We start from the raw sequence: 57,671 nt of genomic DNA on the forward strand, positions 1-57,671 counted from the left end.
ATGAATTATAATATCACGGCTAACTACAAATTTATTGTATTGATAATCTTCAGCATAAAAATTACCATAGGACTAAAATCCTATGGTAATTTTCAATAAATAATAGCCAGTCTAAACTAACTTATACAAATCAATAGAAGTTATTTCATTAGTTATTTTTAATTATTAAAATATCACCTTTTTTAAGCTTTAGTTCTTTAGATATATCAATGTTACCTGATAAGCCTTGTGAAGAATAAAGTATAGTACCTCTAGTAGGAGAAAGGCTTATTGTTTGATCATCATCATTGCTATTGATAAATACACTTATATTTTCATCTTTATATTTTCTAGCGAAAGAAAATACCTTAGGGTTATCAGTGTTTAAGGCTTCAAAGCTACCCAATCTTAATGCCGGAGTATCGTTCCTTAGCTTGATTAGATCTTTATAGAAATTCAAAAGTGAATCCTTATTTTTTTCCTCAAGATTCACAGCTATGGATTTATTATCATTGCTTATGGCTGTCCAGCTTGTATTTTTTGATTTATCTTTATCATCCCATATGAAAGGCTCTCTAATCTTTTCATCTGGTTTTACTCCAGTCATTCCTGTCTCTTCACCATAGTAGATATATGGAGTACCAGGAAGTGTAAGTAATATAGCTGCAGCAGTTTTACATTTATCCACTGAGCCTAAGGTGCTCATTACTCTATTCATATCATGATTGCCTAAGAAGGTACTGTCTAGATAATCTTTGTTTTTAGATTGAGCAACCGATTGCATAGAAGTGTATGATGAAGCTAAATCTTTAAAATTATTATCCTTAACTGAATTGACGATATCGGTACTTAAGTCAAAATTAAAACATGAATCTAGTGCTGTTAGGTAGTCAGCAACAACTTCTGTCTTATCCCAAACTTCTCCTACAAGTAAAGCATTTTTATTAACACTTTTAACATAGCTGTTAAATTCTTTCCACCACTTAAGATTTTTATCCAGTTCGCCATCATATATATGCCTTGCTGCATCTAAACGGAAGCCGTCCATCCCCATATCAAGGTAGTATTTGGCGATATCTTTTACTTCTTTTCTAACGTTAGGATTGTCATAGTTTAAGTCAGGCATGTCTTCTGCGAATATTCCATAGTAAATGTTATCCTTGCTTATAGCTCTCCAAGGCATAGTATTTATACTAGAATATTCACTTAGTTTATTAGAGTCTTGGGTCCAAAGATAATAATCTCTGTATTTGCTATCTTTGTTATTTAATGATTCTATAAACCATGGGTTTTTAGTGCTTGTGTGGTTTATTACTAAATCCATATATACGGCAATATCTCTTTTATGAGCTTCGTTTATAAGACTATATAAATCATCCATTGTACCGTATTTCTTTCTAACACTGTAATAGTCAGATACATCATAACCATGGTAGCTTGGACTTTCGTTTATAGGCATAAGCCATATTCCTGAAACGCCTAAATCCTTTAAATAATCTAATTTTTGCTCTACACCCTTTAAGTCTCCTAGCCCGTCTCCATTACTGTCATTAAAGGATGCCACGAATATTTCATAAAAGGTTCTATCTTTATAGCTTTTATTTGTAGAATAGCTTACTGGAGTATAACTTTTGTGAGTTACATTTAATAGCTTTTCATTTGCTTCTTTGTCATATTTAGTTTTAGTACTTCTAGGTAGAAATAAAAATACGATTAAACCGATTACAATTGCAGTAAAAATATATATGCTTATGGTGCGTAAGGTTAGCTTTTTTTTCATAAAATTCCCCCTTTTATTCTTAGAATATATAATAATTATAATTCACAGTAATTGGGTATTCAATTGTGATAAATTATAGAAAAAGATGAAACACTTCAATCCGAAAGCTATTTTCAAAACTCCTCTGTGTTCTGAGAGGAGAATTTGAAAATATAAAATTAAGTATGAAGTGATTCATCTAAAGATGAATCACTTCAATCCGAGATATATTTTCAAAATTCCTCTGGGTTCTGAGAGGAAAATTTGAAAATATGAAATTAAGTATGAAGTGGTTCATCTAAAGCTTAAGTGAGTAGTTATTTATCTCAAAATGTTCTTCTCTAAATCTTCCTGGTGAGATACCAAGATATTTTCGAAATACTTTGCTGAAGTAGTTTTCACCAGAAAAACCTACTTTTTTAGCAATGCAGTCAATTGATATATTATCTTTAAGTAGCAATTCCACTGATTTTTCAAGCCTTATTTTAGTAAGGTAATTCCAAGGGGTAGTACCAACTACAGCATTAAAGGTTCTATTAAAGTGGAATTTAGACATGTTAGCTATTTTGGCTAAATCATCTAAAGTAAGTTCTGTAGAAAAATTATGTTCAATAAAATTTATTACACTTTCAATACTTAAGCTGTATTTGCTACTTATATTATTTTCTAGGACAACCTTACTTCTATGTAATTCCATTATGAAATTGTATGCAAAGGAAGAAGTTTGATATCCATCTTCTATATTGTTATTTACTGCATCCCAATAAACCTTCCATAGGTATGTGATAACTGGAGAATCAGATGATAGTTTAAATACATTTCCATAGGAACTTAATAGATCAGTGCATTGAACAATAGAACCTTGTCCGTATAGATGTATATATATAAATTCCCATTTATCACTGCTTTCAGGTAAGTAATAATGATGATTGTCTGGAATTTTTATTAAGAAGGCATCACCTTTCTTTAAAGCATATACTTTATCACTTATACGGATTTCACCAGAGCCTGATAAAGTGTATTGAAAGATACAATGTTCATTATCATCTTTTCTCTTCATACCATCCCAACTATAACTTCTTGAGGTTCGTATCTCCCAGCCTATTGATTTTAATTGATAAGGAGAATTCTTAGGTGAATTGAGAAAGTGAAAGCCAAAAGAATTTAGGTATTTTGTAGAATTTTCATATAGCAATATTTTACCCTCCAAAAGCATTATATTACAATTGTGCCATATACACGCTGATGATAACATAAACTTGTAATTACATTTTAAGCAATATTGTGCTGTTAATCAACGATTATGCAGTGTTATATAACTTTTAAATAATGGCTATCCCTTTAATTTCAACAGGGTGCTTTGACTAAGCTAAATAATATTATTTATTAATTATATAATTCCTAAATGGTGTCTTTTCAAATAGCATTATAATTTATGAGACTTTGAATAGTGAAATAGAGTTTAGTATTTATGAGCTTAAGAATATATAAAAGGGAGAGAATTTAGATGAGTAAAAAAATAGCGTTAACACCTCCAATGGGATGGAACAGCTGGGATTGTTACGGGGCAAGTGTAAGGGAAGACGAGGTTAGAGGCAATGCAGATTATATGGAAAAATATCTAAAGAAATATGGATGGGAGTATGTAGTTGTAGATATTCAATGGTATGAGCCTACTGCAGATTCAACTGAATATCATCCTTATGCACCTCTTGATATGGATCAGTATGGAAGGCTTATACCTTCAGTAAATAGATTTCCTAGTGCTAAAGATGGCAATGGATTTAAAGCTTTGGGTGAGTATATTCATAATAAGGGGCTTAAGTTTGGTATCCACATTCTTAGAGGAATACCAAAGCAGGCAGTAAAGGCAAATACTCCAATACTAGGTACTGATAAGTTTGCTAAAGACATTGCAGATACTAATTCAATATGCCCATGGAACACTGATATGTATGGTATTGATGCTACAAAGGAAGGCGCACAAGAGTACTATAATTCAATAATAAATATGTATGCTGAGTGGGGAATTGATTTTATAAAGGTAGATGATTTATCTTTTCCTTATGCAAAAGGGGAGATTGAACTTATAAAGAATGCCTTAGATAACTGTGGAAGAGAGGTAGTATTTAGTTTATCCCCAGGACCAGCACCTTTGGAAGAAGCAGAACATTTAAAGGTACATGCAAATATGTGGAGGATTTCCGGAGACTTTTGGGACAATTGGGAGCAGCTTTATAAGCAATTTGAGCTTTTAGGAAATTGGAACGAGCATATGGGAGCCTCACATTGGCCAGATGCAGACATGCTTTCTTTTGGTCATATTTGCCTTAGAGAACATCAATTTGAAGGCAAAGGAAAATGGACTAACTTTACTAGAAGAGAGCAAAAAACACTTATGACTTTATGGTGTATTGCACGTTCACCGCTTATGTTTGGTGGAGAGATGACTGATAATGACCAGTGGACCTTAGAGCTTATAACCAATGAAGAGGTTCTTAATGTATTAAAATGTTCTAATTCAAACAAACAGTTTTATAGAGATGAAGATAAAGCAATATGGACAGCTAAAGGCAAAGACGGAGAAGATTATGTAGCTTTATTCAACATATCTGATATAGATAGGAAAGTAGACTTAGATTTAAGAGAAATAGGAATTGAAAAAGCAGATACAATCAGAGATTTATGGCAACATGAAGACTTTAAAGTTTCAAGTGGAATACTAAATTGTAAAATAAAAGCACATGAAGCTAAGTTTTATAAGATTAAGTAAATATTAATTAAGGCAAATTAAACTTATATTGCTATATTATTCAAGATGAATGTTAAAAAATAAACTTAATAGGTTTTAAAGAAAAGGTAATTAATGTTATGTAAATCATATAGCATAATTACCTTTTTTATTTTTTATAAGTTTTATTAGCTATTGAAAAATCAAGGATTACAGCATATAGGTATAAAACCTTATTAAAATCAGGAAGATAATTACATTGACATAAAAACCATTTTTGGTATAATGATTCTTGATAATAAGTGAAAATGATTATCAATATAATATAGTTTGATATTAATCAAACAAAAATATATTTAAGGTAAAACTCTAGGAGGAATAGTAATGAAGAAAAAGAGTGTTTTAGGTTTATTGTTAGCTACAGTACTTTCAGTAGGAGTATTGGCTGGATGTGCATCAACAAAGAAGGAAGAAACTAAAAAAGAAAGTGATACAAAGGTAGTAAGCACTGTAAAGGGTGATGTTACAATACCAACAAATCCAAAAAGAATAGTTGATGTTTCAGGATCAAGTGAAGCACTTGCAATACTTGGAGATATTCCAGTGGCAACTGCTAATGTTGATTCATATAAGACAACAGAAGTTCCAGAATACGTTAAAGATAAGCTAGGAAATGCTAAGGTAGTAGGACATTCAATGACAGATACTATGGATGTTGAAGCTATCATTGCTACTAATCCAGATTTAATTATAATGAGTGAAAGACAAAATAAGATATATGATCAATTAAAGGCAGTTGCTCCAGTAGTTGTACTTAAGGATTACCAAAATGATTGGAGAACAAATATTACTGATATAGCAAAAATATTAGGAAAAGAAACAGAAGCTCAAAATTGGTTGAAAAATTATGATACTAAAGCAACCGCAGTTGGTAAAGCTATAGCTGAAAAGAATGGCGATAAAACTACATACTTAACAGTACTTGCAAGTGCAGGAAAGTTCTATGTTTTAACAGGTGCTGGAATAGGTTCAATGTTATATGATGATATGAAGTTAGCTAAACCTACAAATCTTCCACCACAAGAAGGTATAAGCTTACCAGTTGTAACTATGGAAGGTTTAGCGCAAATACAATCAGACTATCTAATCGTAATAGCAACTGATGCAGATTGGAATGACTTACAAAACAGTGCAGTATACAAGAATCTAAAGGCTGTTAAGGATGGAAAAGTTACTAAGTTAGAAAGTGCTCCTTACTTCGTACAAGGATATCAACCAATAGGAAAAGAAAAGCTTCTTGATGGTATCAAAGAAAAATTAGCAGGTAAATAATTTGATGCGTTGAAATTAAAGTATCACTGTTCTGATACTTTAATTTCAAAAAAGCAATTCAATATAAAATAAAAAATAAAATTTAGGATGGCTAAGACTAACTTTTAGTCATCCTAAATTGCATTCATAACATTTTGCCCAAATGTGTTTTGAGTAGAAGTTGATATTTATAAAGATGAATATAGCAAAATTTCTAGGCACATAATACGTTATCTTTGATAAAGAGGAGGATAAGCACATCAATGATTTTAGCTGAAAAAGGTATGGATGAGGAAAATAAGAAATCTAGGATTGTAGTAGCATCACTAATTATAGTTATTGGAGCTGCTGTTTTATTATTTGGGATAGGATTATCTATGTCTCTCGGAGCAAAGCATATTAGTTTGGATACAGTCTTCAATAGTATTTTTTTCTCTAAAGACAATGTTGATAATCAAATAATTAGAGATTTAAGAATGCCAAGAGCCATTGCAGCTGCATTAGTTGGAGGGTTTTTAGCTGTTTCAGGAGCTGTAATGCAAGGTATTACAAGAAATCCTATAGCAGAGCCTTCGATTATGGGGATAACCCAAGGAGCTACTTTTACAATCGCAATTGCATTTTCTATGCAGCTTAATATTGGAGGTTTTGGGCTTATGATATTTGCTTTTGCTGGAGCAAGCATAAGTGGAATATTAGTGTATTTTTTAAGTTCAAGGTCTATTAAAGGAACGGATCCAGTAAAGCTTGCATTAGCAGGAACTGCAATAGGAACTCTTCTCATATCTTTAGCAACTGCTATTGCTATGTATTTTAATTTATCACAGCAGTTGAGCTTTTGGATTGCAGGTGGACTTACAACAGCTAAATGGCAAGGGGTAAAGCTTCTTGGGATGGTAGGTTTAGTAGGAGTAGTTCTTGCAATTATAGTATCACCAAAAATAACTATTTTAAGTTTAGGCGAAGAAATAGCTATAGGCCTCGGACAAAAGACAAATTTAATACGATTTATAGGTATTGTTATAGTTATTATGCTTTGTGGTGCCTCCGTATCAGTTGCTGGTAATGTGGCTTTTGTAGGACTTATAGTGCCACAAATAGTGAAAGGACTAGTTGGGCCAGACTATAGATACATAATTCCATGTTCCCTTATAGTAGGTGCTGCACTTGTGGTTTACTGCGATATTGCTGCAAGGATGATTAATCAGCCTTACGAGACTCCCATAGGTTCTCTAATAGCACTAATAGGAGTACCGTTCTTTATATACCTTGTAAGAAAGGGGGATAAGATTTGATGAACATATTAAGTGAAAATAAAAGATTTAGATATATATCAATTTTATTAACTGCACTTATAATAATTAGTTTTATAGTAAGCCTTAATATGGGCTCTTTATCTATAAAACCAATTGATGTTTTGAAAACCCTTATAGGACAAGGAACACGAAAAGATGAATTGGTGCTATTTACCCTCAGATTACCTAGAATAATAATTGCAGTTTTGGTTGCTATAGGCTTATCAACTTCAGGAACCATATTGCAAGGGGTAACTAAAAATGATTTAGCTGATCCGGGAATACTAGGAATTGGTTCAGGTGCTTCACTTGCAGTTGTTATATACATATATTTTACCAGCGGAAATACATATGCTGTTATCAGTGATATAACCATATATACAATGCCTATTTTAGCTCTTACTGGAGCCTTTATAGCTGCAGCTTTGATATATTTTTTGGCTTGGAAAAAGGGAATAAACCCAGCAAGACTTATATTAGTTGGAATTGGTATTAACTCTGCATTTACTGCAATGCTTATAATATTCCAGCTTAAGTTTACTACTCAAGAGTTTAATAGAGTTATGGTATGGATCTCTGGAAGCATATGGGGAGCAAATTGGAAATACGTAATTGCAACACTTCCATGGATAGTTATATTTTTAGTACTTACATTATATAAAGCAAGATATCTTGATGTGCTTAATCTAGGTGATGATATATCAACTGGACTTGGAGTAAAGGTAGAAAAAGAAAGAAGAAAACTGCTATTTTTTGCTGTAGCTTTAGCTGGAGCAGCCACTGCAGTTTCAGGTACAATTTCTTTCCTAGGTTTAGTCTCACCACATATTGCAAGAAGATTAGTTGGTCCTAAACATAAGGTTTTGATACCAACCTCAGCTCTAATAAGTATTTTTCTATTTTTAGTTTCGGATATAATAGCTAAAAACTTACTATCCCCTGCGGAGATACCTGTAGGAATAGTGTTATCAATTATAGGAGTTCCTTATTTCGTATACCTAATGCTTAAACAATAGGTGTTATTAAAGTATCTTGTTGAAATTAAGTGGTCACGCATCCGATGCTTTAATGAGCATTGCACGGTACTAATTTCAAAAATATTCTTAAACATTGACTATTAAAAGTTTTAATGAGATAGATGCTAAAAGTTAATGTATATATTGTTGGAGGTAACGCATGAGTAACGTAAATATTATAAATACAGAAAATCTAGATATATCTTATGGTAATTTAGATATAGTTAAAGGACTAAATCTAAATATACCTAAAGGAAAGATAACAACTATAATAGGGGCTAATGGTTGTGGTAAATCCACTATTTTAAAAACTTTAGCCAGAATCTTAGAACCTAAAAGTGGTGTTATTTATATAGATGGAAAAGATATAAAAAAGCAAGATTCTAAAGAAATAGCAAAGGTTATGGCTGTGCTTCCACAAAGTCCTCAAGCACCAAATGGGCTACTTGTAGAAGAACTAGTTGCTTACGGAAGATTTCCTCATCAAAGTGGTTTTGGAAAGCTTCAAAAGGAAGATAGAGAAATAATAGACTGGGCTTTAGAAGTTACAGGAATGAAGGAATTTAAGTCTAGACCAATAGAAGCTTTATCAGGAGGGCAAAGACAAAGAGTGTGGATCTCAATGGCTTTAGCTCAGCAAACTGATATTTTATTACTTGATGAGCCTACAACTTATTTAGATTTAGCTCATCAGTTGGAGATATTAGAGCTTTTAAAGGATTTAAATGAAAAACAAGATAGAACCATAGTAATGGTAATCCATGAGCTTAACAATGCAGCTAGATTTGCTGATTATATGGTTGGAGTAAAAGAAGGAAACATCGTTTGTGATGGAAGTCCAGATGAGGTTATGACTAAAGAGAACCTAAAAGTACTATTTAATATTGATGCGGAGATTGTAAAAGATCCTAGAGAAAATAAGCCAGTATGTATAACCTATGATTTGCTTTAAAATCATAGGTTATTTTAATGTGAATTACTATTTTTCATTATTTCATCATAAATTTGTTCAAGCTTAATATTCTCATATAAAACCTCATCATTTCCATGACAAAATATATATTATTATGCAGCATATCCTTTAGGCGTAGCAACTTACTTCTCAAAAAATGTAGCTTACTATATAGGTGGTTGAATGAAGAGAGCTACTAACATATACTGAAAACATAGAAAGAGAAGTGAGGGGGGAAGCCAATTGAAAGTTACTATTGAAAATATCCCTGACGGAAGTGAGCCTGAAATAATAGTAAGATGCAATGAACTTGATGAATCGTTATTGCAGATGATTCATTATATTAAAGCCTCTTCTAAAAAGATTATTGGGCTTACAGGATTACAAATGCATGTTATCAATCCTAAAGATGTCTTTTACTTCGAATCAGTAGATAATAAAGTATTTATTTACTGTAAAGAAAAGGTTTTCGAATCTAAGCTTAGACTTTATGAAATTGAGACAGAATATGTGAATCTTGGTTTTTTTAGAGCATCAAAATCTACTATCCTTAATATTTCAAAAATAGAATCTGTAAGTCCAATTTTTTATGGCAGATTTGAAGCTTTGTTACAAAATGGAGAAAAAGTATATATTTCTAGACAATATGTTCCAATATTAAAAAGAGAATTAGGGTTATAAGGAGGCTGCATTATGAAAATTAATGAGTATTTGAAATTTATGTTGAAAGATTTTTTAAAAGCTTTTGGATTCTTGATGATTGTTGTCACAATATACTTTAGTAGTAACTCTATAACAGTAATTGAGACTTCACTACTTTGGCAAATTATATTATTAAGTTTAGGATATGTATTTTTCAAGTTTGCCTTTGTAAATAAGTATGATTTAGATAAAAAGGCTCAAAACATCAATCTGTTTGTCTGTTCTACACTTGCAGATGTTGCTATATTACTTTGGTTATGGCTATTTAGCCCAAATAGAGCTGTTAATAGTAATACTATGATATTATATGCCATCATAATTTTTTCTGTTAAAGTATTGGTTTTTTCGATGATGCATATAGACGGCAAGACACAGGCAAAGCAACTCAATGAAAAATTGAATGAATATAAAAAAGATTCAGCAAGTAAAATTTAATGAATTTTTAAATATATCACTCCAGTAAAGAACGGATAAAATGTGAGAAGCAAAGATTCTTTGAAAAAGAAGCTTTGCTTCTTTTTCTCATTTATATTACCTTGCCTTAAAGTACATTAGCCTATTCCCTAAAGTACAATTGTTCAAACTATATATTGGTTATAAGATAAAACTATAGTTTTTATAAAGATGAAACACTTCGATCAGAAATCTATTTTCAAAACTCTTATGGATTCTGAGAGGAGAATTTGAAAATATAAATTTAAAAATGAAGTGGTACATCTGTAGGCGGATAAAAAATAGATAATTGGAGGGGAATATAATGAGAGTATTAAATAAAAATATAGTAGTTACTGGTGGGGGAAATGGTGTAGGAAGAGAGTTGGTTCTTAATTTATTGTCGAGAGGAGCAACAGTAATAGCAGTTGATATAAATCAAGCTGGACTTCAAGAAACCTTCAGAATTTCAGGTGATAATGAAAGATTATTAACTAGGATTGTGGACATTACAGATAAAAAAGCTGTATCTTACTTTGCAGAAGATATCATTTTAAAGCTTGGGAATATTGATGGAGTGATTAATAATGCAGGTATTATTCAACCTTTTATTCAGTTAAAGGATTTAAAACTAGAACAGATTGATAAAGTAATGAGTGTTAATTTTTACGGAACTTTATATATGACAAAAGCATTTTTAAACCACTTATTGACTAGACCAGAGGGGCATATTGTAAACATTGCAAGTATGGGAGGATTTCTTCCTGTTCCTGGGCAGAGTTCCTATGGTTCTTCAAAGGCTGCAGTTAAGTTAATGACTGAAGGCTTGTATTCGGAACTATTAGATACCAATGTACACGTAACTCTCGTATTTCCAGGAGCAATGGCTACAGACATAAAGAAGAATTCAAAGCTTACGGATAAAGGTGTCACTGAGGAAGAAAAGAATTCTAAGATGTTACTTAAACCAGACACTGCGGCAGAATTAATTATTAAAGGTATGGAAAAGAATAAGTATCGTTTCTGTATTGGTAAGGATGCTAAAGCTATGAATTTCCTTTATAGTATGAATCCAGGCTTTGCAACTCGATTTATTAAACGTGTAATGGGAACGAAGGAACATTAGCAATACATCTTATAGCAAGTATGATATTAATAATAAAAATTCTATAGGTGACCTCTAGCTTTACAGTTAGTTGTCACTATTGTCTTGCATAAAACTAAGAAGAAATATGCCCAAAGGTACAATTGTTAAAGTGAGGAATTTACTATAATATAGGTATTAATATTAAATATAAGTATAATAGACCCTATAAAAAGGCAGGTGCTAGATTTGCGCAATATGTTTAGATCAACCTTTACGCCAGATTCGGATGAAACTATTTTTCCAAAGACCCCCATAGTAGTGGGGATTATTTTAATTTATCTGGCTACAATTTTTGTTCCAAACTCACATAATTTACAGTTGAATGAAGTTGTAGGAATTACTATAGTAATGATGATTCAGTTGTGTGTATTTTGGTTTTCCAGTAACATATTTAAAAATAAATATTGGCTTTACTTTGTTATACAAGGGATAATAACTTTTGATTATGCGGTTATAGCACCTGAAGCTTATAAAACTATAGTTCTAGGACTAACGCCACTTTTCATTATTCAAAGTATGATAGTTTATACCAATGCCATAAAAGTGGTTGGTATAGCTATTTCTTTTTATAGTATATTTGGCTGTACAATTATAATAATCAGTGGAATTAGGGAGTTAATTCAATCTTTTCCCTTACTTATCATAATAACAATAGCTATGCGTGCATATGCGATTATCTTTTTTAATCAAGTAAAATTAAGAATCCAAAGTCAGAAAGTGTCACAAGAGTTAGCATTGGCCTATGAGAAAGTGGAGGAGTTAACCTTAATTAATGAGAGGCAGAGGGTTGCTAGAGATTTACATGATACATTATCTCAAGGTATTGCAGGAACTATAATGCAATTGGATGCAGTAAATGCTAATTTAAATAACAATAACGTAAAACGTGCTCAAGAAATAGTTCAAAAAGCAATGGAACATGCCAGAAAAACCTTGGCAGATTCAAGACTTGTTATTGATGACTTGAGATCTCAAACTAATAAGAAAATTGATCTTAGAGAAGCATTAGAAAAAGAAATTTCTAGTTTTAAGGGCGTGTCAAGTACTTCAATAACATCAAACTTTATATTGAGTGATGATATACCTGAAAATATTTCAAAACATATTTTATATATTGTAAGAGAAGGGTTAAATAATATTGCTAGGCATGCAAAGGCTGAAAATGCTGTAATTGATTTAAGAGAAAATGAACATCAAATAAACATAAGCATAAGTGATGATGGAATAGGTTTCGAAGTTAAGCTTTTAGATAGGCTGTTTGGGCATTATGGAATAATAGGAATGAATGAGCGTGTAAAAGCAATTAAGGGAAAGATTAAAATAAAGAGTAGAAGAAAAGCTGGCACAAATTTAAGCATCATTATACCAATTGAGAAAGGAATTGCTGATGAATATGAATAAGAGAAGGATATTGGTAGTAGATGATCATTTGATAGTAAGAGAAGGGCTAAAGCTTATTTTTGAAACAGAAGAAAACTACGAAGTTGTTGGAGAAGCTGAAAATGGAGACAAAGCATTGATACTAATTGAGGAGTTAAAACCTGATGTAGTTTTAATGGATTTGAATATGCCCAAAAGAAGTGGGCTGGAAGCTATAAGAATATTAAAGGAAAAAAACAATCCTGTACCTATAATTATTCTAACAACTTTTAATGATGATAAATTAATCAGAGATGGGCTTTTCTTAGGTGCAAAAGGTTATTTGTTAAAGGATAGCACTCGTGAAGAGCTTATTAGAACAGTTGAATCTGCAATAAGAGGAGAAATATTGCTTCAACCGGAAATTAGTAAGAGCGTTTTCGGTACAAAAATTGAAACTGAGCAAAAAAATAGTACTATTAATAACCCAATAACAGAAAGAGAAATGTTTGTTTTAAGATCTGTTGCAAGAGGATGCACTAGTAAAGAAATAGCCTTTGATATGGGGATATCAGAAAGAACAGTTAAAGCTCATTTAACGAGTATTTACAGTAAGCTAAATGTTGAGTCCAGATCAGAAGCTGTTGCAGTTGCTATAGAAAATGGAATTATCAGAATGTAAAAATAAAATTAATAACTAATAAAAGTCCTATAAGATTACGTAGCAAGCTCCGTAATTTTATGGGCTTTTTTACTATATGAATTACGTTAATGAAATATATCTTTCCTAAAAGTACAATATATTTTGCCCTAAGGTACAATAGTTCAGCCTTATAAATTGATATAAGATAAATTTATAAAATGGATACATAAAGTAATCTAATGGGTAGAGAAAAATAATTAAAGTAAAAAACTATATGGTATAGCCTGAATTTAGAAAGATACAAGGAGTGTTATTATATGAAAAAAGTATGTGTAATCACAGGCGGTGGAAGTGGAATGGGCCTTGCTACTGCTAAGATAATAGGAAGAGAGAATTACATTATTATCGTAGGAAGATCAATTGAAAAGTTGGAAGGTGCATTAGCGGAGCTAAGAGCTGAAGGGATTGAAGCAGAATCCTTTGCCTGTGACATTTCTGATAGGGATTCAGTAGATAAGCTAGCAACATATGCAAAAGAAAAAGGAAAAATTTCCGCTGTAATTCATGCTGCAGGCATGTCTCCACATATGGGAGAAGCAAGGAAGATAATGGAGGCAAATGCTTTAGGTACAATTAACATAAATGAAGCTTTTTATAACGTTATGGAAGAAAGGTCCTGTATTATAGATGTATCATCAATGTCAGCTCATCTTACTCCTAAGATTATTATGCCTGAGCGTAGTTATAAATACAGTAGAATTGATACAGTACTTTTTATGAGAAAAATGATGGCGAGAGTTAATCTTTTTCCGAAGAAACTTAGATCAAGCGTGGCATATGGTATTTCTAAGCACTTTGTCGTGTGGTATGCAAAAACTGACGCTGCTAAATTTGGGAAGAAAGGCATTAGAGTAATTTCTATATCTCCTGGTAACTTTGAGACTCCTATGGGAGATCTAGAAAAGGAGAGTGCTTCAGAGTATACAGAATATTGCGCAATAAAACGATTTGGCTATGTTGAAGAAATTGCAAGTCTATTTTCCTTCTGTGTCAGTGATAAATGCGGATACTTAACTGGAGTGGATATACTTTGCGATGGAGGTTGTGTTGCTTCGGGATGCAATCCGCTTAAGATGAGATAATTAAGTAGAAAATAAAATATAATCAACTTTATTGTGTGAGTTGTTTTTAATACAAAATACTAAAGTTATAAAGTATAAATCTGAATATCTAGGTGTTAAATGTTGATATGAATAATTTGTATTGTAAGAAATAGTCTTCATAATATCTACATAATTTTGGATTATAAATAAAATATAACTTATAGGAGGTGTTGAAATGATAGGACAAACTTTGGCTGAATGCATTCATATGTGTGGTATGCATGGACAAGATTTAGCAAATTGTATTTTAACAATGTTAGGTATAAAATAAGGCTCTTCATATTTCCATTAATAAGACTAGTGATTTAGATTTCTCGCTAGTCTTTTACTTTGTGATGAAATGATTTAAGAAGTATCATAACTGTTCCCCTTACCAATATAGGCAAAGATTTGCTCTAGAAAAATAAAATAGTAAAAGTCGTCTTATAGAATCTATATTTGATTGTTATAATCGCACAACTGACTAAAGAAATCTACCTGCTCATCATTTAGCTTTATTGCTTCAGTATTTCTTATATTAAGATGGAATACATGGTTAGCATATTTATCCTTATGACCATACTCTTTGTAAATATGAGCGATACCTAAAGTCTTTAATCTATTAATCAATTCAGGTTTGCAACCTACTAATAAATCATTAACGCTACAAGAAATGAAGACTGGAGGAAATGAAGAAGTAAGGTTTGACTGAAAATCCATTTGGCGTTCATATTCATAAATATCTTTACCTACATAGTCTCTTACCAAGCTTTTAATAAATCTATTTATTAAGATATTTTCTCTATTTTTTATTCTATCAAGAGGATCATATATGCCGCAGTTTAATCCCATGGCTTTTATTCGGATATCTGGAGTTTTAAAGTTAAAAAGATTTGCATACTCACAGTTTGTAGTTATAGCGGCATATTGGCCTGCAAGTTGAGCACCAGCTGAATCACCCACAACGAACAAATTATTAAGGTCAAAGTTAAACTTCTCAGAATTTTCTTTCACCCAATGAAAGACTGCATTCACATCCTCAAGTGCAGCAGGAAATTTATATTTTGGTGCAAGGCGATAGCTAAAATTTATTACATTAAATCCGTAACTGGCTAAATTCATACAGTAAAACTGATATGCGTCCTTATTGCCATAAACCCAGCCTCCACCATGAATTGAAATTATTACTGGTAGAGGTTTTTCATTGTCCAATGGATTATATAAGTCAAGCAAGTGGTCTTCAGTTGTGTCTCCATAGTAATTTATATTTACATGTCTTTCAATATTTTTAGGGGGAGTAAGTCCCTTATCTCTTAATGCGTCTCCTTTTTTGAACAGTAAACTAAGAACAGCAGATGTTAATGACAATTTGTATCACTCCTTTATATAAATTATATTAATCAAGGAAATAATAATTATAAGACGGGGTATGGAAGCATAAATAAAGATATTAAAAACAGGAGAAAGTATATGAATTCTAGTAGGGAGTTATTACATGAAAAAGTACTTGAACTAAAAAGGACGGAGTTAGACTTGTCGCTGCAGCATTGGTATAATTACGAATTATTCACCTGGCAATGGTGGATAAAGTTTACCTATTTAATTATTCCAATTTTTTTATTTTATAAGCTACTAGATAGAAAACGAAGCTTTGAGATTTTAACCTATGGGCTTATGATAAGCTTAATGGCCACAATTATAGATATAATAGGATGTGACTTTATTTTATGGAATTATAAAATCAGGCTACTTCCTGTTGGTTTTTTCTTAATTCATGATGTGATATTTATACCAATTGTTTCTATGCTGATATTTCAATATAATTCAAGCTGGAAAGCTTTTATAACGGCTAATATAATATTATCTGCTATAGGTGCTTATATTGAGGAACCGATAGCGGTTTTGATTAATATTTATGAACCCATTGCATGGAAACATACCTATTCTTTTTTCCTTTTTTTCGCTATGACTGTTATATGTAAATATATTACTATAAGATTATCACGTAAGAAAGACTTATAGTATTAAAATAAAAAAATCACTTCCATAAGAATTATCTGTAAGTAGAAACCTCTTTTGAGGAAATCTTAAAAACAGTTAAAATTCTATGGAAGTGATAAGTATTTGTAATGTCTATATATTTTCTTTATACAGCACTAACCTTTTTTCCACGAACACCCCAGATGATTAAACCAATGATAAATCCGAAAAGTGCAGGTATAACCCATCCAAATCCGTAATTATATCCTGGTAAATATGAAGTTGCGAAAGTAACAAGCTTTGTAACTACAGCATTTTCAGCAAGAGGCTGTGGTAGTGCTTTTAAAAGATCAAAGAATGCTGCTATAACAGTTAATCCAGTAGTCCATTTGTATACATCGCTTTGCTTATTTATAAATGGAGATAAGAGTGATAACAAAATCAAAGTAATTACTAATGGATAAAGGAACATTAACACTGGGATAGAGAATTTTATAAGATTACTTAACCCAAAGTTAGCAATTACAAATGAAAATAGTGTAAAAGCAATAGCGTATTTTTTATAGGATAGCGATTTAGGGAACATCTCACTAAACATTTCAGCACAAGAAGTAATTAATCCAATAGCTGTCTTTACACAAGCAACTCCTACAATAGCTGCGAGTAATACTTGACCAACAACGCCAAAATAATGATTGCTTACCATTGATAAAATAGTTCCACCGTTATCAGCATGACTTACACTTCCTAGACTAGTTGCGCCCATATATGCTAAGGAAGCATATATAATAGCCATACCTGCAACGCTTACTAAACCAGATTTACAGGTTTCAACAGCAATTGAATTAGAATCTTTAACACCTAGCTTTTGAATATTAGAAATAATAATTATAGAAAAAGCTACTGAAGCCAAGGCGTCCATGGTGTTGTATCCATCCAATAAGCCAGTGAATAATGGCTGAGCTACGTAATTACCTTGAGCAGCATAATCACTTGCATGTCCCATAGGATTCACGAAGGTAGCTATTAATAAAATCGATAATAATACCAAGAAAATAGGAGTAAGGTATCTACCTACCCAATCTAAAATCTGACCTGGTTTTAATGAAAAATAAATAGTGATTGCAAAAAATATAAATGAGAAAATAATAAGTCCTACTTTTAAATATTCATCAGAAATAAATGGATGAATTCCTACCTCAAATGCCACTGTAGCAGTACGAGGAATTGCAAATAATGGACCGATTGTTAAGTACAATAAACATGTAAATATTGTTGAATATTTGGAACTAACTGGCCTTGCCATATCAAATAAACTTTCGCTTTTTGAAAGAGCTGAAGCAATGATACCAAGAATAGGTAGTCCTACACCAGTTATTAAAAATCCGATAGTAGCTGTAAAAGCATGATTTCCAGCTTGTTGTCCCATTTGAACTGGGAATATTAAGTTACCCGCACCAAAGAAAAGCCCGAATAATAATGAACCTATTAGCAAGTTTTGATTGAAACTTAGCTTCTTTTTCATAAGTTGTCCTCCTTTTTTATTATTATTACCAAAAAAACATTATAATTTTTTACTTGAATAATTAGATTGCTTTTTGGTAACACCTTAATTCGTTATTTTATTATAATATACTTATTGAAATTAGTAAATTTGTTTTTTTTACATACTAACTCAGATGCAATTCGTAACAATTAAATGAATTTGTTGAAGATTTATTATTGGTGTCTATAAATCAGCTTTCCTAATTAAGTATTTTTTGTTAATAATATTATTAACTATAATCATAAGTGCGGGAAATAACGCTGCAAAGCTCGGTCCAATGTTAAAACTCAAAACACCTGTACTAATTGATAATCCTAATATAATGTAGCAAAATCCTATTGTAGAAAATAATATTTTAATACTATTAAGATATGCACGCTCGTTGAGTATATTAAATTTTTTCGGGTTTGGGTATAACCATTTTTTTGCTCCTATAAATGTAAAAATTAAATAAGCAGATCCTAATACAATAAGTGAGTAGGATATAAATTTGATTATGATATTCATACGTAAGTCTCCTTATTTATAGATAGTATAAGATTTAGTATGTTAAGCTTAGCACATGCTTTTTTAATACTAAAAAGTGATCTATAAGTTTTATAAACTTCTATATATAATTATATCTGGAATTTTAGGGAAAGTAATATCAATTTTGTGGTATTGATAATACTAATATATTAGAGTATAATCCAAAGAAAAACTTAGTATATGGATTCATTAGAAAAATTGAATTGTACATGGTTGAAAAGTTATGCCCCAATGATCTTAAGACATGGGCAAATTGGTATAATAAGTTAATGAGCTGGATGAAATTTATTATTAAAATGATAACATACACTTTATAATATAGCAGTACTTATGAATAGTTGGAGGACAGGTTTTATGATAAGAATATGGGGAAAAGTGATTAAAAGTAATAAGATAATTATGGATGATGTGGCTACTTCTGATAATGAAGATAACTTTGAAGTTGCTGTAAAAGAATGTATAAACGAGCTTTGTGACAAGTTTGATATCTCAAAGCCTTATTGGTTAGATACAAATACAAGAGAGTACAATAGAAGAAGAAAGACTACCTTTAATGAAGATAACTTCATCGAAGATATAGAATTTGATAGATTCATAGTTGAACAATTAGAAGATGAGAAATAAAATATCTAGAAAAATAAATAACAACTTTTAAGTAAAATAATATTAAAAGAAGCCTCAATTATAGAGGCTTCTTTTGTTGTTATATAAATATTTTGTATTATGTTTTATGGAGATTATGCTTATTTCCAACGTTTAAGAGTTGGTAATAAGTTTGTCATTTCTTTTCTTGCTTCTTCTTCTCCTATTGCTTTTCCTAAAATAGGTACAATTAAATCAATCATTTCCTTCATAGTCATATTAGGAACTATAAATTTTCCGTCTTTATAGCAATTTGTGCAGTAAATGCTTTTACTTCCGTCCGGATCTGTTGCTATGAAATGTGAGTGTTCTTCGTTAAAGGGTAAACCACAGCTTTGACACATTGTTACTTCTGCCATTTTTATCATTCCTTCCATATAGTATATAAATACTTAATCAACAGTTAGCCTATACCACAGATGTAAATTGATTTTATTATAAATGATACGGATTATTTTGTATATAAAAGGAGTTTGTTATTTTTATTAGATAAACTCATTTAACTCTTTAAAAAGCTATCAAGTGAACCATCATTTTTAAATAAGTTCCTTAAATCTCCACCATACTTTTTTTCTAAGGTTTTCCTGTCATATTTATAAGGTTTCTCACCTATATCCTCTACATTAAAGTCCACCGAGTCAGCATTTTTTATAAGTGCTAACAAAACTACAGCATTCTTCTCTAGGAGTTCTTCAATCTGTACGTTGCTCCAAAACTTAGTGTAGTCTTCTTCTTTAGAATTTTTATTTGCTTTATAATTAATGGTCATTCCATAGGGTTCTTTAGCAGTTTGTAGACTAAATCCTGCACTATAAGAATTGGCAGGAAGTTTTGAGATTATATTTGCTACAGCACTATTATCACCGACGTAAGAGTCCTTATATTTTATCAAATCATAGGTACTAATTTTAGAAGTAGTTTGTTTAGTTTGATTTGATATTTTAGCTGAATTATTATTGCAACCTATTAAAGTCAATGACAATACTACGATTATAGGGGCTATTTTTTTAAATCTATTATTCATTCAAATTCTCCTATCCTAATGCCTTACAAAAGGCAATGCTTTATTAAAAGAATAACATAACTATATCACATACTAGTTATTTAAAAATGAAATAAAATAAACAAATTATGGATGTTGACTTAGCAAATTATAGTACGGTTTTCTTTTTTAAAAGTGAAAAAAATTTACAATTATACAATAATATTGCTAATTTTGTAAAATAAAAATATAATTTAGATTATGGACAACTATGCTATAAAATTAAGGCTGGGATTTTCTAATGGATAAAAAGGTGAAAAGGGGTCAGGTTATGAAAAAGCGAAAACATAGACTTGTTGGTATGACAAGAAAATTATTTATATTAATCTTTATTACACTTATACCATTAACTTTCCTAGTAGTATATGAAATTAAAAGTAATTTTACATCAAGTATTAATCAAGAACTAAATTCAAGCCAAGACTATTGCGAAGCTATAAGCAGTTCGTTTACAAACTATATTACCAAGGTCTGGACCAATCAATACTCAATTGGACTTTCCATGGCCTTAAACACAAAGTGGACACAGAGTGACATAGAGAAATTTATGAATGCTGTGCTTCCTTATGACAACGGTATATTTAGCTATACCTGGTTAAAGCCAAATGGCGATGTAGTAACAAGTACAAGTGCTGGAGTTAGAGGGAAAAATATATCTGACAGAGATTATGTACAAGCTATAATGCAAGGGAAAGATAAAGTTATTGGAGATTTAAGATATGCTGCAAATGGATATGATTTAATAATTCCAGTGGCAAGAGCTATACGAGTTAATGGAGTATTGCAAGGGATAATTATAAGTAATATTGATATAAAAAGATTGGATAGTGTACTGCCGGCTAGAAGAACAGGAAAGTCAAGTAAATATGGATTGATAGACAAGAATGGACGAATTGTTTACGCAAATGACATCAAGGGGTTATCCTATGACCAAAGAATCATACCAAAAAACTCCAATGCATGGAAGGCCCTTAACGGAGAGGTTTATAGATATAGTTTTAAAATATCTGACTTAGAAGGCGCAAAGCAAGTGGGGGTTGACTATCCGATTAAAGATATTGGCTGGAGCTGTTATGTAACATCACCTATTTCGCAAATAACAGGGATTCAGATAAAGCGAGTAAAGAACGACTTAATGGCACTAATACTAGTATATACTGTTTCGTTTATAATAGCATTTCTTATTGGAAGACAACATATATACTCAATCAATAAAATTAAGGATGTTACCAATAAGGCTCTTTACAAAGATGAAAATTATAAAACTGACTGTAAGGGTATAGATGAATATGAAGAGGTTGTAGATGCCTTTAACCAAATTACAGAAGGCTATAATCAAAAAATAAACGAGGTAGAGGAATACAGTAATTTGAAGGCGAATTTTATGGCTACTATGTCACACGAGTTAAAAACACCTTTAAATATTATTCTTGGCTGCGTTCAATTAATGGAAATACAAGTTATAGAAAACGAATCTTTTAAGAAGTATCTAAAGATACTAAAACAAAACAGCTTTAGACTTCTTAGGTTAATAAATAATTTTATTGATATAAATAAGATTGAAGTGGAAAATCTAACTTTAAATTTGGTAAATGATAATATCATAAGAGTTATTGAGGATATTTCCTTGTCCATTGTTGAATACACAAATCTAAAAAATATAGGAATTATATTTGATACTGAAGTAGAAGAAAAGTATATGGCCTTTGATCATGATAAGATTGAGAGAATAGTACTCAACCTGTTATCCAATTCAATTAAATTTACGGAATCTGGAGGAGTTATAGCAATTAATATTTACGATAAAGATGATCATATAGTGGTTTCAGTAAAGGATAATGGTATAGGTATTCCAAAAGAAATGCAGAGGAAAATATTTGATAGATTTGTGCAGGTAGACAGCACACTGAGAAGGAGAGCAGAAGGTAGTGGAATTGGTTTGTCACTAGTAAAATCTCTAGTTGAACTTCATGAGGGTTCAATATCAGTAAAGAGTGAAGTTGGTATAGGTAGTGAATTTATAATTGAACTTCCTGTAAAGCAGGTTGAAAAAAATCAAAAAGCAAGTATAGAAGGTAGTCTGTCTAACGTAGAAAAGATAAAAATTGAATTCTCAGATATATATACATAAATATTCGGAAAGAAAGATATGCTAGGTAAAAAATAATTGTAGTAATTTAATAGTGAGAGTATAATATTGCCATAAGAAAAATATTCCACATAAACAAAATAAAGATAGAATATTGATACAATGAGGTATCTCTTAATTGAGATACCCTTTTTTCATTGAGTATGAAATTTTGAAAGGGAAGGTGTTTTTATGTATTTTACTCCTAGAGAGATGGAAAAGCTAATGCTTCACTATGCAGGAGAGCTTGCAAGAAAACGTAAGGATAGAGGCTTAAAGCTTAATTATCCAGAAGCAGTTGCACTTATATGCTCTGAGCTTATGGAAGCAGCGAGAGATGGGAAGACTGTAACAGAACTTATGAACCTTGGAACAAAGATATTAAAGGAAGAGGATGTAATGGAAGGAATATCTGAAATGATTGATGAAGTTCAAATAGAAGCAACCTTTCCAGACGGCACAAAACTAGTTACTGTCCATAATCCAATAAGGTAGGTGTTAAAATGAAACCAGGTGAAATAATCGTTAAGGATAGAGATATTATATGTAACGAAGGAAGAAAAACAAAGATTTTAATTGTTTCTAATACTGGAGATAGACCAGTTCAGGTAGGCTCACATTTCCATTTTTTTGAGGTGAATAAGTGTATCGAATTTGATAGAGCTGAAGCCTTTGGTATGAGGCTTGATATAGCATCGGGTACTGCAGTACGTTTTGAGCCAGGTGAAGAGAAGGAAATCCAATTAGTTGAAATCGGTGGTAAGAAGCTGGTATATGGACTTAATGATTTAACCGCAGGAGCTACTGATGAAGCTAATAAAGAAGATAGTTTAAATAGAGCAAAAGAAAACTCTTTTAAAGGGGTGAAATAATATGAGTTTTAAAATAAAGGCTAGAGACTATGCCAATATGTATGGACCAACCACTGGAGATAGAGTAAGACTTGCAGATACAGACATAATCATAGAGGTTGAAAAGGATTATACAACTTATGGGGATGAGTGCAAGTTTGGTGGAGGTAAGACTCTAAGAGATGGTATGGGACAGTCAGCGTTAGGTGTAAGGGCAGAAGGTGTATTGGATCTAGTTATAACTAATGCTTTAGTTTTAGATTATACAGGGATATTTAAGGCAGACATAGGAATAAAGGATGGAAAGATTGTAGGTATAGGTAAAGCAGGTAATACAGACATTATGGATAATGTAGATGAAAATATGATAGTAGGGGCATCTACCGAAGCTATAGCAGGAGAAGGAATGATCTTAACTGCTGGTGGAATAGATACTCATATTCACTTTATATCTCCTCAGCAGATTGAAACTGCCCTGTACAGTGGCATAACCACAATGATTGGTGGAGGCACAGGTCCAGCTGATGGAACTAATGCTACAACTTGTACTCCTGGTGCTTTTTATATAGAAAGAATGCTTGAAGCTGCAGAAGAGTTTCCAATGAATCTTGGATTTTTAGGAAAAGGAAATTCTTCTTCTTTAGATGCTTTGAGAGAGCAGGTGGAAGCTGGTGCTCTTGGACTTAAGCTTCATGAAGATTGGGGAAGTACTCCAAAAGCCATAGATACTTGTCTTGCAGTAGCAGATGAATATGATGTTCAAGTAGCTATTCATACTGATACTTTAAATGAAGCAGGTTTTGTAGAGGATACTGTAGCAGCAATAGGTGGAAGAACTATTCACACTTATCATACAGAAGGAGCAGGTGGAGGTCATGCACCGGATATTATGAAAATAGCTTCTTTTCCTAATATACTTCCTTCATCTACAAATCCAACAAGACCATATACAGTGAATACTATAGATGAGCATTTAGATATGCTTATGGTTTGTCATCACTTAGATAAGAAAGTACCAGAAGATATAGCTTTTGCAGACTCAAGAATAAGACCAGAAACTATAGCAGCAGAAGATATATTTCATGACATGGGGATCTTTAGCATGTTAAGTTCAGACTCGCAAGCAATGGGAAGAGTTGGAGAAGTTATAATAAGAACTTGGCAGACTGCAGATAAGATGAAGAAACAAAGAGGACTTTTACCTGAAGACAAAGACTTAGGCTGTGATAACTTTAGAGCAAAAAGATATGTAGCAAAGTATACAATAAATCCAGCAATTACTCACGGTATATCTAAATATGTAGGTTCTGTTGAAGTAGGAAAATATGCTGACTTAGTATTGTGGAAGCCTGCTTTCTTTGGAGTAAAGCCTGAGATGATAATTAAAGCTGGAATGATTACTGCAAGTAGAATGGGAGATGCCAATGCATCTATACCAACTCCTCAGCCAGTTATTTATAGAAATATGTTTGGAGCCTTCGGCAAGGCTAAATATAAATGCTGTATGACTTTTGTATCTAAGGCCTCTTTAGAAAATGGAAATATAGAAAAGCTAGGACTTAATAAGACTGTACTTCCAGTAGAAAACTGCAGGAACATAGGAAAGAAAGATATGGTTCTAAACTCAGAGACTCCAAAGATTGAGGTAAACCCTGAGAACTATGAAGTTAAAGTTGATGGGCAGCATGTAACCTGTAAACCAATTAAGGAAGCGTCCTTAGCTCAGAGGTATTTCTTATTTTAAGAAAGCATTCAAACCGTTGGTATGCCTATATATTTATATAATTATAACATTAAAAAAACACATAATTATTTAATTATAAATTTAAATGATTATATATTACCAGTTAGATAGGAGTAATTTATGTTAGTTGAAAGTATATTAGGAACTTTAGAAGACTTTGATGTTCATGGAAAAGAAATAGATTTCGTGGATATAGAGTGGTATGAAGTCAATAAAAAGATAATAAAGAAAGTAAGTTCCAGCGGAAGACAGGTTGGAATTAGACTAGATGGAAGTAGAAAACTTAATCATAAGGATGTACTTCATGATGATTCTGAATTTATAGTGATTGTAAATATACCTGAGTGTGAAGCTATTTCAATAAAGCCTTCAACTATGGAGGAAATGGGAAGAATATGTTATGAAATAGGAAATAAACACATTCCATTATTTCTGCATCATGAGGAGATACTTGTGCCTTATGATGAACCTTTGATGAAGCTACTTGAGAAAAATAACTTTAATCCACAGAAGGTTTCAGCTAGACTTACAAACGGTTTAGAAACTCACAGCCATAGTCATAGCCACGGACATAGCCATGAGCATGAACATTAGTAATCAATTTTTTACACTGCTTCAGATTGCTGACTCCATATTTCCTATAGGTTCTTATACTCAGTCAAATGGACTTGAGACCTATGTACAAAAAGGAATTGTAAAGGATAGTGAATCATCAAAGGAGTACTTGAGGCACATGCTTACAAGTAGTGTAAAATATAATGACGGATTAGCTGTGAAATTAGCCTATGAGTATGCAAAAGTGAGAGACATAGATAAAATATTAGAACTTGACGATTTGCTTACCTGCTCTAAGGCACCAAGGGAAATAAAAGAAGGTAGTATGAAGCTATGCACTAGATTTATTAAGCTTGTTAACACTATAAAAAGAACCGAACTTATTGATTTGTACGAGAAAGCTGTAAATGGAGAAAAAGCTTATGGCCAGTACTGTATTTCTTTTGGGATCTTTGCAGCAGAGTGTGATATATCAAAGGAAGAAGCTTTGATGGCGTATGTGTATAATCAGGCTTCTTCAATAATAAATAACTGCACTAAACTTGTTCCTTTAGGACAGTTAGATGGTCAAAAAGCACTTTTTAGTATGCAAGAAGTTATGTCGAATATTACCCAGGAAATATTGGAGCTTACAGTGAATGATATCGGAAGATGTAGTATAGGGGCGGATATAAGAGCAATGCAGCATGAGGATTTATATTCTAGATTGTATATGTCTTAGTCTTAAATATTGTGTTGAAGTTTATGCGGCGCTGTATGTGATATTTTATAAATAACGACTAAGAGTAAATGTGATTTTGGAGAGGAGGAAATGTTGATTTTTAAGTAGTCAACATAAGTGAATATATGAGTTATGTAAAGATAGGAATTGCAGGTCCAGTTGGATCAGGGAAAACTGCATTAATTGAAAGACTTACAAGAGAAATGAGTAAAGAATACAGTGTAGCTGTAATAACAAACGATATATATACAAAAGAGGATGCAGAGTTTTTAACTGCAAACAGTATTCTTCCAAAGGAAAGAATCATGGGGGTAGAGACCGGTGGATGTCCTCATACTGCAATAAGAGAAGATGCTTCTATGAATCTTGAAGCTGTGGATATGATGGCAAAAAGATTTCCAGATGTTGAGATAATATTTATAGAGAGCGGTGGAGACAATCTATCAGCTACCTTTAGCCCAGACTTAGCAGATTCAACTATATATGTTATAGATGTATCCGGTGGAGATAAGATTCCAAGAAAAGGTGGACCTGGAATAACAAGATCTGATCTTCTTATAATAAACAAGATAGATTTAGCACCATATGTTGGTGCAAGTCTTGAGGTAATGGAAAGAGATTCTATAAAGATGAGAGGAACTAAACCTTTTATTTTCACAGATCTTCATAACAAAGTAGGATTAGATAAGGTTATAAATTGGATTAAAGAAAATGTTCTGCTTGAGGGAGTGTAATGATCAATAATTACGAGAAAGATAGTCATATTAATATAATAGCTTCAGTTAAAAAGGATAGGACTATTTTAGAAGATAGCTATTTTACAGCTCCTTTTAAAACCATAAGACCTTTTTACGATGAGCAGTATAATATTATGAAACTTTGTATAATGAATGTATCCCCAGGAATATTAGAAGGAGATAAGTACTTCTTAAGTTTTCATATTAAAGAAGGCGCTAGGCTTCATATATACTCACAATCTTACAGCAAGATATTCAATATGAAGGAAGGCAGTGCCTATCAAAAACTTAAGGTAAGCTTAGAGAAGAACAGTAGGTTTGAGTATTTTTTAATGCCTACAATGCCTTTTAATGGCTCTAACTTTTTTAGTGAAGCAGATATACATCTTGAAAATGGAAGTGAGTTATTATATAGAGAAATATTATCTTGTGGAAGATATATGTCTGGAGAAAGATTTGATTTCAATATATACTCATCAAAAACTAAGCTATATTACAATGGTAAATTAATTTTCTTTGATAACACTTTTCTTGAACCAAAGAAGCAAAATCTAGATGAAATAGGGTATTACGAAGGTTATACTCACCAAGCTAATGTATATATAATAAATGATAAAATAGATGAAGAGTTTAGAGATAAAATTGTAGGTTATCTAAATTCTCAAGAAGGCATCATAGCTGGAGCAAGTATAAATCATGAAAAAATGATAACTATAAGAATTCTTGGAAACAGCTCAGATAAATTAGCAAAGATAACTGAGGGAATTAGGGAGATTGATTTAGAAAGATAGTTTATTTTAAACCTAAGCACATGAAGCCATAGGGGTTAATCCCTATGGCTATTTCAAAATATTTAATTATTGAGCTGTAACTTAGGTACAACCAATGATTTGCTCAAATTTTTTCTTCCATAGATACTGCAAATTATGCCTATAAGAGCTAAATTAACAACCGTAGAAAAAGGACTATAACTAAAAAATGGCATGAATGCTGATACAAAAGGAATTAAGTTTAAGTTTAATGCTACTGATAATAAAAATTCAACAGCTAATATAAAGGATATTAATGTGAATAAATTTCTTCCATACTGGTTTTTTATAGATTTAGAAGTTCTAAAAAGATTTGTTAATAAAAATAGAATCAATATTAAAAGTGTTAATGCTACAACCCAGCCGAAAGTATAAATTATATAGGTATAAATTAAACCTTCATTTATAACTGGAGTGTTGGATAAAATTTCAGTTGATATACCATTTCCAAATAGATTTGAATCTAAAATTATTTTTTGAATTATTTCATTTAAATAATTTGCGCCACTAGTGTTATTTCTAAAATTTAAGAGATCTATTAACCTATAATATCTATATTGAGTACTGAACATAGCAAAACAAATTACAGATATGCTTGCACCTATGGTAGCTAATATATATCTTATATTTATTTTAGAGTTTACCAATAAAATTATAGAAAAAATTGAAAATAATGCTGCACAAAAATACTGATCTGATATTAATATTAAATAAATACATAAAGCTATTAGAGATAACTTTTTGATTATTGAATATTTTAAATTAGTCAATCTAGGCAATATGCCATTTAAGGCAATTGAATTTAATATAATTGTAGCTAGGGCGATATCAAAGTTCTTTCCTACTAGGTTTATTCCTAAGATAAGATTAATCTTATATGGAAAAGACACTATTAAAAAGAAAACAAAGTTTGTTATGAAATAAATATGCCAAGAGTAATTTTCGAGTTTTCTATAATCAAATAAGTAAGCAGTAATTCCTATTAAGCTTCCTAATAGAGTACATACAATAGTTGTTATGTAGTTACTATAGGACATTACCTTAGGAGAATTTTTAAAAATCGAAAACTGAGTAAACAAACCAAATGCAACAAATAATGAACATATTATTAATGTTTTATATTCAGGTGCTTTTTTATACACCTTATTTAGATCAAAGCCTATCTTTTCGCTGTCTCCCATATGGGAAATTGCAAGCTTTTCAGCTTCTTGGAAGCTTGAACCTTGAGCAATATATTCTCCTTTTATATCCTCAAGATGGCAAGCTAGCTCTTCCTTTATATCCTGATGAACCTCGGTACATTTTATCTGAGTACAAACTTCCTCAGTAAATTTATCAAATAAGTTATTATCTATCCCCATATTATGCCCTCCCATAAGCAACTATCTACAGCATTTTTATAAGTTTCCCACTCTTTTTTCTTATCATTTAGGTGTTTTTCACCTTCACTAGTTATCCTATAATATTTTCTTTTTCTGCCTTCTGTACTTTCTTCCCAGTAGGACTCTACATAATTATCACTCTGAAGAGAATGAAGAATGGGGTAGAGAGTACCTTCTTTAAAGGCAAAGATTCCGTTTGATTTTTCCTCAATAGCTTTTATCATCTCATATCCGTACATGGATTTATCTTTAAGTAGACTCAAAATAATAATAGTTGTACTTCCTTTTAGAAGTTCTTTGCTTACTTTCATAACAACCTCCAATGTATACCTAGTAAATCTAGGTATATTATATATACATAGTAATACTAGGTATGCTTTCAGTCAAGAAAATTTTGTATATATTTTACTTAAAATTTATACAATTAAGTTATATTACATAATTTCAAGTATTTGACAATAAACTCTGAATTAGTTAGAATAAGGTTTAATAAATTTATAGTATTTATAATTTATTGTTTATTAAATTAGCTTAAGGCTTACCAATAGGACATAATTTTGAAATGAATTTGTTAGTTCTATAAAATTTATAGGAAGTAGGGGAGAGTATATGAATATTAGAGAAGTTTCTAAGATTGAAAATGAAGAAGAGCAGGTTTCAGCCATTTATGATATTTTTAACGAATCCTCAAGATTATCTACTAAAGCAACTCAAGTAGAGTTTTTAACCACTGTGAGGCAAATTGAAAAATATCTTAAGCCTGGTATGAAAATACTAGATTTAGGAGCTGGAACAGGAGAATATAGCTTGTATTTTGCAAAAAAGGGGTTTGAGGTAACAGCCATTGAATTGGTGGAAAAGCATGTAAAGCAAATTCAAGATAAAATTTCTGAGGGCATTTCGCTTGAAGTGTTTCAAGGGAATGCAATTAATTTATCGATGATAAAAGATAAATCTTACGATATTGTTTTATGTTTTGGTCCGCTATACCATTTAAAGAAAAACGAGGACAAGTTAGCCTGTATAAGGGAAGTAAAAAGAGTTAGCACAGATGATGCTAAGATGTTTTTTGCTTTTATTTCTAATGATATGGTTATTACAACTGAAGCTATGTGCTACAATCCTGATTTTTTAAAGGGTAAGGAATATAATCATGAAACTTTTAAAGTTGTAGATTTTCCATTTGTTTTTCATACAGTAGATGATTGTAGAAAATTATTTAAAGATTCAAGCTTACTAGTTTGTGGAGAAGTTGCAACAGATGGCTTAAGTGAGCTATTAGCAGATAAAATTAATGAGATGGATGAGGAAAGCTATAAGTCTTGGCTTAACTATCATTTTTATTGTTGTGAAAAACCTGAATTTTTAGGAGCAAGTAATCATCTTTTATTTATAGCAGAAAAGTAGATTTATGAGTTTAAAATATCTTACTTTAATACTTTTATGAACAAAACTATTCTATTGCAAGAATTTCTTAACTTATATTTCTTAATTTATGTTAAGAAAAGGGTGATGCGCAAAAAAACTCAATGAAGAAGGGATGGATATATTCCAGCTTTATATAAAAGTTTTTATTAGTTTAACTGACTACTATATAAGGAAGCATATCAGAAAGGAGCTTCAGTGAATTTTTATAGTATAAGAGTATTTGTTAAATAAATGTTGGTAGTGATTAAAAACATGAATATATGGTAAGCATTAAGAGGATAGCCTAATTATTAAATTTTCTTAGAGAGGTGTTCCTTTTGATACAGCATGATGTTGAATTAAAAAAGTTTGATTTGCATACTAATGATATTCTAAAAAGAGATTTTTATAAAGATAGAGTTGTAGAATCTTGTCCACTTTGCGGATCAACTTGGCATATTAAATATGGCTTTTTTAATGGAATCCAAAGATACAAATGCAAAGTATGTGATAAAACTTTTTCACGTACAACTAATTCATTGTGGAGTTATTCAAAAAAGAATACTAGAACTTGGATTGAGTTTACTGAATTAATGACAGAAAATAAAACTTTAAAATTTTGCTCTGAGAAGCTAAATATAAGTATCGGGACAGCCTTTTATTGGAGACACAAAATACTTCAAGCGTTAAGCATAGATACAACTCCAGATAGTTTATCAGGAGTTGTACATATAGGAAAAGTTATTATAAAAGAAAACTTTAAAGGGTGCAGAGATAAAGAAATACTAGCGGCAGCAACACCAAGAGAAGACATTTGGATTATTGGTGCAAAAGGCCAAGAAGACTCTATGTTTGTAAAGCCAATATTTAAATTTAAGTATCAATGGGATAAAGTTGCTTTCAATGAAAAAGTCTATTCTAAAATAGATGAGAAATCATACATTGCTCCGTACGGAGACAGATATATAAATTTAGTAGCGATGAAACATAATAGAAATAAATCTATTAAGATAGATACTGAGTATAGAATAAAATATCTTTGGCCAAATCTGAAGAAATGGCTATCGATCTTTCACGGGGTGTCCTCAAAGTATCTTCAAAGATACCTTAGTTTTTTCATAATTATGAACTTGGATAAGGTAGTAGATTATATGGATTTGATCTATGAGAGATTATTTGAAGGAAATAGATTTATAAAGACTGATGAGATAAGAATTAGAAGTTCGCTTTTTTAAAAATAAAAATTAACATAAGGGCTGTCCATCTTTCTGTATGGATATTTACCAACATTTAATTAATATATAATTGTATAAAGAAAAAATATAATGTAAACATAGAACTTGAGAAAATAATAGTGTAGTTATCCCCAAAATACACTATTATAAAAGTAGAGCTTTAAAAGTCTATTGTGATAACTTTTAAACCTCTACTAAAGATGTACCACCGAACCGAGATCTATTTTAAAAACTCTCACGGGTTCTGGTGAGAGTTTTTAAAAATAATAAATTTCATTACGAAGTGGTACATCCATAAGCATAAAATTTTAGAAGATTACTCTACTAATTTTTTTACTAATTCATCATTTTCCCAAGTGCCTATGATTCTTTCACCATCTGAATATATCATGATTCCATCACCTTCACGGTTGTCTTCCTTCCATAGACCTATAAACTGGTCGCCATTATCCCAGATATAAATGCCATTACCAGTTTTTGAGCCGTCCTTCCATTCACCTACATATCTCTCACCATCTGGCCAGCTATATATTCCATAGCCATTCATTTCGTCTTCTAACCAATTACCTTGATATAACTCGCCATTTGTGAAGGAAAGAGTACCTTCTCCATGAAATTTATTATCTTTCCAATAACCAATATATCTTGTTCCGTTGCTGTATGTAAAAATACCAAAGCCATTTTTCTTACCATCTTTTAGAGCTCCTTCATAATGGCCTCCATGGGTATGTTCTTCTTGATTGTTAGTTGATACAGTAACCTTTAAATTTGAAGCATTTAAATTTTTGAAATTAACATTGCTCATATTATGTCATCCTTTCACTTGTTTCAGTTTGTAAGTATTATATTAATTAATCTTATTTTTCTAAATCTTTCGTAAAACATTCAAAGAATTTAAAAGAATATTAATACACCTTATATCACAGAAAAATTATACATAGGCTTCCTAACTCAACTAATAAGGTACACATGCTAGATATTCACTAAAAACCGTAATTGTAAGACAAGCATAACTTAAGTTTTGCAATGGAACCCTCTAATAGTATACTAAGTTATTATGGGAATTAATTCAATGTATTTTGAAAAGTATTCTCATTAAGTGATATATAATATATTACATAGAAATATATTATATAATATGAGCAATAAATGTCAGGATTTTTTACTTGTGAGACTTTATAATTAAGTTAAAATATAAAAACTTTTATAGTTAATTAAATTACTGATATGTATAAAGTGATGTTAAGTTTTGGAGGTTATGATATGGATTATATTGATAAAATTCAAGAGTCAATTGAATACATTGAAAATAATCTTAGTGAGAAGATTTTTCTAGAGGATATTGCGAAAGCAGTTTACTTATCTAAATATTATTATCATAGAGTATTTCATGATATAGCTGGTGAGCCAGTTATGGAATATGTAAGGAAAAGAAGGCTTACTGAAGCAGCTAAAGATCTTGTGGAAGGAAAAGAGAAGATTGTTGATATAGCTTTAAAATATCAATTTAGCTCTCAAGAGGCTTTCTCAAGAGCTTTTAAGAAGATGTTTGGAGTTTCCCCAAGTAGGATTAGAAAGACACAGCAGAGAGTCTTGCTATATAAAAAGTTAGAAATAGCAAAGATTATAAAGGTTTCGTCATCTGCAGTAAGTATGACCTGCAAAGCTGCGTAAAGCTTGCATAGCATAAGTTCAATTAACTAGTATCTTAGCAATTTTTGTAATGAGATTAAGACATGTAATCATCTAATATTTCAATTAATAATGCTGAAGATATTGTAACTATAAAAAGTTTTGCATAAAGGAGAGAATAATATGAGTTATGTACCTATGGTTGTAGAGCAGACAAACAAAGGAGAAAGATCTTATGATATTTACTCAAGGCTCTTAAAGGATAGAATAATAGTTTTAAGTGATCAAGTAAATGATACTACAGCAAGTTTGATCATAGCTCAAATGCTATTTTTAGAAGCAGAAGATCCAGATAAGGATATTATCTTCTATATAAATAGTCCTGGTGGAGTGATTACTTCAGGGCTTGCTATCTATGATACTATGAAATATATAAAATGCGATGTATCAACTATATGTTTGGGTATGGCAGCTAGTATGGGTTCCTTCCTACTTGCTGGTGGAACTAAAGGGAAAAGATTTGCACTTCCAAACAGTGAAATAATGATACATCAACCTTCTATATCAGGAGGGTTGAGTGGCCAAGCAACAGACATAAAGATTTATGCAGACAAGATCTTAAGAACCAAGAAGAGATTGACTGAAATATATAGTGAAAATACAGGTCAACCTGCTGAGAAGCTTTTAGAAGATATGGAAAGAGATAATTATATGTCAGCAGAAGAAGCAAAGGCTTATGGGCTCATTGATGAAATAATTAAAAGTAGATAGAATACTAATAAGGTTGGAGCATGTATATGTCTCCAACCTTATTTTACTGTAAAGGATATTATAAAATTTTTGAGTTAGCTAAACCAAGTAATTTCAAGTGATTAGGATAACTTTTATATAGATGAACCACTTCGTAATAGAATTTATATTTTTAAATTCTCCTCTCAGAACCCAGAGGAGTTTTGAAAACAGTTTTCAGATTGAAGTGGTACATCTTTAGTAAAGAATATAAATTATTTAGTAGGTTAAAATAGCATTAACTATAGATAAACTACTTCAATCATTGAACTCAAAATAAAGATTTCGATGAATCTACGAATCATTGTTTTAGAGATTTAAATATGAAGTAGTTTATCTATATATTAGAGATCATATATTCATATACGGAAGTGAGAACTAATGAATAATACTAATGAAAACAACGAAAAAAGTATTACTAGCAATTACAATGAAAACGTAGAATTGATGAAAAACCAATTCCATTATCCGAAAAATATAGATTTTAAGTTTCGAGTGATAAACATAAAATCTTTAAATAAAGAAGCAACCTTATTTTTCTTAAATAGTATAGTGGATATTAATAGGCTAGAGATGTATATAGTAAAACCTATAATGGAAAGTGAGTTTAAGGGGGCCTCCAGTAATGATATCCTTGACATTCTGATGAAAAATATAATAAATAGCTCATCAGTGAGTAAGGTAAATAAGCTTAAAGATATCATTGAGGAGATAACTTTAGGAAATGTAATAATGTTTATTGATGGATGTTCAGAAGCGATCTCTATTAAGATTTCTAGCTTTGAGCATAGATCTGTAGAAAAGCCTACCATAGAAAATATTTTAAAAGGCCCAAAGGAATCTTTTACTGAGTCCACAGAGGTTAATTTTTCTCTTATTCGAAAACATATAATGAACAAAGATTTAATTACTGAAGTAGTTGATGTAGGTGTTAGAGGAAGTAGTAAAGTATTTTTGATGTACTTAGATGATATTGTTAATCCTAAGCTTTTAGAGGAAATTAAACTTCGCATAAACAAAATTGAGATAGAAAGTTTAGATGAGACTTCAATCCTAGAGCAATACATAGAAGATAGACCATATAGCTTAATTCCATCAACAATTTCAACTGAAAGACCAGACAGGGTTGCGTCATTTCTAAAGGAAGGCCATGTAGCCTTATTCGCATATAATGGTTCTATGGCGACAGTAGTTCCTATCACCTTTTTTACTTTGTTTCATACATCAGAAGATATGTACCAAAGATGGGCATACGGTAACTTTATTAGGGTTATAAGATTGTTTTCATGTATTGTTGCATTGGTAACTCCAGGATTTTACATGGCAGTAACAACATTTCATGCAGAAATGATGCCAGCTGATTTAGTAATGGCCACAATTTCTGCTAGAGAGAAGCTACCCTTTCCTGTATTTTTGGAAATAGTGATTATGGAAGTTTCTTTTGAACTTATAAGGGAGGCGGGAGTAAGAATACCTACGGCAGTTGGACCTACTATTGGGATTGTTGGAACTCTTATATTGGGGCAAGCGGCAGTTGAGGCCAATATAATTAGTCCAGTGTTAGTTATAGTAGTTTCCATAACAGGATTGGCCTCTTTTGCTATTCCAGAAATGAATTTAAGTTACATAATTAGAATTGGAAGGTTTATATTTCTATTTGTTGCAGCAATTTCAGGATTTTATGGACTTGGGTTATTAATTCCATTGATACTTGCTTATTTAAGTACCATAGAGTCATTTGGAGTACCTTTCTTTTCACCATATACACCTTATTTTCCATCATCTAAGGACACCGTATTAAGACCAATTATTCATAAGCTAATACGTAGACCATTAGAAACTAGGCCTATTGATGAAGTTAGAGCTAAGGATAGGAGTGACGGATAAGTGTTCAAAGCAACTGATGATAAAATTGGAGTAAGAGAATATCTATCCATTATATTAATTACTTTTATTTCTAAGATTACTGATAGCACGCCGTCGCTTTACTTAAAAGAAGGAATGACTGCAGGGTGGTTAACGCCTCTTATTTCTGGAGCATTTATGTTCTTATCTTTAACCATTATAATGAGTTTACTAAAAAAATATGAAGGGAAAGGGCTTATTGAGTTAGTATATGCTTTACTCGGAAGATTTTTTGGATTTATACTTTCAATACTTATATTGATTACTTTTTTGTTTTTCGCATTTACTAATAGTCGAAGTTATAGTAGTATCTTGACAATTTTATTTTTTCCAAACACTAATATTATAACATCGTACTTTTTCTTAATACTTGCCAGCACCTTGATTGCATTATTAGGGCTTAAAGGTATTGGAAGAGTAGGAAGAATATTAATACCTTACTTTCTTGTAAGTATAGTTAGTATCTTGATTTTATCTAAAAATGAAATGAATATTAGATTTTTATATCCGATTCAAGGGGCAGGAGTAAAAAATCTTTTTACTTCTGGTATATTCCTAAGTTCTACATTAGCAGAGATTGTTTTTTTTATGACCTTTAGACCAATGATAAGAAATTTTAAAGAGTTTAAGATCTCTACAATAATAGGATTTTTGGCGTCAGTAGCAATCATGATGACCTATTTTGCAGTCTATTTAATGTGTTTTGATTATCCGCCAGTAACAATAATTAATTATCCTTTTCAGACCTTGACAAGGATGATTGGGATAAGCAGGTTTTTCACCAATGTTGAAGCCTTTTTCCTTCTTGTTTGGGTAATGATTGCTGTTATTAGGTATGCGATGTATCTTTATACATTAGCCGGAATATTTGCTCAAATAATTAAATCTACAAAGGTTGAACCGCTGATTCCAGCCTTTGCAGTAATAACCTTTATGCTTGGGCTAATACCTGAAAATCATGTAATTACAGTACAAGTGATACGTCTATATAATATTCGTGCTACTTCGGTACTTTTCTTAACGTTCCCAATCTTACTATTAATTTGTGATAGAGTTAGGAGGAACAAAGCAGATGGCTAGGAAAAGATTTATTATATTTTTATTAATATTTAGCATAATATTATCTCTTTATGGGTGCAATGATAAAAAAGAGATAGAAGAGCAGGCTTTTGTTTCTGCAATTGGATTAGATGAAGGGAAAAATAATAATGTAAGTATCACATTTCAAATGGTGAATGCAAATTATGGAAGAACTGCGGGGAAGGCAGGTGGTGGAGGTGGAGATGAACCCAAAACTGAAATTGTAACATTTGATGCTCCAGATATAATTAGTGCTAGGGATTTGGCTAATATTTCTGTTGCTAGAAGAATAACTTTATCTCATGCAAAGATAATAGTAGTAAGTGAAAAGCTAGCAAAAGAAGATAAGTTTTTTCAAATAATAGAATCACCCTTACGTGAAAAAGAGTTGCGAAGGGGAATCGATCTAATAATATCTAAAGAAAAAGCGGCAGATTTTATAAGAAGTAATGACCCTAAACTTGAAAGTCATGTCAATAAATTTTATGATTTCATGACTCAAAGGTGGAAAGAAACAGGATTAGTACCGGTATCAACACTAAATAAATTTATGCAGAGGGTAGAAGAGGGAAAGGGGCTTTTTATAGCTGTATACGGCACTACAAAAAAAGATTTTATTAAAGAAGAAAATGGATATGAAGCAAATTATAAGCCTGGAGAAGTAGATATTATTGGAGGCAATCCAACTCAATTAATTGGATCAGCAGTGTTTAAATCAGGAAAAATGGTGGGAAGTTTAACTGGCCAGGAAACAAGAATAATATCTTTACTCAGACGGAAACCAGATACAAAAACAATGATATTTACTATTCCTGATCCTATTAAGAAGGAATATAGAATTACCATTAGAGTGGTTAAACATGAAAAAACTAAAGTAAATATAGATTTGTCAAAATACAATCCTACAATTACTGTAAAAGTACCTTTGATAATTGAAGTATTGTCAATACCAAGCTTCACTAATTATGTACAGGATTTTAAATTGCAACGTATTCTTAAGGAGCAAATAAAAGATTTCTTTACTCATGAAGCTGAAGTTTTAGTAAGAAAGACAAAGGATCAGTTTGGAGCAGAACCCTTTCTGTGGGAATTAGAGGCGAGAAAGAAATTTTCTACGTATCCTGAGTATAAAGCATATAATTGGCCTGATAAGTATTCTGCATCTGATGTAAAGATAAATTTTGATATTGAAATTAAGAGATTCGGTAAGCAATTGGCGCCACCAGAAGAAATGTCGAAAGAGGATGATATTCAATAATGAAATGGATTATACTGTTATTGTGTCTATATATAACTTACTATACATCAATGCATGCCATAAGTTTAGGTAGACAAAAAAACAAGTTTGGGATGTATTCTGTGCTTTTCCTAAGTGTTTGTACTTTAATTCTTCCAGTTCTTGTGTTGTTTAAGATAATAAAAATACGAATTTGAGTTAATTTAGGTTATAATAAAATAAAAGAGTGGATTAAAATAAGAAAAGGATGAGAGAATTAATGATGAACAAGCTAAATATAGAACAGTTTTTTGAAAAGTATCCCTTTGCAGAAGCTGATATAAGGAAAAATAACATTGATACAGAAGTTCTTGAGCAGATTTATAGCGATTATATATCAGTTAAAGATACATATGAAAGTCAAGCGGATTTTATAGCAAATATACTTAGAACTCATCCCAAAGTGCATTCAGTTAAGTCTAGAGTTAAATATCCTGAAAGACTTATAGAAAAAGTTATTAGAAAGACAGAAGATAGAAAAAATAAGTACAATGATGATTTTCAATTTAGTGTGGATAATTATAAAGAGGAAATAAATGATCTTATAGGAATTAGAGCAATACATATATTTAAACAGGATTGGGAAGAAATCCACAGGTTTATATTAGACACTTGGAAAGTAATTGAGATTACTGCAAATGTAAGAGATGGTGATGACACTAAAAGATTTGAAGAACTTGATATTCAGATTAAGTCTAGAAAATCAGGCTATAGATCTGTTCACTATCTTATAGAATTCTACCCAACAAGCCAAAAAGTTATAGCTGAAATTCAGGTGAGAACTATCTTTGAAGAAGGTTATGGAGAAATAGATCATCAATTAAGATATTCACATAGAGAAATTCCAGAGATATTAGAATCTAACCTGTTACTCTTTAATAGAATTTCAGGAAGTGCTGATGAAATGGCGTCAATGATAAATCTACTAAATAAAAATTTGTGCAAAATGGAAGCGGACTATAAAGAAATGATGGCTAAAAAAGATGAAGAAATTAGAGTTCTTAAAGAAACATTGAAGCTAGGTTAATAAATTAGGGTTGACACAAGAGCAGATACCTAGTAATATAATATTAACAAACTTAATAAAAGGTAATGCATACCCTGTAGAGGGAGTAACTTCTTAATAGATTGAATTCTATTAAGAGCAAGGTCGTCAATTCGGATTTTTCCCGGCTTTGCTAACAATGTTGTTTAGTGAGACTCTATAGCTAGAATAATTCTAGCTATAGAGTCTTTTTTTATTCTTTAGGAACTTATAATTTATTTATATCTGTAGATAGATATGAGTAACGACTTAAAAGATAATGTGATTTAAAGAATAAAAAATAAGAATTTGTCGCCTGCCAGAATTTCTTCACTACGTTCAGAAAAGGCAGATGCGCAAAAAAATCACTGAAGAAAGTCGCTTCAGCGATTTTTTAAGTTGCAACTAATTAATTTGGTTAAATTTACTAATTGATAAATGCTATTTTTATTTAAAATAACATTTAAACAGAGCATGTTTTATAGTTTGCTTGGATTTATAGGAATCATATTACGTTAATTCTAATTATTTTGGAGGTTGATATTTTGATTATTAGCAAAAATATTAAGGATGGGAAGATTAAAGTAAGTAGCGAAGGGAGTAATTCAATGATTACTTTTTATAACAAGTCTATAGATGATTCGATGAAACTTCTAGATGTTAATAAAAGTGGATTAAAAGATGATGAAGTTACTCAAAGAAGAGAAAAGTATGGATATAACGAATTAGAAGAAGGTAAAAAGTTAAGCGCAATAGGTGTGTTTTTAAGTCAATTTAAAGATTTTTTAGTCATAATTCTTTTGGCAGCAGCAATAATATCAGCATTTTTAGGTAAACTAGAAAGTGCTATAGTTATCCTAGTTGTAGTTATAATTAACTCTATACTTGGGACAGTTCAGCATATTAAAGCTGAGAGATCTCTAAGCAGTTTGAAGGCATTGTCATCTCCAATAGCAAAGGTTCTAAGAAATAACACTAGAATTGAAATACCTTCTAGAGAAATAGTTGTTGGAGATATTATTTATCTTGATGCAGGTGATCATATAAGTGCAGATGGTAGGATAATAGAAAATTATAGTTTGCAGGTAAATGAAAGTTCTCTTACGGGAGAATCGGAAAGTGTTTTAAAGCATACAGAGGTAATAAATTCTACAGAGGTAGCTATAGGTGATAGAAAAAATATGGTGTTTTCGGGTAGCTTTGTGACCTATGGTAGAGCAGTGGTACTTGTAACTGATATAGGAATGAACACTGAAATAGGTAGAATAGCAAACCTACTTCAAAATGCTAAGGAAAAAAAGACACCACTTCAAGTAAACTTAGATAACTTCGGTAAAAAACTAGCTATAGTAATACTTGCTATTTCAGCTGTTATTTTAGTTTTAAATGTAATAAGAGGAAACAGCATAATAGACTCCTTTATGTTTGCAGTTTCATTGGCGGTGGCTGCTATACCTGAGGCTTTAAGTTCTATTGTTACTATAGTTTTAGCACTCGGAACTCAAAAGATGGCCAAAGAAAACGCAATTATGAGAAAGCTTCATGCAGTAGAGAGTCTTGGAAGTATATCGGTAATATGTTCTGATAAGACAGGAACCTTGACTCAAAATAAGATGACAGTACAACATGTTTATGTGGATGACAGAGTAATGGAAAAAGATAAGCTTAATAATGAAAATGAATTACAAAAAAAGCTGGTTTTAAGTTCTTTGCTTTGTAATGATGCGGTGACTATTGAGAATAAAGAAATTGGTGATCCTACAGAGGTTGCTTTAGTTAATTTCGGTGAGATATATGGATTTGATGAGTTAGAAATAAGAGACAAGTATAAGAGAATTGCGGAAGTCCCGTTTGACTCAGATAGAAAGCTTATGAGTACTTTAAATGAAGTTAATGATATGAAGATGATGGTGACCAAAGGTGCACTTGATGTACTTTTATCAAGAGCTACAATGATAGAAACCTCAAGAGGAAAAGAAACATTAACAGATGATCATAAAAAAGAGATAGAAAAAATTAATAAGGATTTTTCTTCAAGAGGGTTGAGAGTTCTTTCTTTTGGATACAAAGAGATTACTGATAAAAAAAATATATGGGTAGAAGACGAAAAAGATTTAATATTCCTAGGACTTATATCTATGATGGACCCACCAAGAGAAGAATCGATGAAAGCTGTTGCTGATTGTATTAGTGCCGGCATTAAGCCTGTTATGATAACTGGAGATCACAAGATAACAGCTTCAGCAATAGCAAAGCAAATTGGTATTTTAAAAGATGAATCTGAAGCTATGGAAGGCTATGAATTAGAAAAGCTTTCAGATGAAGAACTTAGAGAAAAGGTTGAAAGTATATCCGTATATGCTAGAGTATCTCCAGAACACAAGATTAGAATAGTAAGAGCTTGGCAAGAAAAAGGAAACATAGTTGCTATGACAGGTGATGGAGTAAATGATGGTCCAGCTTTAAAACAAGCAGATGTAGGTATAGCAATGGGAATAACAGGTACTGAGGTTGCAAAGGATGCCGCAGCTATGGTGCTAGCTGATGATAATTTTTCAACCATAGTAAAATCGATATCTAATGGCAGAAGCATATATGAAAATATAAAAAATTCAATAAAATTCTTATTATCAGGAAATACAGCAGGAATCTTATCGGTACTTTATGCAACACTATTTGCACTGCCGATACCATTTGCTCCAGTGCATTTATTATTCATTAACTTACTAACAGATAGTTTACCTGCTATAGCTATAGGACTTGAACCTCATAATAAAAATATAATGAAACAAAAGCCTAGAAATATTAATGTTCCAATATTAAGTAAAGAGTTTGGGTTAGAAGTTCTTGTAGAAGGTTTGATTATAGCGGTAGTTACAATGATTTCATTTCATATAGGACTTTCAACTGGAGATCACTCAGTAGCTACAGTTATGGCGTTCGCAACACTATGTCTTTCAAGATTATTCCATGGTTTTAACTGCAGAGCGAAACAATCAATATTTAAAATTGGTGTGTTTGCAAATCCCTTTGTATGGTATGCAGTTATATTAGGTGTGGTATTACTTACTTTTGTTCTTACTTTTAAGCCTATAATGGGAGTATTTGAAGTAGTACCTCTTAGTATTTCTCAATATGCTTGGGTTTACGGTTTAGCATTAATACCATTTGCATTAATTCAAACTTATAAACTTTTATTTGTAAAATCAGGTGGTACAGCAGGAGAGAGATTGTAATAAATTAAGGTGCCTCTCATAAAATTTTTTATTTAGGTTATGGAGAAGCACCTTAATTTTATAATTAATTATTAATAAAAATATAAAAAATAATTTGGATTAATGATGATTTTTATACAGTATAAACAAGCATCAAATGGTAAACCTATAAAAGAAGAATAATTTTAAATTTGAAATAAAGGGATTTAATCTTGAAATGGAGGTAAACTAGTAATGGGAACTAAGATTAGTAATACAAGAAAAAAGATGGCTTCCTTAGGATTAAAAAAGAATGAATACGGAGATTACGTATATATAGATCCAAATGATACATTGTCAGAGTTTGTACCAGTAAGAGGTAAGAAAAAAGAAAAATAGGAGATGATGCAAATGGATGATAATGCAATAAAAAAAGTAGCAGATTTGTTAAGTACTTACTCATATAAAGTAGATGCTCTAGTAGATGTCTTAGTAAAAAAAGATTTAATAACTAAGGATGAAATAAATGAATCATTAATGGCAGTAATGGATGATTCTGAGAAAGAGCCTTCAACAGATGAATATGTAATAGAAAAATTAAAAGAAAAGATCATTGTAAGATAAGAAGAATTAGGAACAAATATCAAGGACTATTAATAAAATAAATGTAGGAAACAAGTTGCAGCAGTTACCTGAGAAATGGAGCTGACAGGCATACATTGTTTTTTATAATAAATAAGGCTTTGCAGTCATTGTGTCTGCAGAGCCTTAATTTTTTACTGTCTAGGAAAGTGCAAAATTTTTTGCTATCCAAACCTAGTAATTTCAAGAGCTTAGAACAGTTATTTAGAGTAAACAGTAAAAAATAAAATTTATGTCGCCTGTAAGTTTCCTCATATAAATTCGGAAAGGCAGATGCGCAAAAAAAGTCGCTGAAAAAGGTCGCTTCAGCGACTTTTTTAATGTCCCAATATTGATTGTTTCACATTTTAGTTGGCATTATTTTGAAAAAATACATTTTAAATTATATGAAAATTTAAAAATAAATAAAGAATAAAATATTTAGAAATGAATATTGACAATGTAAGTAAATGAAGGTAACATTTATATGTAATCAAAGTAATTAAATGATAAATGAAGAAACAAATCACGTCTTAATATGTATTTAATTGTGTGATAATATATAATACTTATTATTGATAACTTGTACAATTTGTATCTTAAATAACTAAAGATATTCGATATCTAATATAATTTCTATAAATTATTCAAATCAAAACTTCTAAAATTATCATGTATATTTAATAAAAATACATGATACAGTCATAAATATTCTTTCAAAAATTCTTAAAATAATATTCCAAAACAAAACAAACCAATAGGTATGTCATTTCAACATTTTATACTATGAAGTCAAATCTATCTGCCAATCTAAACGATTACACAACTGAGCATAATATTTAGCCATTATAACTAGAAATGAAATATCTATATTTTATAAATGGTTTAGTACGCCTGAGGAGGTGAAGAAAGCTTTAAATAATTCATTAAATTTTAACCTTTTTTATTAAGCAGCTTTATTTTGCTATTAAAATTGCTAACTAAAATAATTTTTATATTTATTAGGAGGTAAAATGAATGTTCAAAAAGATTTATAAAACAGTATCAATATTTACTGTTCTACTTTTCATGGGATTATTTTTATCTGGTGTGAGTGCTAAGGCAGCAGATTATACAAGCGGTGTAAGTGTATCAGGAACCACTGCTACTATTTGGTTCAAGTCGAATGTAAGTACTACATGGGTAGATGTACACTATAAGATAAATTCAGGAACTCAACAAAACTTTAGAATGACTTATAACAGCGCAGCAGGCAGATATGAGCAAAACGTCACAGTTGCATCAGGAAATGTTATATCTTATGCATTTACTTACAACAATGGGACACCAGCATATGATACAGCATGGGTTGACTATACCGTAGGATCAGGTACTACTAATCCTCCTACAACAAGTGGTTCAATATACTCAATTGCAGCTTCTTCAATACCAACACCGACTGTAAGTGGTGCAGTTAATGTTAAGGTTATGAATGGAACAAATGGAGCATATGCAGATAGTAATATATATTGGGGTGTATTAGGAATAAACCCTGCTACAGGAAAATGGTGTTACTTAGATTTGAATGGTAACTTAGTACCAATATCAAATGCATTAAATGATGCTACAGGTCACTTAACAAAGAACGGCGTTAATTATGCTAATATTTATCACAAAGTAAGTGAAGCAAACTGGGTACAAATGCCTAAGATAACATCAGGAAGAATGTTCTTAAGCGTTGGTTCACCATGTTATATAAAGACTTATGATACAGGTTTTGCAGGTCCTAACGTAGACAATACTACAGATCCAAATAGAGATGTATATTTTGATTTTGTCGAATTTACAGTAAATGATACTGGATATCATGGAAATACAACAAGAGTTGATGGTTTTGGATTCCCAATCCAACACAGATTAGTTAATAAAGCTGGTAACTATGATAAAACTGTTGGTGAACTAGAGTCAGAAACTAGATCAGGAATATTTACAAAATACCAAAGTGAAGTTCCAACAGAATTTAAGTCTTTAGCTACAGTTCAAGCACCATATAGAATTGTTGCCCCAATCCATGGTTCATTTGCAGTAGGTGGAGCAAATGCTAACTACTTTGCAGGATATTCAAGCTATTCAACACAAGATATATTACTAGGAACAAATGGATTACAACAAAATCCTCAAATATGTGCTGCAATAAACAGACATGTATATACTGATACCGCAAATTGGAATAATCCAACTGCATACTATAAAGCTTCTCCAGCAAATTACTATGCTAAATTCTGGCATGATCACAGCATAAATAGTCTTGCATATGGCTTCTGTTATGATGATGTTAATCAACAAGCAGCTTACCTTGAAGTAGGAGATCCTAAAGGATTAATAATCAGAGTTGGCTGGTAAAATAAATCAATTAAATTAAATTTGGAAAAGGCTATTAGCAAAGAAATCATGCTAATAGCCTTTTCAATTTTTATTTTTTCAAATAAAAACTATAAAAATATATTTTTTAAGTGATTACTATATCGTTATATACTCAAAATACGCACTACTTTTTACAGTGCTCCTGAACTTGTACTAATGCTTCCCCGAATCTTTGGAAGTGTACAACTTCTCTTTCTCTTAAGAAATATAGTACGTCAAGTACGTCTTTATCATCGATTAATTGAATTAATCTTTCATAAGCAGCTCTTGCTTTTTGCTCAGCAGCCATATCTTCATGTAAGTCAGCTATTGGATCAGTAGTTGCTTGTATATATGCGCCAGTCCATGGAATACCATTTGGATCAGAAGGGTAGGCAGCTGTGCCATGTACAACATAGTAAGAATCAAAACCTTCAGCTTTTATTTCTTCTGGGGTAGCCTTTCTAGTAAGTTGATAAATCATTGAAGAAACGATTTCTAAATGAGCCAATTCTTCAGTTCCGATATCAGTTAACAATCCTTTTGTTTTCCCAGTAGGCATTGTATATCTTTGGCTTAAGTATCTGATAGAAGCACTAAGTTCGCCATCAGGACCACCTAATTGAGTCATAATAATCTTTGCTGTCTTCAAATCAGGGGTTTTAATATCTACGGGATATTCTAATCTTTTTTCATAATACCACATTCATTATTCCTCCATTAATTTAATTTGCTTCTCTTTCCCATGGCCATGGTTCTGAAACCCATTGATCCCAGCATTCAGCTGGTTCAAGACCAAAGTTGGTTAGAGGACCATAGTTTGATACATATTCTTTTCTTAGTGCTTTAAGTTTTACAGAAAGGTAATTCAATCGTTCTAAAGCATCTTTACAATCAGGATGAGTATCTAGGTAAAGACTAAGATCTACTAAGTAGAAGCCTACTTGTTGAATCATGCAAAGTAATTTCTTTTGTTCCATTAGTACTCCCTCCCATGTTTCTTCTTTTCATAAGGTCTATATAAATCATTGAATATAGTGCCACGTCCAAAAGCGGTCTTTATATCATATAGATCTTTAAATGGTTGAGGTAATACATAAGCTTCTGCATAGTCTAGCTTAAGCTCATCTTTCATCTTAAATACGTCACTCATAAGATATCCTCCAGTAATTAAATTTTTAAATTCGGCTCTGTATTATATAAGTATGTATCTTTAGAGCATAATGACACAGCTTTTTAATTCTATTTAAATTCTGAAAAGCATATAATTATAATTAATAGCTCCGTAGAGTATTTCATGTTGAAGTTAAATAGTTATCCAATCGATGCTTCACTTCATAACAGATTTTATATTTTCAAATTCTATGCTTAGAATCTAGCAGAGTTTTGAAAGTAGTTTAATAATCGAAGTATTGTATCCTTGACTAAAACTTAAATAAAAAAATATGAAAATTATTGTTGACAACCTATTTTTTAGTAATTATAATAAGAACAAGCAATTGAAACTAAATAAAGATCTTATCGAGAGTGGTGGAGGGATAGGCCCTGTGAAGCCCAGCAACCAGTATTTCATTATACATGGTGCTAAGTCCAACAGCGTTAGCTGAGAGATAAGTATGTGTGTTTATCATACCTCTTTCTCAGTAAAGAGGTTTTTTATTTTACATGATATAATAATTAAATATTTAATATTTCTTATCAAGAGAGGTTGAGGGACTGGCCCTACGAAACCTCGGCAACCTTCAGATCCATTTATCTGAAAAGGTGCCAAATCCTGCTTTAGGATCATTACCTAAAGAAAGATGAGAGATGGTAGAGTTTTGTGGTTAATTATACCTTCTTTCGTCATACATTTTTGAGAAAGGAGGTATTTTTGTTTTATTCTCTAGGAATTAAAGAGCCAATATTAATGAAATTATTTGATTTTAATATATACAAAACAATTATTTAATTGAAATTTAGTATTTGTCATTATAGAAAATAAATCATTTAGAATGAGGAGAGATTAATATGAGTGAAGAAAGAAGTTTAAAATTTGATACATTACAGGTACATGCAGGTCAAGAAGCAGATCCAACAACAGGATCAAGAGCAGTTCCAATATATCAGACAACATCATATGTATTTAACAGTGTTGAACATGGGGCTAATCTGTTTGGATTAAAAGAAACTGGAAATATATATACTAGAATAATGAATCCAACTACAGATGTTTTTGAAAAGAGAATAGCAGCACTAGAGGGTGGAATAGCAGCACTTGCAGTTGCATCAGGTTCAGCGGCTATAACATATGCTATTATAAACATTGCTGAAGCAGGTGATGAAATAGTTGCGGCTAGTACATTATACGGAGGAACATACAATTTATTTGGAGCTACCCTTCCTAGATATGGTATAAAGACAGTGTTTGTAAATCCAGATGATCCAGAAAACTTTAGAAATGCGATTACAGAAAAAACAAAAGCACTTTATATTGAAAGTATAGGTAACCCTGGAATAAACCTTGTTGATATAGAAGCTGTTGCAGCTGTTGCTCATGAAAATGGAATTCCACTAATCGTTGATAATACTTTTGGTACACCATATCTAATAAGACCAATCGAGTTTGGAGCTGATATAGTAGTACATTCTGCTACTAAGTTTATAGGTGGACATGGAACTTCAATCGGAGGAGTAATAATAGATGCTGGAAAGTTTGATTGGGTAGCAAGTGGGAAATTTAAAGGTCTTACAGAGCCGGACGAAAGCTATCATGGTATAAGGTTCGCACAAGATGTAGGAGCTGCTGCTTATGTTACTAAAGCTAGGGTTCAATTGTTGAGAGATACTGGAGCTGCAATAAGCCCATTTAACTCTTTCTTATTCATTCAAGGACTTGAAACATTATCTTTAAGAGTTGAAAGACATGTTTCTAATACTAAGAAGATAGTAGAATTTTTAAGCAAACATCCTCTAGTTTCTTGGGTTAGCTATCCAGGATTAGAAGGAAACAAATATAATGAGCTTGCTAAAAAGTACTTCCCTAAGGGAGCAGGGTCAATATTTACTTTTGGTATAAAAGGTGGAACTGAAGAAGGAAAGATTTTTATTGAAAGTCTTAAAATCTTCTCACATCTTGCAAATGTTGCAGATGCTAAATCATTAGTAATACATCCAGCTAGTACAACACATGCTCAATTAAATGAAGAACAACAATTTTCTGCAGGAGTAACTCCAGATCTAATAAGGTTATCTATCGGAATTGAAGATGCAGATGATTTAATATATGATTTAGACCAAGCCTTAAATAAGATAGTTAAATAGCATAATTTCAAGATCAACATTAATTATAGATAAATAATTTTGCCTCCTAAGATATTAATCTTATATAAATGTATTACTTCTTGAAGAATTTTTTAAAAATTCGTTCCTTAGATATGAGGGGAGTCAAATGTATTTGAGGACTAGAAGTGGTATGGAATTAACCTATTGATGATAAGAAACTACACCTTAAGCATCAATAGGTTAATTTATTTTAAAGATTGATTCTACACATGTGAAAATGAATGTTGCCATGAATGTACGTATTCATCTAAAACTTTGTGTAGTACTTCACCTATTCGTGAGTAAGACTCATCGCTTAGATTAGCAAGTGAAATTCTAATGGACCATTCAGGACCGTGAAAGCCACTTCCACTTAAAAGTACTATAGAAGATTCTTCAGCTAAACGGAACAAAATATCTATTGGTTTATGATTTTTTTGAAGGTATTCGGCAAACTCATCTCCGTAATAATGACAAGCCCACTCTAATAAATCGAATTCTGTGTAATAGGCAGCATCATAAGGATCTTTTCTAAGGTCAAGACCTAAGCCATCAAAAAGTAGTTTTTGGCGTCTGTGGCATATATCAATTGTTTGTTGTTTATACACATTTTTATCATCTAACAAGGAAAATGCACAGAAAAATGCCATTTGAACCTGTTGAGGTGTAGAAAGCCCAGCTGTATGATTCAGTGCCACTTGCCTACTGTCAGCAACTATTCTGTCAATGAATAGGACATTATCTGGATCAGAAGATAAATCTCCGTATCTTTGTCTAAGTTCTTCTTTTATAAATTCTGGATGCATTCTTAATAGCTTATCAAAAACATTTCTTTCATGTAATGCTATGGTTCCTAGCCTCCAGCCAGTTACTCCAAAATATTTAGAAAACGAATAAACACCAATGGTGTTATAAGGCAAGTCAGCCATTAATGAACGGAATTTAGGAACAAAAGTACTATATACATCATCAGATATAATCATAAGATTAGGATTATGATTATTCACAATGTCCATTATCACTTTAACTGATTCATTTTTAATAGCCACTGAAGGTGGGTTACTAGGGTTAACTACAAACAAGGCTTTTATGGATTTATCTTTCAGTTTTTCTAGTTCATCCTTAGGGTATTGCCATGTATGTGTGCCGTCTTCAGTAAGTTCTGTAGCTCTTATTTTAATAACCTCAAAATTATATCTAGGCAAAAGTGGAATCTCCAAATATGGAGTAAAGATCGGTGTCATTAAAGCTATTTTATCACCTCTTGCCAACAGTTCATTTGCTATAAGAGAATCAAATATATAACACATAGCAGCAGTCGCACCTTCTACAGCGAAGATGTTAAATATGCCTTCTGGTGGCTTATTATAACACATCTCTTGAACTAAATAGGAGTTAACAATCTGTTCAATATGAACAAGCATTCTGTCTGGTGAAGGGTAGTTATCACCTATTATTCCATCAGCAAGTTCTTGAACCCAGCTATCTGGATCAAATCCTTTTTCAACTATGCCATAATCTATAATTCGTTTTAATAGATCTATTCCTGGTAAGGTTGAATTAGATTTTACATAATTGTAAAAACGATCTGCAATTCCTTGACGTCTAGGCATTCCAGCTAGATCACCTTCACACCAAGTATTTCTTGTTTCTTGAACAGCAAATAATCCAAAGGTGAAAAATGCTTCTCTAGGAGTAGCAGCAGTCCAGTTTGGATTACCTCTTCCTGCATCTAATAGTGTATGAGCACTTTTTTCCTTTTGTCCGTTTGCTAAGCTGATAAGTCTGTTTTTAAATTCAAAAGGACTAATTTTTCCATAAATTCTTTCTAGTTCCTCTCTTTGTACATTAAAATTATCCATGTATATCACCTCTAATTTTTCTGTGATTTTTATATATTCATATGCACTTTTATAGATGGTTCACTTCGACCTTTTGAGTAACTAAAAGTCTAAAAATCTCTATGTTTATAATTACCGATAAATATAAATATTATTTATTAAATGTAAGTGGCAGATTTTTTATATGATTATTAAGGTATTTGTAAAGCTTGATAAGTATATATATTATTCGGAAAATTATGAAAATTTTAATTGCAAAAAAATTATATAAGGTAAATAATAAGAATAATAAGAAGAATAATATAAATTTAAGGTGGTGCTTTTAGTATGAAACAACATTTAATAGGAAAACAGTTAAAAGAAATTGGTTATGACGATAGGATAAAGCTTCTTTCCTTAGTCACAGGACTTACAAGAGAGTACTTAGCAGATGAATACAAAAGAGATGATAAGCATGAAGATGATTTGCTTTTGAAATATGGATATGACGTAAAAGTAGGAGAGCTTATCGAAATTATTCAGGATTATACTGGACAGTTTCCAGCGCCTACTCTAAATAATCAACAGTATGAAGTTGTTGTAAGTTTGAAAAATAATAACGGAGAAGTAATTGAAGCAAAATCCGGTCTGCAAGAAACTTATTGTGATGCGCTGTATGAAATAGTAAAGTTTTTATTGAATAATAATTATATTGATTTACTATAGTCTAATAGCTCACTCATATAGCATCTCCAGTATAAGCAATTAATTTCAATAATTCTCCTAAACAAGCCCTATAAATAAAAGGTTCCTTTACTAAAACTCAATTTATATCTGATAGAAAATTCTAAAGGTATAAATTAATATAGATGAACCACTTCATAACTAAATTTATATTTTCAAATTCTCCTCTAAGAAAATAGAGGAGTTTTGAAAATATATTTCGGATTGAAGTGGTTCATCTTTATAGAGTTCCTAATTCAACTATTAATTTATACATGCCCGAAAATCCCCAGAAACCGGGATTTTCGAACAAGTATAAATTAAGTTTCGATATAGGAACTCTTTAGTTTAAGTTGGAACCCTATGAATGGTCAAAAATTAGTTGTTTATTATCGATATACAAACTGGATTAGGCACACTTAAATCACATTCAAGCTTTTCTAATAAGCCAGTATCAGCGTTTGATTTATATAAAATTATTGAATTTGTGTTTTGATTAGCTGCTATTAAGAAATTTCCACTTGGATCAAAGGAAAAATCTCTTGGGCCTTCTCCAAAGGTTGATATATAATCAACAAAAGTAAGTAAGCCTGAGCGGCCATCAATTGCAAAAATAGAGATGGTGTCGCTACCTCTATTTGAAGTATATAAAAACTTTCCATTAGGACAAATTCTTATTGCTGCACCAAGATTATGTCCTTCGTAATCTTTTGGAAGAGAGTTAATTGTCTGTAGCTTTGTTATAACTAGTTCATTATCTTCATAGCTGTATACATCCACATTAGCATTAAGTTCATTTATAACATAAAAGAAGTTAAATTCCTTGTGAAATATTAGATGACGTGGACCAGAACCAGGTTCCGATTGTATAACTTTTTTGTTGTGCTCGTCCAATACACCAGTATTTTTATCAAATGGATAAAAGGTTATAGTGTCTCTTCCAAGATCAACAACTGCTAGATGTTTTTCACTAGGAGTAAGATAGCAATAATGAACATGAGGTTTTTCTTGACGATCAGCAACTATCCCAGAGCCATCCCCAGTATGTTTGATAACTGATGTAGGGGTTGAGAGAGTACCGTCCTCTTTTATAGGAAGTACTGTTATAGTAGCTTCATGATAATTTCCAGCAAAGACATATTTATAGTCGTTATCAAAGGAAAGATGACAAGGGGATTTTCCTTCATCCAAAAAAGTATTTAATTCAGTAAGAGTAGCATCATTGTTCATCTTGAAAGCTCTAACTCCACCGAAATCTTGTTGTTTCAACACAGCGTATAATAGATTTCTTTCTTTGCAAGTAATGACGTATGTAGGGTGTGCAAGTGTAGCAACTGGCTGTAGATTGCTTATTTGATGATTTTTATGATCGAATTCAAAGGAATATATTCCTTTACTATCACCATATGTGTACGTGCCTACATAAACTAGTGACTTATCATTGTTTATACTCATGCAATTAACCTCCAAATGTTATCTCAATATAGATTATGAGATTATTAAGAATTTATAATAAATTGTTTTAGTTAAATTATACCTTAGTATAAATAGGTAGGTAAATGTATTATTTACTCTACCTATTTTCTAAAACAGAAAATTTATCCTAAAAATTCTGGAGTTTCTTGATAATCTGAGCGAATGGCCTTTTGTACTATAGTGAATTCCACATTATCACTAATATCATCTACAGAAAATTCGTATATTGTTCCACAATTTTTACAGTGTAGAAAGTCTTTTTCTTTAACTTTTTTTCTATCATCAAACATAAAAGGTGTTTCTTCTGCTCTTCTAATTGATCTATCAGAACTTGAACTGCTTATATCGTATGTATAAACATATGTAGCTTCACGTTTAATTTCTAAATTATTGCTAGAGCACTTTTGACATTTTAAGTTATTATCCATACTCATAATAAAATTCCTTTCTATATCTATAACTTATCTATATTTATTATTGCTTTATAAAGTAATTTTTAAACAAATATATAATATTTGATTAATTCAGCTATCAGTGTGGAATTATATAATATAATTGCAATTTTTATTGCAATTAGTAAGGTAATTTGGTAAATTGTTCAATATAAATATAAATATAGATTGGTATCATATTTTTTTTAGGGGGATTTATGAATAAATTATATTATTTGCTTATTTTTATACCAATTTCTTTTTTATCAAAAGAAGTTTTTCATCTAAGTCCAATACTAACTTTTATATTTACAGCCTTAGCAATAATACCGCTAGCTGGACTTATGGGAGAGGCAACAGAGGAGTTGTCGGTATATCTTGGATCAAGACTGGGAGGATTTCTAAATGCTACTTTTGGAAATGCTACTGAGTTAATACTTGCTATATTTTCGCTTAAGGCAGGATTGTTAGAAGTAGTTAAAGCATCTATCGCAGGATCAATAATAGGAAATATTTTACTGGTACTTGGAGCAAGCATGTTTATTGGAGGAACTAAGTTTAAGGTGCAAAAATTCTCCAAAAACAGTATTAATTTTTCATTGAGTATGCTTACCTTCGCAATAATAGGCGTAATAATACCTGCAGCATTTACAGATAATATAACTGTAGCTGATGTTAATCCTATGAAATATGAGAATCTCAGTGTTTTAATAGCAGTTATAATGCTGCTTATATATATAAGCAGTTTGTACTTTTCGTTTTTTACACACAAAGATATATTTGGAACTGAGCATGAAGCTCTTACAGGAAAATGGAGCAAGAAAAAAAGCATAATGGTATTGGTAGTTGCAACTATATTTGTTGCTTTTGAAAGTGAGTTTCTTGTATCAAGTATAGAACCGATGACGGAACAACTACATTTAAGTAATTTATTTGTTGGACTTATAATACTTCCTATAATAGGAAATGCAGCGGAGCATTCAACTGCTATAGTTACGGCTCTAAAGAACAAGATGGATATATCAGTAGAGATAGCTATCGGATCAAGCCTACAAATAATCCTTTTTGTCGCTCCGGTGTTAGTACTATTGAGCTTAGTATTCACACCTATGGCTTTAATTTTCAATAAATATGAATTGATTTCTCTAGTGTTAGCCGTTATAATTGCAAATAAGGTTGCTTATGATGGAGAGTCTAACTGGCTTGAAGGACTTCAATTGATGAGTGTGTACTTAATAGTTGCAGTGGCATGTTTTATAGTGGGATAATAAAATATAGATTAGCTTATAAAGTGGTATATCTTGAGGTATACCACTTTAGTGTTAAAATACTATATAGAGAAAAAGTAAGTGATGTACTTATTTATAGAATAAACTTAAAATAGAACTAAAGAGGTGATAGAAATGGCAAAAGTAAATGCTAGAAACAATGATTTTTTGAATACTGCAAAAACAAAAGCATCTCCAAAGATATACTCAATCTTAGTTGATTTGGTTAATGATGGCAATGAAGAGCTTGCTGAGCTAGTTTTGAAAATAGATTATCTTTTGCAATATTCAAGTTCATGTATAAAGGACAAAGATTGGGATGAGGCAAGAGAAAGTCTTGATAAAGCTAAAAGTAGAATAGAAAAGTTAGAGGAAAGTAATACAGATACAGAGTATCTTAGATACCTCTATGAAGGCATAGAAAGTAAATGCAAAAAATAGGTGTTGTTAAACATAGCCTAAAAATAAAACTCTAACATCAGAGTAATAATTCTATCCTCTGGAACATATAGATAAACAACTTGAATTATTAATAAATATTTGTGTGCCAGGGGGAGATATTATGCCTGATAAGGGAAAGAGCAAGAGTGGTTCAACAAAAAATAACGGTAAGAAGCAAGATACTAAGAAAAATCCAAAGAAAAAGTAATCGTTTATAAACTAATAGTTTTACTTTTATTAAAGAGTAAACAAACCAGCAGATATGCTGGTTTTTTCATATTAACTGAAATTAAGGTGCTCATACTTCCGATGCTTTGATGAGTTTCGTGAAGAATTAATACAACTTTTTCTGATAAAATGGCTAAAATTTTATAACTCACTGCGTTCGGACAATAAAATTTCTTAACGCTATTTTATCTCCAAAAGTTGTTTAATTCTAATCACTTACTCATATAGCATCTCTAGTATAAGCACCTTAATTTCTAAAATAATATAAAATAATGTTAGTATTTTTAATTATCTCAAAGTAAAATAGCTAAAACTGTATAACTCACTTCGTTCGGACAATAAAATTTATTAACGCTGTTTCACTTACAAAAATCATTTAATTCTAATAGCTCGCGCATAGAGCGTCTCCTGTATAACCAATTAATTTCAAAGGCATATTAAAAAAGCTAGTAATAGTGGAAAAGAAGCGATATTGCCAATAATGTTTCGATTAACTTCGTAGAGAAATACCTGGATAAAACAGTACATTGAAAACAGGATTAATGTGTATTATAATACTTAACAAAACTAAAGATGTACCATAATTAGAAAAGTATGTTCAAGGCTTATGAGAGCTGAGTGTAGGCTTAGAAAATAAAAATTCTATTATGAAGTGGTATGTCAATATATACGGAAAGGTAGATATACGAAGATGACAAAGGATCCAAAGGATACAAGAGTGGTTGTGGGTATGTCAGGTGGAGTAGATTCTTCTGTTGCAGCGCTGTTACTAAAAAAGCAAGGCTACGAGGTTATCGGGGTTTTTATGAAAAACTGGGATGAAGAAGATGAAAGTGGTGTATGTACAGCAGTAGATGATTATGATGATGTTAGAAGAGTGTGTCAGAAACTTGAAATACCTTACTATACAGTTAATTTTGTAAGAGAGTATTGGAATAAAGTGTTTCAATATTTCTTGTCTGAATATAAAAAAGGAAGGACACCCAATCCTGATGTAATGTGTAATAAGGAGATAAAGTTCAAAGCTTTCCTTGAATTTGCTATGAAGGTAGGAGCGGACTATATTGCAATGGGTCACTATGCTCAAGTTGATTTTAAAGATGGAGAATATAGATTACTTAGGGGAAATGATTCCAATAAAGATCAAACATATTTTCTTTGTGAACTTAATCAATATCAATTGTCTAAAAGTATGTTTCCTATAGGACATCTTAATAAATCAGAAGTAAGAAAAATAGCTAAGGAAAATGGACTCGCTACTGCAGATAAAAAAGATAGTACTGGAGTATGCTTTATAGGAGAGCGTGATTTTGATAAGTTCTTAGATAATTATCTCCCTGCTAAGAGTGGAAAGATTATGACTTTTGATGGAGAGATAAAAGGAGAACATTTCGGATTAATGCATTATACCTTAGGGCAGAGAAAAGGGCTAGGAATAGGTGGAGAAGGAGAGCCTTGGTTTGTGGCTGAAAAAGATCTACAAAACAATATCTTATATGTAGTTCAAGGGGAGAAAAATCCTAAGTTATATTCATATGGACTTATGGCTACTGATATTAATTGGATAAGCGATAAAGCAAAATTAGATAGTTTTAGGTGTACAGCCAAGTTTAGGTATAGACAAAAGGATCAAGATGTAACAGTTTATATAAAAGAAAATGATTGTTGTGTAGTGGAATTTAACGAACCACAGAAGGCTATAACACCAGGTCAAGTTGTTGTGTTCTATGATGAAGATAAATGTCTTGGTGGAGGAATAATAGATAATACCTTCAAAAATGAAGAGGAATTGAAAAGATATATTTAGTATTAATAAAAAGAAGGTGTTTATCCCATAAAGACACCTTCTTTTTTGACTATTAAAATTATTATGTGTTAAGTTGAAAGTTATATGCATGTAAAATGTAACTAAAAGTGTGCTGGATAGGTTTGTTAAAGTAACAGATATAATGGACCTTTTAATAGTATTTTATTTATAACAAAAAAATAATAGCACTTGAAGTTTAAGGAACTAATAAGGTAAAATAAATGTATATTTATGTTGAAATATGATAAAAGATGCAGAGGATAATCTTACAGCATTTGTAGGAGGGATCTATATTAGTAAGGGCATTATAAAAAAATTAATAAACTTTATTATTATCTTTATAGTATGTGTATCAATGGACATTACTAAAGCTAGCGCAATTGAAAGCGATACGAAATTCAAAAGAGTTGAAACTGAAAATGGATTATCTCAAACATCTGCTCAAATTATTATTCAAGATTCAAAAGGATATATGTGGATAGGGACATCTGATGGT

General features: G+C 31.3%; 54 protein-coding genes and 2 riboswitches (1 of these 56 only partly in view). Of the genes, 39 read left to right on the top strand and 15 right to left on the bottom strand.

The genetic code is table 11. From position 1 onward, the window contains the following. Positions 1–148: 148 nt before the first annotated feature. Both bsdtw1_RS03785 and bsdtw1_RS03790 read right to left on the bottom strand, forming a co-directional pair. A complete protein-coding gene (locus bsdtw1_RS03785; protein WP_183276274.1) occupies positions 149–1,759 on the bottom strand; it encodes an alpha-amylase family glycosyl hydrolase in 1,611 nt (536 codons plus the stop codon). 277 nt (positions 1,760–2,036) lie between these two features. Further along, positions 2,037–2,933 carry an AraC family transcriptional regulator gene (locus tag bsdtw1_RS03790; protein WP_183276275.1) on the bottom strand — a complete coding sequence of 299 codons (897 nt, stop codon included), beginning with the start codon at positions 2,931–2,933 and terminating at the stop codon, positions 2,037–2,039. Between the two features lie 312 nt (positions 2,934–3,245). Between bsdtw1_RS03790 and bsdtw1_RS03795 the strand changes: the two genes are divergently transcribed. From bsdtw1_RS03795 to bsdtw1_RS03845, 11 genes are all read left to right on the top strand, one after another. Further along, a complete protein-coding gene (locus bsdtw1_RS03795) occupies positions 3,246–4,511 on the top strand; it encodes a glycoside hydrolase family 27 protein (RefSeq protein ID WP_183276276.1) in 1,266 nt (421 codons plus the stop codon). A gap of 342 nt (positions 4,512–4,853) precedes the next feature. Continuing rightward, a complete protein-coding gene (locus tag bsdtw1_RS03800) occupies positions 4,854–5,801 on the top strand; it encodes an ABC transporter substrate-binding protein (RefSeq protein ID WP_183276277.1) in 948 nt (315 codons plus the stop codon). 263 nt (positions 5,802–6,064) lie between these two features. Beyond that, positions 6,065–7,075, top strand: a complete 1,011-nt coding sequence (locus bsdtw1_RS03805; RefSeq protein WP_183279726.1) for a FecCD family ABC transporter permease — start codon at positions 6,065–6,067, stop codon at positions 7,073–7,075. After that, positions 7,075–8,091 carry a FecCD family ABC transporter permease gene (locus tag bsdtw1_RS03810; protein WP_183279727.1) on the top strand — a complete coding sequence of 339 codons (1,017 nt, stop codon included), beginning with the start codon at positions 7,075–7,077 and terminating at the stop codon, positions 8,089–8,091. Before bsdtw1_RS03805 ends, bsdtw1_RS03810 begins: the two co-directional genes overlap by 1 nt. A gap of 160 nt (positions 8,092–8,251) precedes the next feature. Next, positions 8,252–9,043 (top strand): ABC transporter ATP-binding protein, encoded by a 792-nt coding sequence (locus bsdtw1_RS03815; RefSeq protein WP_183276278.1) that lies wholly within the window; start codon positions 8,252–8,254, stop codon positions 9,041–9,043. A gap of 243 nt (positions 9,044–9,286) precedes the next feature. Beyond that, positions 9,287–9,724, top strand: a complete 438-nt coding sequence (locus bsdtw1_RS03820) for a LytTR family DNA-binding domain-containing protein (protein ID WP_183276279.1) — start codon at positions 9,287–9,289, stop codon at positions 9,722–9,724. A gap of 12 nt (positions 9,725–9,736) precedes the next feature. Further along, positions 9,737–10,180 carry a DUF3021 domain-containing protein gene (locus tag bsdtw1_RS03825; RefSeq protein ID WP_183276280.1) on the top strand — a complete coding sequence of 148 codons (444 nt, stop codon included), beginning with the start codon at positions 9,737–9,739 and terminating at the stop codon, positions 10,178–10,180. Between the two features lie 322 nt (positions 10,181–10,502). Next, positions 10,503–11,303, top strand: coding sequence for an SDR family NAD(P)-dependent oxidoreductase (locus bsdtw1_RS03830; protein WP_183276281.1), 801 nt, complete (start codon positions 10,503–10,505; stop codon positions 11,301–11,303). A gap of 216 nt (positions 11,304–11,519) precedes the next feature. Then, the gene (locus tag bsdtw1_RS03835; RefSeq protein ID WP_244638212.1) at positions 11,520–12,725 is read left to right on the top strand and encodes a sensor histidine kinase; all 1,206 of its coding nucleotides are present in this window, start codon (positions 11,520–11,522) and stop codon (positions 12,723–12,725) included. After that, on the top strand, positions 12,712–13,365 hold the full coding sequence (locus bsdtw1_RS03840; protein WP_280514123.1) for a response regulator transcription factor: 654 nt from the start codon (positions 12,712–12,714) through the stop codon (positions 13,363–13,365). The genes bsdtw1_RS03835 and bsdtw1_RS03840 overlap by 14 nt, the downstream gene beginning before the upstream one ends. 278 nt (positions 13,366–13,643) lie before the next feature. Further along, positions 13,644–14,468 carry an SDR family NAD(P)-dependent oxidoreductase gene (locus bsdtw1_RS03845; RefSeq protein WP_183276283.1) on the top strand — a complete coding sequence of 275 codons (825 nt, stop codon included), beginning with the start codon at positions 13,644–13,646 and terminating at the stop codon, positions 14,466–14,468. Between the two features lie 453 nt (positions 14,469–14,921). Here the strand turns inward: bsdtw1_RS03845 and bsdtw1_RS03850 are convergent, their stop codons facing one another. Continuing rightward, the gene (locus bsdtw1_RS03850; protein ID WP_183276284.1) at positions 14,922–15,836 is read right to left on the bottom strand and encodes an alpha/beta hydrolase; all 915 of its coding nucleotides are present in this window, start codon (positions 15,834–15,836) and stop codon (positions 14,922–14,924) included. A gap of 102 nt (positions 15,837–15,938) precedes the next feature. Between bsdtw1_RS03850 and bsdtw1_RS03855 the strand changes: the two genes are divergently transcribed. Further along, a complete protein-coding gene (locus bsdtw1_RS03855; RefSeq protein ID WP_183276285.1) occupies positions 15,939–16,490 on the top strand; it encodes a CBO0543 family protein in 552 nt (183 codons plus the stop codon). Between the two features lie 124 nt (positions 16,491–16,614). On the opposite strand, the gene brnQ is transcribed toward bsdtw1_RS03855, so the two are convergent. Next, complete coding sequence (gene brnQ / locus bsdtw1_RS03860; protein WP_183276286.1) at positions 16,615–17,973, bottom strand: branched-chain amino acid transport system II carrier protein; 1,359 nt, start codon at positions 17,971–17,973, stop codon at positions 16,615–16,617. A gap of 903 nt (positions 17,974–18,876) precedes the next feature. On the opposite strand from brnQ, the gene bsdtw1_RS03865 reads away from it, so the two are divergent. After that, entirely contained in the window at positions 18,877–19,146 is a 270-nt protein-coding gene (locus bsdtw1_RS03865) for a hypothetical protein (RefSeq protein WP_183276287.1), read from the top strand. Positions 19,147–19,265: 119 nt separating this feature from the next. On the opposite strand, the gene bsdtw1_RS03870 is transcribed toward bsdtw1_RS03865, so the two are convergent. Together bsdtw1_RS03870 and bsdtw1_RS03875 are read right to left on the bottom strand one after the other, a co-directional pair. Further along, on the bottom strand, positions 19,266–19,523 hold the full coding sequence (locus tag bsdtw1_RS03870; RefSeq protein WP_183276288.1) for a zinc ribbon domain-containing protein: 258 nt from the start codon (positions 19,521–19,523) through the stop codon (positions 19,266–19,268). 140 nt (positions 19,524–19,663) lie between these two features. After that, positions 19,664–20,188 (bottom strand): DUF4825 domain-containing protein, encoded by a 525-nt coding sequence (locus tag bsdtw1_RS03875; protein ID WP_183276289.1) that lies wholly within the window; start codon positions 20,186–20,188, stop codon positions 19,664–19,666. 289 nt (positions 20,189–20,477) lie between these two features. On the opposite strand from bsdtw1_RS03875, the gene bsdtw1_RS03880 reads away from it, so the two are divergent. The 8 genes from bsdtw1_RS03880 to bsdtw1_RS03915 all read left to right on the top strand — a co-directional run bounded on the left by bsdtw1_RS03880 (position 20,478) and on the right by bsdtw1_RS03915 (position 27,733). Beyond that, positions 20,478–22,337: an ATP-binding protein gene (locus bsdtw1_RS03880; protein WP_183276290.1), complete on the top strand. Its 1,860-nt coding sequence runs from the start codon at positions 20,478–20,480 to the stop codon at positions 22,335–22,337. A gap of 189 nt (positions 22,338–22,526) precedes the next feature. Next, positions 22,527–22,829, top strand: a complete 303-nt coding sequence (gene ureA, locus bsdtw1_RS03885) for an urease subunit gamma (protein WP_183276291.1) — start codon at positions 22,527–22,529, stop codon at positions 22,827–22,829. 8 nt (positions 22,830–22,837) lie between these two features. Beyond that, a complete protein-coding gene (gene ureB / locus bsdtw1_RS03890) occupies positions 22,838–23,206 on the top strand; it encodes an urease subunit beta (RefSeq protein WP_183276292.1) in 369 nt (122 codons plus the stop codon). Position 23,207: 1 nt separating this feature from the next. After that, entirely contained in the window at positions 23,208–24,929 is a 1,722-nt protein-coding gene (gene ureB / locus bsdtw1_RS03895; protein WP_183276293.1) for an urease subunit beta, read from the top strand. Positions 24,930–25,049: 120 nt separating this feature from the next. Further along, a complete protein-coding gene (gene ureE / locus bsdtw1_RS03900; RefSeq protein WP_183276294.1) occupies positions 25,050–25,523 on the top strand; it encodes an urease accessory protein UreE in 474 nt (157 codons plus the stop codon). Further along, complete coding sequence (locus tag bsdtw1_RS03905) at positions 25,507–26,205, top strand: urease accessory protein UreF (protein WP_183276295.1); 699 nt, start codon at positions 25,507–25,509, stop codon at positions 26,203–26,205. Before ureE ends, bsdtw1_RS03905 begins: the two co-directional genes overlap by 17 nt. A 125-nt stretch (positions 26,206–26,330) precedes the next feature. Then, positions 26,331–26,939: an urease accessory protein UreG gene (gene ureG, locus bsdtw1_RS03910; RefSeq protein WP_183276296.1), complete on the top strand. Its 609-nt coding sequence runs from the start codon at positions 26,331–26,333 to the stop codon at positions 26,937–26,939. After that, positions 26,939–27,733, top strand: coding sequence for an urease accessory protein UreD (locus tag bsdtw1_RS03915; protein WP_183276297.1), 795 nt, complete (start codon positions 26,939–26,941; stop codon positions 27,731–27,733). Before ureG ends, bsdtw1_RS03915 begins: the two co-directional genes overlap by 1 nt. Positions 27,734–27,795: 62 nt before the next feature. Here bsdtw1_RS03915 and bsdtw1_RS03920 read toward each other — a convergent pair whose 3' ends face one another. Further along, positions 27,796–29,112, bottom strand: a complete 1,317-nt coding sequence (locus bsdtw1_RS03920; protein ID WP_183276298.1) for an FtsW/RodA/SpoVE family cell cycle protein — start codon at positions 29,110–29,112, stop codon at positions 27,796–27,798. Further along, entirely contained in the window at positions 29,103–29,444 is a 342-nt protein-coding gene (locus bsdtw1_RS03925) for a PadR family transcriptional regulator (protein ID WP_183276299.1), read from the bottom strand. The genes bsdtw1_RS03920 and bsdtw1_RS03925 overlap by 10 nt, the downstream gene beginning before the upstream one ends. Positions 29,445–29,742: 298 nt before the next feature. On the opposite strand from bsdtw1_RS03925, the gene bsdtw1_RS03930 reads away from it, so the two are divergent. Together bsdtw1_RS03930 and bsdtw1_RS03935 are read left to right on the top strand one after the other, a co-directional pair. Continuing rightward, positions 29,743–30,540: a class I SAM-dependent methyltransferase gene (locus bsdtw1_RS03930; protein WP_183276300.1), complete on the top strand. Its 798-nt coding sequence runs from the start codon at positions 29,743–29,745 to the stop codon at positions 30,538–30,540. 338 nt (positions 30,541–30,878) lie between these two features. Then, positions 30,879–31,775: an IS1/IS1595 family N-terminal zinc-binding domain-containing protein gene (locus bsdtw1_RS03935; RefSeq protein WP_183276301.1), complete on the top strand. Its 897-nt coding sequence runs from the start codon at positions 30,879–30,881 to the stop codon at positions 31,773–31,775. Between the two features lie 316 nt (positions 31,776–32,091). Here bsdtw1_RS03935 and bsdtw1_RS03940 read toward each other — a convergent pair whose 3' ends face one another. Continuing rightward, positions 32,092–32,580, bottom strand: coding sequence for an MORN repeat-containing protein (locus bsdtw1_RS03940; RefSeq protein WP_183276302.1), 489 nt, complete (start codon positions 32,578–32,580; stop codon positions 32,092–32,094). A gap of 458 nt (positions 32,581–33,038) precedes the next feature. Between bsdtw1_RS03940 and bsdtw1_RS03945 the strand changes: the two genes are divergently transcribed. From bsdtw1_RS03945 to bsdtw1_RS03990, 10 genes are all read left to right on the top strand, one after another. Further along, positions 33,039–33,449, top strand: a complete 411-nt coding sequence (locus bsdtw1_RS03945; protein ID WP_183276303.1) for a helix-turn-helix transcriptional regulator — start codon at positions 33,039–33,041, stop codon at positions 33,447–33,449. A 141-nt stretch (positions 33,450–33,590) separates the two neighbouring features. Next, positions 33,591–34,178, top strand: coding sequence for an ATP-dependent Clp endopeptidase proteolytic subunit ClpP (clpP, locus tag bsdtw1_RS03950; RefSeq protein WP_183276304.1), 588 nt, complete (start codon positions 33,591–33,593; stop codon positions 34,176–34,178). A gap of 399 nt (positions 34,179–34,577) precedes the next feature. Beyond that, positions 34,578–36,083, top strand: coding sequence for a spore germination protein (locus bsdtw1_RS03955; RefSeq protein WP_183276305.1), 1,506 nt, complete (start codon positions 34,578–34,580; stop codon positions 36,081–36,083). Further along, on the top strand, positions 36,084–37,181 hold the full coding sequence (locus tag bsdtw1_RS03960) for a GerAB/ArcD/ProY family transporter (protein ID WP_183276306.1): 1,098 nt from the start codon (positions 36,084–36,086) through the stop codon (positions 37,179–37,181). It abuts the gene before it with no gap. Then, positions 37,174–38,439 carry a Ger(x)C family spore germination protein gene (locus bsdtw1_RS03965; RefSeq protein WP_183276307.1) on the top strand — a complete coding sequence of 422 codons (1,266 nt, stop codon included), beginning with the start codon at positions 37,174–37,176 and terminating at the stop codon, positions 38,437–38,439. The genes bsdtw1_RS03960 and bsdtw1_RS03965 overlap by 8 nt, the downstream gene beginning before the upstream one ends. A gap of 238 nt (positions 38,440–38,677) precedes the next feature. Continuing rightward, on the top strand, positions 38,678–39,484 hold the full coding sequence (locus tag bsdtw1_RS03970) for a RelA/SpoT domain-containing protein (protein ID WP_183276308.1): 807 nt from the start codon (positions 38,678–38,680) through the stop codon (positions 39,482–39,484). 605 nt (positions 39,485–40,089) lie between these two features. After that, complete coding sequence (locus bsdtw1_RS03975; RefSeq protein ID WP_183279729.1) at positions 40,090–42,717, top strand: cation-translocating P-type ATPase; 2,628 nt, start codon at positions 40,090–40,092, stop codon at positions 42,715–42,717. Positions 42,718–42,930: 213 nt separating this feature from the next. Next, positions 42,931–43,074, top strand: a complete 144-nt coding sequence (locus tag bsdtw1_RS03980; protein WP_183276309.1) for a hypothetical protein — start codon at positions 42,931–42,933, stop codon at positions 43,072–43,074. Between the two features lie 12 nt (positions 43,075–43,086). Continuing rightward, positions 43,087–43,299: a hypothetical protein gene (locus bsdtw1_RS03985; protein WP_183276310.1), complete on the top strand. Its 213-nt coding sequence runs from the start codon at positions 43,087–43,089 to the stop codon at positions 43,297–43,299. A gap of 1,014 nt (positions 43,300–44,313) precedes the next feature. Beyond that, entirely contained in the window at positions 44,314–45,678 is a 1,365-nt protein-coding gene (locus bsdtw1_RS03990; RefSeq protein ID WP_183276311.1) for a glycoside hydrolase family 64 protein, read from the top strand. 145 nt (positions 45,679–45,823) lie between these two features. On the opposite strand, the gene bsdtw1_RS03995 is transcribed toward bsdtw1_RS03990, so the two are convergent. The 3 genes from bsdtw1_RS03995 to bsdtw1_RS04005 are packed head-to-tail and all read right to left on the bottom strand — an operon-like array spanning position 45,824 to position 46,831. After that, positions 45,824–46,384 (bottom strand): manganese catalase family protein, encoded by a 561-nt coding sequence (locus bsdtw1_RS03995; RefSeq protein WP_183276312.1) that lies wholly within the window; start codon positions 46,382–46,384, stop codon positions 45,824–45,826. A gap of 19 nt (positions 46,385–46,403) precedes the next feature. Continuing rightward, complete coding sequence (locus bsdtw1_RS04000; RefSeq protein WP_183276313.1) at positions 46,404–46,658, bottom strand: spore coat protein CotJB; 255 nt, start codon at positions 46,656–46,658, stop codon at positions 46,404–46,406. Then, positions 46,658–46,831, bottom strand: a complete 174-nt coding sequence (locus tag bsdtw1_RS04005; protein ID WP_244638107.1) for a spore coat associated protein CotJA — start codon at positions 46,829–46,831, stop codon at positions 46,658–46,660. Before bsdtw1_RS04005 ends, bsdtw1_RS04000 begins: the two co-directional genes overlap by 1 nt. 362 nt (positions 46,832–47,193) lie before the next feature. Then, a riboswitch (SAM riboswitch) is annotated at positions 47,194–47,295 on the top strand. Positions 47,296–47,370: 75 nt separating this feature from the next. Further along, positions 47,371–47,487, top strand: a riboswitch (SAM riboswitch). 201 nt (positions 47,488–47,688) lie between these two features. Between bsdtw1_RS04005 and bsdtw1_RS04010 the strand changes: the two genes are divergently transcribed. Further along, the gene (locus tag bsdtw1_RS04010) at positions 47,689–48,981 is read left to right on the top strand and encodes a homocysteine synthase (protein ID WP_183276314.1); all 1,293 of its coding nucleotides are present in this window, start codon (positions 47,689–47,691) and stop codon (positions 48,979–48,981) included. 224 nt (positions 48,982–49,205) lie between these two features. Here the strand turns inward: bsdtw1_RS04010 and aspD are convergent, their stop codons facing one another. Beyond that, positions 49,206–50,843, bottom strand: coding sequence for an aspartate 4-decarboxylase (aspD, locus tag bsdtw1_RS04015; protein ID WP_183276315.1), 1,638 nt, complete (start codon positions 50,841–50,843; stop codon positions 49,206–49,208). A 306-nt stretch (positions 50,844–51,149) separates the two neighbouring features. Here aspD and bsdtw1_RS04020 point away from each other — a divergent pair, with 306 nt between their 5' ends. Next, positions 51,150–51,527, top strand: coding sequence for a hypothetical protein (locus bsdtw1_RS04020; protein ID WP_183276316.1), 378 nt, complete (start codon positions 51,150–51,152; stop codon positions 51,525–51,527). Positions 51,528–51,902: 375 nt separating this feature from the next. On the opposite strand, the gene bsdtw1_RS04025 is transcribed toward bsdtw1_RS04020, so the two are convergent. Both bsdtw1_RS04025 and bsdtw1_RS04030 read right to left on the bottom strand, forming a co-directional pair. After that, a complete protein-coding gene (locus bsdtw1_RS04025; RefSeq protein ID WP_183276317.1) occupies positions 51,903–52,979 on the bottom strand; it encodes a lactonase family protein in 1,077 nt (358 codons plus the stop codon). Positions 52,980–53,122: 143 nt separating this feature from the next. Further along, positions 53,123–53,434, bottom strand: a complete 312-nt coding sequence (locus bsdtw1_RS04030; RefSeq protein WP_183276318.1) for a hypothetical protein — start codon at positions 53,432–53,434, stop codon at positions 53,123–53,125. A 215-nt stretch (positions 53,435–53,649) separates the two neighbouring features. Here bsdtw1_RS04030 and cax point away from each other — a divergent pair, with 215 nt between their 5' ends. From cax to bsdtw1_RS04050, 4 genes are all read left to right on the top strand, one after another. Further along, positions 53,650–54,699 (top strand): calcium/proton exchanger, encoded by a 1,050-nt coding sequence (gene cax, locus bsdtw1_RS04035; RefSeq protein WP_183276319.1) that lies wholly within the window; start codon positions 53,650–53,652, stop codon positions 54,697–54,699. Positions 54,700–54,834: 135 nt separating this feature from the next. Beyond that, on the top strand, positions 54,835–55,140 hold the full coding sequence (locus bsdtw1_RS04040) for a hypothetical protein (protein WP_183276320.1): 306 nt from the start codon (positions 54,835–54,837) through the stop codon (positions 55,138–55,140). A 919-nt stretch (positions 55,141–56,059) separates the two neighbouring features. Next, entirely contained in the window at positions 56,060–57,175 is a 1,116-nt protein-coding gene (gene mnmA, locus bsdtw1_RS04045; protein ID WP_183276321.1) for a tRNA 2-thiouridine(34) synthase MnmA, read from the top strand. A gap of 355 nt (positions 57,176–57,530) precedes the next feature. Next, positions 57,531–57,671, top strand: the 5' end (the start) of a protein-coding gene (locus bsdtw1_RS04050) for a ligand-binding sensor domain-containing protein (protein WP_183276322.1). The gene runs 3,030 nt beyond the window's last position; 141 of the gene's 3,171 nt are visible here — the first part of the coding sequence; its start codon is at positions 57,531–57,533; the stop codon falls past the right edge of the window.

Source organism: Clostridium fungisolvens (assembly GCF_014193895.1).
GTDB classification, from domain to species: domain Bacteria; phylum Bacillota; class Clostridia; order Clostridiales; family Clostridiaceae; genus Clostridium_AR; species Clostridium_AR fungisolvens.

Bases quoted from the DNA above. Each gene is read 5' to 3' on its own strand.
- bsdtw1_RS03785 (WP_183276274.1), bottom strand. From the start codon at position 1,759: ATGAAAAAAAAGCTAACCTTACGCACCATAAGCATATATATTTTTACT.
- bsdtw1_RS03795 (WP_183276276.1), top strand. From the start codon at position 3,246: ATGAGTAAAAAAATAGCGTTAACACCTCCAATGGGATGGAACAGCTGG.
- bsdtw1_RS03800 (WP_183276277.1), top strand. From the start codon at position 4,854: ATGAAGAAAAAGAGTGTTTTAGGTTTATTGTTAGCTACAGTACTTTCA.
- bsdtw1_RS03805 (WP_183279726.1), top strand. From the start codon at position 6,065: ATGGATGAGGAAAATAAGAAATCTAGGATTGTAGTAGCATCACTAATT.
- bsdtw1_RS03810 (WP_183279727.1), top strand. From the start codon at position 7,075: ATGAACATATTAAGTGAAAATAAAAGATTTAGATATATATCAATTTTA.
- bsdtw1_RS03815 (WP_183276278.1), top strand. From the start codon at position 8,252: ATGAGTAACGTAAATATTATAAATACAGAAAATCTAGATATATCTTAT.
- bsdtw1_RS03825 (WP_183276280.1), top strand. From the start codon at position 9,737: ATGAAAATTAATGAGTATTTGAAATTTATGTTGAAAGATTTTTTAAAA.
- bsdtw1_RS03830 (WP_183276281.1), top strand. From the start codon at position 10,503: ATGAGAGTATTAAATAAAAATATAGTAGTTACTGGTGGGGGAAATGGT.
- bsdtw1_RS03835 (WP_244638212.1), top strand. From the start codon at position 11,520: ATGTTTAGATCAACCTTTACGCCAGATTCGGATGAAACTATTTTTCCA.
- bsdtw1_RS03840 (WP_280514123.1), top strand. From the start codon at position 12,712: ATGAATATGAATAAGAGAAGGATATTGGTAGTAGATGATCATTTGATA.
- bsdtw1_RS03845 (WP_183276283.1), top strand. From the start codon at position 13,644: ATGAAAAAAGTATGTGTAATCACAGGCGGTGGAAGTGGAATGGGCCTT.
- bsdtw1_RS03855 (WP_183276285.1), top strand. From the start codon at position 15,939: ATGAATTCTAGTAGGGAGTTATTACATGAAAAAGTACTTGAACTAAAA.
- brnQ (WP_183276286.1), bottom strand. From the start codon at position 17,973: ATGAAAAAGAAGCTAAGTTTCAATCAAAACTTGCTAATAGGTTCATTA.
- bsdtw1_RS03865 (WP_183276287.1), top strand. From the start codon at position 18,877: ATGATAAGAATATGGGGAAAAGTGATTAAAAGTAATAAGATAATTATG.
- bsdtw1_RS03870 (WP_183276288.1), bottom strand. From the start codon at position 19,523: ATGGCAGAAGTAACAATGTGTCAAAGCTGTGGTTTACCCTTTAACGAA.
- bsdtw1_RS03875 (WP_183276289.1), bottom strand. From the start codon at position 20,188: ATGAATAATAGATTTAAAAAAATAGCCCCTATAATCGTAGTATTGTCA.
- bsdtw1_RS03880 (WP_183276290.1), top strand. From the start codon at position 20,478: ATGAAAAAGCGAAAACATAGACTTGTTGGTATGACAAGAAAATTATTT.
- ureA (WP_183276291.1), top strand. From the start codon at position 22,527: ATGTATTTTACTCCTAGAGAGATGGAAAAGCTAATGCTTCACTATGCA.
- ureB (WP_183276292.1), top strand. From the start codon at position 22,838: ATGAAACCAGGTGAAATAATCGTTAAGGATAGAGATATTATATGTAAC.
- ureB (WP_183276293.1), top strand. From the start codon at position 23,208: ATGAGTTTTAAAATAAAGGCTAGAGACTATGCCAATATGTATGGACCA.
- ureE (WP_183276294.1), top strand. From the start codon at position 25,050: ATGTTAGTTGAAAGTATATTAGGAACTTTAGAAGACTTTGATGTTCAT.
- bsdtw1_RS03905 (WP_183276295.1), top strand. From the start codon at position 25,507: ATGAGCATGAACATTAGTAATCAATTTTTTACACTGCTTCAGATTGCT.
- ureG (WP_183276296.1), top strand. From the start codon at position 26,331: ATGAGTTATGTAAAGATAGGAATTGCAGGTCCAGTTGGATCAGGGAAA.
- bsdtw1_RS03915 (WP_183276297.1), top strand. From the start codon at position 26,939: ATGATCAATAATTACGAGAAAGATAGTCATATTAATATAATAGCTTCA.
- bsdtw1_RS03920 (WP_183276298.1), bottom strand. From the start codon at position 29,112: ATGGGGATAGATAATAACTTATTTGATAAATTTACTGAGGAAGTTTGT.
- bsdtw1_RS03925 (WP_183276299.1), bottom strand. From the start codon at position 29,444: ATGAAAGTAAGCAAAGAACTTCTAAAAGGAAGTACAACTATTATTATT.
- bsdtw1_RS03930 (WP_183276300.1), top strand. From the start codon at position 29,743: ATGAATATTAGAGAAGTTTCTAAGATTGAAAATGAAGAAGAGCAGGTT.
- bsdtw1_RS03940 (WP_183276302.1), bottom strand. From the start codon at position 32,580: ATGAGCAATGTTAATTTCAAAAATTTAAATGCTTCAAATTTAAAGGTT.
- bsdtw1_RS03945 (WP_183276303.1), top strand. From the start codon at position 33,039: ATGGATTATATTGATAAAATTCAAGAGTCAATTGAATACATTGAAAAT.
- clpP (WP_183276304.1), top strand. From the start codon at position 33,591: ATGAGTTATGTACCTATGGTTGTAGAGCAGACAAACAAAGGAGAAAGA.
- bsdtw1_RS03955 (WP_183276305.1), top strand. From the start codon at position 34,578: ATGAATAATACTAATGAAAACAACGAAAAAAGTATTACTAGCAATTAC.
- bsdtw1_RS03965 (WP_183276307.1), top strand. From the start codon at position 37,174: ATGGCTAGGAAAAGATTTATTATATTTTTATTAATATTTAGCATAATA.
- bsdtw1_RS03970 (WP_183276308.1), top strand. From the start codon at position 38,678: ATGATGAACAAGCTAAATATAGAACAGTTTTTTGAAAAGTATCCCTTT.
- bsdtw1_RS03975 (WP_183279729.1), top strand. From the start codon at position 40,090: ATGATTACTTTTTATAACAAGTCTATAGATGATTCGATGAAACTTCTA.
- bsdtw1_RS03980 (WP_183276309.1), top strand. From the start codon at position 42,931: ATGGGAACTAAGATTAGTAATACAAGAAAAAAGATGGCTTCCTTAGGA.
- bsdtw1_RS03985 (WP_183276310.1), top strand. From the start codon at position 43,087: ATGGATGATAATGCAATAAAAAAAGTAGCAGATTTGTTAAGTACTTAC.
- bsdtw1_RS03990 (WP_183276311.1), top strand. From the start codon at position 44,314: ATGTTCAAAAAGATTTATAAAACAGTATCAATATTTACTGTTCTACTT.
- bsdtw1_RS03995 (WP_183276312.1), bottom strand. From the start codon at position 46,384: ATGTGGTATTATGAAAAAAGATTAGAATATCCCGTAGATATTAAAACC.
- bsdtw1_RS04000 (WP_183276313.1), bottom strand. From the start codon at position 46,658: ATGGAACAAAAGAAATTACTTTGCATGATTCAACAAGTAGGCTTCTAC.
- bsdtw1_RS04005 (WP_244638107.1), bottom strand. From the start codon at position 46,831: ATGAGTGACGTATTTAAGATGAAAGATGAGCTTAAGCTAGACTATGCA.
- bsdtw1_RS04010 (WP_183276314.1), top strand. From the start codon at position 47,689: ATGAGTGAAGAAAGAAGTTTAAAATTTGATACATTACAGGTACATGCA.
- aspD (WP_183276315.1), bottom strand. From the start codon at position 50,843: ATGGATAATTTTAATGTACAAAGAGAGGAACTAGAAAGAATTTATGGA.
- bsdtw1_RS04020 (WP_183276316.1), top strand. From the start codon at position 51,150: ATGAAACAACATTTAATAGGAAAACAGTTAAAAGAAATTGGTTATGAC.
- bsdtw1_RS04025 (WP_183276317.1), bottom strand. From the start codon at position 52,979: ATGAGTATAAACAATGATAAGTCACTAGTTTATGTAGGCACGTACACA.
- bsdtw1_RS04030 (WP_183276318.1), bottom strand. From the start codon at position 53,434: ATGAGTATGGATAATAACTTAAAATGTCAAAAGTGCTCTAGCAATAAT.
- cax (WP_183276319.1), top strand. From the start codon at position 53,650: ATGAATAAATTATATTATTTGCTTATTTTTATACCAATTTCTTTTTTA.
- bsdtw1_RS04040 (WP_183276320.1), top strand. From the start codon at position 54,835: ATGGCAAAAGTAAATGCTAGAAACAATGATTTTTTGAATACTGCAAAA.
- mnmA (WP_183276321.1), top strand. From the start codon at position 56,060: ATGACAAAGGATCCAAAGGATACAAGAGTGGTTGTGGGTATGTCAGGT.